The 57,671-nt window shown below is 37.5% G+C and carries 49 protein-coding genes and 8 tRNA genes; 41 read left to right on the top strand and 16 right to left on the bottom strand.

The annotated features are described in order from the left end of the window. The first annotated feature begins 241 nt into the window (after nt 1–241). A complete protein-coding gene (locus C1H58_RS08575; RefSeq protein WP_165545942.1) occupies nt 242–1,384 on the top strand; it encodes an MFS transporter in 1,143 nt (380 codons plus the stop codon). A gap of 31 nt (nt 1,385–1,415) precedes the next feature. Here the strand turns inward: C1H58_RS08575 and C1H58_RS08570 are convergent, their stop codons facing one another. Then, nucleotides 1,416–1,805 (bottom strand): DUF488 domain-containing protein, encoded by a 390-nt coding sequence (locus C1H58_RS08570; RefSeq protein WP_060830431.1) that lies wholly within the window; start codon nt 1,803–1,805, stop codon nt 1,416–1,418. Between the two features lie 98 nt (nt 1,806–1,903). Further along, nucleotides 1,904–2,014 (bottom strand): TM2 domain-containing protein, encoded by a 111-nt coding sequence (locus tag C1H58_RS12525; RefSeq protein ID WP_342588987.1) that lies wholly within the window; start codon nt 2,012–2,014, stop codon nt 1,904–1,906. A gap of 333 nt (nt 2,015–2,347) precedes the next feature. Between C1H58_RS12525 and C1H58_RS08560 the strand changes: the two genes are divergently transcribed. From C1H58_RS08560 to cntE, 11 genes are all read left to right on the top strand, one after another. After that, complete coding sequence (locus tag C1H58_RS08560; RefSeq protein ID WP_165545941.1) at nt 2,348–4,504, top strand: LPXTG cell wall anchor domain-containing protein; 2,157 nt, start codon at nt 2,348–2,350, stop codon at nt 4,502–4,504. 208 nt (nt 4,505–4,712) lie between these two features. Next, entirely contained in the window at nt 4,713–5,417 is a 705-nt protein-coding gene (locus tag C1H58_RS08555; protein ID WP_165545940.1) for a hypothetical protein, read from the top strand. Nucleotides 5,418–5,749: 332 nt separating this feature from the next. Next, nucleotides 5,750–6,559 carry a histidine racemase CntK gene (cntK, locus tag C1H58_RS08550; RefSeq protein WP_050331847.1) on the top strand — a complete coding sequence of 270 codons (810 nt, stop codon included), beginning with the start codon at nt 5,750–5,752 and terminating at the stop codon, nt 6,557–6,559. A 10-nt stretch (nt 6,560–6,569) separates the two neighbouring features. Then, nucleotides 6,570–7,391 carry a staphylopine biosynthesis enzyme CntL gene (gene cntL / locus C1H58_RS08545; protein ID WP_165545939.1) on the top strand — a complete coding sequence of 274 codons (822 nt, stop codon included), beginning with the start codon at nt 6,570–6,572 and terminating at the stop codon, nt 7,389–7,391. Next, a complete protein-coding gene (gene cntM / locus C1H58_RS08540; protein ID WP_060830427.1) occupies nt 7,391–8,683 on the top strand; it encodes a staphylopine biosynthesis dehydrogenase in 1,293 nt (430 codons plus the stop codon). The genes cntL and cntM overlap by 1 nt, the downstream gene beginning before the upstream one ends. Before the next feature lie 144 nt (nt 8,684–8,827). Then, complete coding sequence (gene cntA / locus C1H58_RS08535; protein WP_165545938.1) at nt 8,828–10,426, top strand: staphylopine-dependent metal ABC transporter substrate-binding lipoprotein; 1,599 nt, start codon at nt 8,828–8,830, stop codon at nt 10,424–10,426. A gap of 13 nt (nt 10,427–10,439) precedes the next feature. Beyond that, a complete protein-coding gene (gene opp1B / locus C1H58_RS08530; protein ID WP_165545937.1) occupies nt 10,440–11,372 on the top strand; it encodes a nickel/cobalt ABC transporter permease in 933 nt (310 codons plus the stop codon). A gap of 1 nt (nt 11,373) precedes the next feature. Continuing rightward, nucleotides 11,374–12,237: a staphylopine uptake ABC transporter permease subunit CntC gene (gene cntC / locus C1H58_RS08525; protein ID WP_050331842.1), complete on the top strand. Its 864-nt coding sequence runs from the start codon at nt 11,374–11,376 to the stop codon at nt 12,235–12,237. Next, on the top strand, nt 12,237–13,055 hold the full coding sequence (gene cntD / locus C1H58_RS08520) for a staphylopine uptake ABC transporter ATP-binding protein CntD (RefSeq protein ID WP_165545936.1): 819 nt from the start codon (nt 12,237–12,239) through the stop codon (nt 13,053–13,055). The genes cntC and cntD overlap by 1 nt, the downstream gene beginning before the upstream one ends. Further along, nucleotides 13,049–13,789, top strand: a complete 741-nt coding sequence (locus tag C1H58_RS08515; protein WP_060830423.1) for an ABC transporter ATP-binding protein — start codon at nt 13,049–13,051, stop codon at nt 13,787–13,789. The genes cntD and C1H58_RS08515 overlap by 7 nt, the downstream gene beginning before the upstream one ends. A gap of 11 nt (nt 13,790–13,800) precedes the next feature. Continuing rightward, the gene (cntE, locus tag C1H58_RS08510) at nt 13,801–14,985 is read left to right on the top strand and encodes a staphylopine family metallophore export MFS transporter CntE (RefSeq protein ID WP_165545935.1); all 1,185 of its coding nucleotides are present in this window, start codon (nt 13,801–13,803) and stop codon (nt 14,983–14,985) included. A gap of 156 nt (nt 14,986–15,141) precedes the next feature. Here the strand turns inward: cntE and C1H58_RS08505 are convergent, their stop codons facing one another. Continuing rightward, nucleotides 15,142–15,576, bottom strand: coding sequence for an antibiotic biosynthesis monooxygenase family protein (locus tag C1H58_RS08505; protein ID WP_165545934.1), 435 nt, complete (start codon nt 15,574–15,576; stop codon nt 15,142–15,144). Nucleotides 15,577–15,765: 189 nt separating this feature from the next. On the opposite strand from C1H58_RS08505, the gene C1H58_RS08500 reads away from it, so the two are divergent. Continuing rightward, nucleotides 15,766–16,233 (top strand): GNAT family N-acetyltransferase, encoded by a 468-nt coding sequence (locus C1H58_RS08500; protein WP_165545933.1) that lies wholly within the window; start codon nt 15,766–15,768, stop codon nt 16,231–16,233. Nucleotides 16,234–16,358: 125 nt separating this feature from the next. Here C1H58_RS08500 and C1H58_RS08495 read toward each other — a convergent pair whose 3' ends face one another. Together C1H58_RS08495 and C1H58_RS08490 are read right to left on the bottom strand one after the other, a co-directional pair. After that, nucleotides 16,359–16,829 (bottom strand): DUF3021 domain-containing protein, encoded by a 471-nt coding sequence (locus C1H58_RS08495; protein ID WP_165545932.1) that lies wholly within the window; start codon nt 16,827–16,829, stop codon nt 16,359–16,361. Further along, nucleotides 16,826–17,263, bottom strand: coding sequence for a LytTR family DNA-binding domain-containing protein (locus C1H58_RS08490; protein WP_165545931.1), 438 nt, complete (start codon nt 17,261–17,263; stop codon nt 16,826–16,828). Before C1H58_RS08490 ends, C1H58_RS08495 begins: the two co-directional genes overlap by 4 nt. A 247-nt stretch (nt 17,264–17,510) precedes the next feature. Here C1H58_RS08490 and C1H58_RS08485 point away from each other — a divergent pair, with 247 nt between their 5' ends. Then, nucleotides 17,511–18,050 (top strand): hypothetical protein, encoded by a 540-nt coding sequence (locus C1H58_RS08485; RefSeq protein WP_050331837.1) that lies wholly within the window; start codon nt 17,511–17,513, stop codon nt 18,048–18,050. Nucleotides 18,051–18,538: 488 nt separating this feature from the next. Here C1H58_RS08485 and C1H58_RS08480 read toward each other — a convergent pair whose 3' ends face one another. Then, complete coding sequence (locus C1H58_RS08480; protein ID WP_165545930.1) at nt 18,539–19,393, bottom strand: oxidoreductase; 855 nt, start codon at nt 19,391–19,393, stop codon at nt 18,539–18,541. A gap of 241 nt (nt 19,394–19,634) precedes the next feature. Here C1H58_RS08480 and panB point away from each other — a divergent pair, with 241 nt between their 5' ends. The 4 genes from panB (at nt 19,635) to C1H58_RS08460 (ending at nt 23,292) form a co-directional block, all read left to right on the top strand. Then, nucleotides 19,635–20,447 (top strand): 3-methyl-2-oxobutanoate hydroxymethyltransferase, encoded by an 813-nt coding sequence (panB, locus tag C1H58_RS08475; RefSeq protein WP_165545929.1) that lies wholly within the window; start codon nt 19,635–19,637, stop codon nt 20,445–20,447. After that, entirely contained in the window at nt 20,444–21,304 is an 861-nt protein-coding gene (gene panC, locus C1H58_RS08470) for a pantoate--beta-alanine ligase (RefSeq protein WP_165545928.1), read from the top strand. The genes panB and panC overlap by 4 nt, the downstream gene beginning before the upstream one ends. Then, nucleotides 21,301–21,684: an aspartate 1-decarboxylase gene (panD, locus tag C1H58_RS08465; RefSeq protein ID WP_016425624.1), complete on the top strand. Its 384-nt coding sequence runs from the start codon at nt 21,301–21,303 to the stop codon at nt 21,682–21,684. Before panC ends, panD begins: the two co-directional genes overlap by 4 nt. Before the next feature lie 360 nt (nt 21,685–22,044). After that, a complete protein-coding gene (locus tag C1H58_RS08460; RefSeq protein WP_242680305.1) occupies nt 22,045–23,292 on the top strand; it encodes an MFS transporter in 1,248 nt (415 codons plus the stop codon). A gap of 199 nt (nt 23,293–23,491) precedes the next feature. On the opposite strand, the gene C1H58_RS08455 is transcribed toward C1H58_RS08460, so the two are convergent. After that, nucleotides 23,492–24,346: an NAD-dependent epimerase/dehydratase family protein gene (locus tag C1H58_RS08455; RefSeq protein WP_165545926.1), complete on the bottom strand. Its 855-nt coding sequence runs from the start codon at nt 24,344–24,346 to the stop codon at nt 23,492–23,494. Between the two features lie 281 nt (nt 24,347–24,627). Here C1H58_RS08455 and ppdK point away from each other — a divergent pair, with 281 nt between their 5' ends. Beyond that, nucleotides 24,628–27,252, top strand: a complete 2,625-nt coding sequence (ppdK, locus tag C1H58_RS08450; RefSeq protein WP_165545925.1) for a pyruvate, phosphate dikinase — start codon at nt 24,628–24,630, stop codon at nt 27,250–27,252. 4 nt (nt 27,253–27,256) lie between these two features. Beyond that, nucleotides 27,257–28,072, top strand: a complete 816-nt coding sequence (locus C1H58_RS08445; RefSeq protein ID WP_060830537.1) for a pyruvate, water dikinase regulatory protein — start codon at nt 27,257–27,259, stop codon at nt 28,070–28,072. A 148-nt stretch (nt 28,073–28,220) separates the two neighbouring features. Here C1H58_RS08445 and C1H58_RS08440 read toward each other — a convergent pair whose 3' ends face one another. After that, on the bottom strand, nt 28,221–28,412 hold the full coding sequence (locus tag C1H58_RS08440) for a hypothetical protein (RefSeq protein ID WP_050331831.1): 192 nt from the start codon (nt 28,410–28,412) through the stop codon (nt 28,221–28,223). Between the two features lie 184 nt (nt 28,413–28,596). On the opposite strand from C1H58_RS08440, the gene C1H58_RS08435 reads away from it, so the two are divergent. Next, complete coding sequence (locus C1H58_RS08435) at nt 28,597–29,925, top strand: sodium-dependent transporter (RefSeq protein WP_165545924.1); 1,329 nt, start codon at nt 28,597–28,599, stop codon at nt 29,923–29,925. Nucleotides 29,926–30,060: 135 nt separating this feature from the next. On the opposite strand, the gene C1H58_RS08430 is transcribed toward C1H58_RS08435, so the two are convergent. Both C1H58_RS08430 and C1H58_RS08425 read right to left on the bottom strand, forming a co-directional pair. Further along, nucleotides 30,061–31,386, bottom strand: a complete 1,326-nt coding sequence (locus C1H58_RS08430; RefSeq protein ID WP_165545923.1) for a carboxylesterase family protein — start codon at nt 31,384–31,386, stop codon at nt 30,061–30,063. A gap of 13 nt (nt 31,387–31,399) precedes the next feature. Further along, nucleotides 31,400–31,822, bottom strand: a complete 423-nt coding sequence (locus C1H58_RS08425) for a GNAT family N-acetyltransferase (protein ID WP_342589317.1) — start codon at nt 31,820–31,822, stop codon at nt 31,400–31,402. A 177-nt stretch (nt 31,823–31,999) separates the two neighbouring features. On the opposite strand from C1H58_RS08425, the gene C1H58_RS08420 reads away from it, so the two are divergent. The 3 genes from C1H58_RS08420 to C1H58_RS08410 all read left to right on the top strand — a co-directional run bounded on the left by C1H58_RS08420 (nt 32,000) and on the right by C1H58_RS08410 (nt 35,481). Then, entirely contained in the window at nt 32,000–32,905 is a 906-nt protein-coding gene (locus C1H58_RS08420; protein WP_165545922.1) for a PLP-dependent cysteine synthase family protein, read from the top strand. After that, nucleotides 32,898–34,040: a bifunctional cystathionine gamma-lyase/homocysteine desulfhydrase gene (locus C1H58_RS08415; RefSeq protein WP_165545921.1), complete on the top strand. Its 1,143-nt coding sequence runs from the start codon at nt 32,898–32,900 to the stop codon at nt 34,038–34,040. Before C1H58_RS08420 ends, C1H58_RS08415 begins: the two co-directional genes overlap by 8 nt. Before the next feature lie 259 nt (nt 34,041–34,299). Continuing rightward, nucleotides 34,300–35,481 (top strand): LysM peptidoglycan-binding domain-containing protein, encoded by a 1,182-nt coding sequence (locus C1H58_RS08410; RefSeq protein WP_165545920.1) that lies wholly within the window; start codon nt 34,300–34,302, stop codon nt 35,479–35,481. Nucleotides 35,482–35,768: 287 nt separating this feature from the next. Here C1H58_RS08410 and C1H58_RS08405 read toward each other — a convergent pair whose 3' ends face one another. Beyond that, nucleotides 35,769–37,046 (bottom strand): YhgE/Pip domain-containing protein, encoded by a 1,278-nt coding sequence (locus C1H58_RS08405; protein ID WP_165545919.1) that lies wholly within the window; start codon nt 37,044–37,046, stop codon nt 35,769–35,771. A gap of 149 nt (nt 37,047–37,195) precedes the next feature. Between C1H58_RS08405 and C1H58_RS08400 the strand changes: the two genes are divergently transcribed. Further along, the gene (locus tag C1H58_RS08400; protein ID WP_165545918.1) at nt 37,196–37,792 is read left to right on the top strand and encodes a TetR/AcrR family transcriptional regulator; all 597 of its coding nucleotides are present in this window, start codon (nt 37,196–37,198) and stop codon (nt 37,790–37,792) included. A gap of 90 nt (nt 37,793–37,882) precedes the next feature. Here the strand turns inward: C1H58_RS08400 and C1H58_RS08395 are convergent, their stop codons facing one another. Further along, nucleotides 37,883–38,158 (bottom strand): hypothetical protein, encoded by a 276-nt coding sequence (locus C1H58_RS08395; RefSeq protein ID WP_016425611.1) that lies wholly within the window; start codon nt 38,156–38,158, stop codon nt 37,883–37,885. A gap of 492 nt (nt 38,159–38,650) precedes the next feature. Here C1H58_RS08395 and isaB point away from each other — a divergent pair, with 492 nt between their 5' ends. Further along, the gene (isaB, locus tag C1H58_RS08390) at nt 38,651–39,169 is read left to right on the top strand and encodes an immunodominant staphylococcal antigen IsaB family protein (RefSeq protein ID WP_165545917.1); all 519 of its coding nucleotides are present in this window, start codon (nt 38,651–38,653) and stop codon (nt 39,167–39,169) included. 122 nt (nt 39,170–39,291) lie between these two features. On the opposite strand, the gene C1H58_RS08385 is transcribed toward isaB, so the two are convergent. From C1H58_RS08385 to gltC, 4 genes are all read right to left on the bottom strand, one after another. Continuing rightward, complete coding sequence (locus C1H58_RS08385) at nt 39,292–41,559, bottom strand: ATP-binding cassette domain-containing protein (RefSeq protein WP_165545916.1); 2,268 nt, start codon at nt 41,557–41,559, stop codon at nt 39,292–39,294. A 219-nt stretch (nt 41,560–41,778) separates the two neighbouring features. Next, the gene (locus tag C1H58_RS08380) at nt 41,779–42,534 is read right to left on the bottom strand and encodes a YibE/F family protein (RefSeq protein ID WP_060830404.1); all 756 of its coding nucleotides are present in this window, start codon (nt 42,532–42,534) and stop codon (nt 41,779–41,781) included. Next, nucleotides 42,531–43,637, bottom strand: coding sequence for a YibE/F family protein (locus C1H58_RS08375; RefSeq protein WP_165545915.1), 1,107 nt, complete (start codon nt 43,635–43,637; stop codon nt 42,531–42,533). The genes C1H58_RS08380 and C1H58_RS08375 overlap by 4 nt, the downstream gene beginning before the upstream one ends. A gap of 11 nt (nt 43,638–43,648) precedes the next feature. Further along, nucleotides 43,649–44,527: a glutamate biosynthesis transcriptional regulator GltC gene (gene gltC / locus C1H58_RS08370; RefSeq protein WP_060830402.1), complete on the bottom strand. Its 879-nt coding sequence runs from the start codon at nt 44,525–44,527 to the stop codon at nt 43,649–43,651. Between the two features lie 121 nt (nt 44,528–44,648). Between gltC and gltB the strand changes: the two genes are divergently transcribed. The 15 genes from gltB to ltrA all read left to right on the top strand — a co-directional run. After that, nucleotides 44,649–49,151 (top strand): glutamate synthase large subunit, encoded by a 4,503-nt coding sequence (gene gltB / locus C1H58_RS08365; RefSeq protein ID WP_165545914.1) that lies wholly within the window; start codon nt 44,649–44,651, stop codon nt 49,149–49,151. Nucleotides 49,152–49,163: 12 nt separating this feature from the next. Then, complete coding sequence (locus tag C1H58_RS08360; protein ID WP_165545913.1) at nt 49,164–50,639, top strand: glutamate synthase subunit beta; 1,476 nt, start codon at nt 49,164–49,166, stop codon at nt 50,637–50,639. A 56-nt stretch (nt 50,640–50,695) separates the two neighbouring features. Beyond that, nucleotides 50,696–50,788 (top strand) — tRNA-Ser (locus tag C1H58_RS08355). Nucleotides 50,789–50,804: 16 nt separating this feature from the next. Continuing rightward, a tRNA-Met gene (locus tag C1H58_RS08350) sits at nt 50,805–50,878 on the top strand. 11 nt (nt 50,879–50,889) lie between these two features. After that, nucleotides 50,890–50,966 (top strand) — tRNA-Asp (locus C1H58_RS08345). 10 nt (nt 50,967–50,976) lie between these two features. Beyond that, a tRNA-Phe gene (locus C1H58_RS08340) sits at nt 50,977–51,049 on the top strand. Between the two features lie 6 nt (nt 51,050–51,055). After that, nucleotides 51,056–51,128, top strand: a tRNA-Thr gene (locus tag C1H58_RS08335). Nucleotides 51,129–51,137: 9 nt separating this feature from the next. Next, nucleotides 51,138–51,221: transfer RNA gene (locus tag C1H58_RS08330), tRNA-Tyr, on the top strand. A 4-nt stretch (nt 51,222–51,225) separates the two neighbouring features. After that, nucleotides 51,226–51,300, top strand: a tRNA-Gln gene (locus C1H58_RS08325). Between the two features lie 3 nt (nt 51,301–51,303). Next, a tRNA-Lys gene (locus tag C1H58_RS08320) sits at nt 51,304–51,376 on the top strand. A gap of 543 nt (nt 51,377–51,919) precedes the next feature. Next, nucleotides 51,920–52,825, top strand: coding sequence for an arginase (gene rocF, locus C1H58_RS08315; protein ID WP_165545912.1), 906 nt, complete (start codon nt 51,920–51,922; stop codon nt 52,823–52,825). Nucleotides 52,826–53,057: 232 nt separating this feature from the next. Then, the gene (gene cdaA, locus C1H58_RS08310; RefSeq protein WP_050330325.1) at nt 53,058–53,864 is read left to right on the top strand and encodes a diadenylate cyclase CdaA; all 807 of its coding nucleotides are present in this window, start codon (nt 53,058–53,060) and stop codon (nt 53,862–53,864) included. Continuing rightward, nucleotides 53,865–54,797 (top strand): CdaR family protein, encoded by a 933-nt coding sequence (locus C1H58_RS08305; protein WP_165545911.1) that lies wholly within the window; start codon nt 53,865–53,867, stop codon nt 54,795–54,797. 28 nt (nt 54,798–54,825) lie between these two features. Then, nucleotides 54,826–56,178, top strand: a complete 1,353-nt coding sequence (gene glmM / locus C1H58_RS08300) for a phosphoglucosamine mutase (RefSeq protein WP_165545910.1) — start codon at nt 54,826–54,828, stop codon at nt 56,176–56,178. Nucleotides 56,179–56,805: 627 nt separating this feature from the next. Then, nucleotides 56,806–57,671: group II intron reverse transcriptase/maturase (ltrA, locus tag C1H58_RS08295; protein ID WP_165545909.1), on the top strand; the 866-nt coding region annotated here is incomplete at its 3' end.

Genomic DNA, 57,671 nt, shown 5'->3' with positions numbered 1-57,671 from the left:
TTTTATTTATTTTAAAGATACATGCCCTCGATACGATTGTCCAATAAAGTGATAAGAAGTATGTAGGGGGGAAAGGAAGTATGTACATAGAATAACGTGGTGACATTTTAAGAATACAATTAAAAATAGGGAGATTCATGCGTGTTTATAGGGTGTGTAAAGTGACTTTCATATTGAAGGCGTGTGGCTTTAGCCATAGACTTAAAGTAATGAAAGAAAAACAATTGAAGAAGGTATGAATATGTACAATGAAGTTCGTAGTCAATTACGCTTAAGTATCGCGTGGTTGACGCTCTTTTTAGTGGGTACAGATTTATTCGTGGTATCACCGCTACTCCCGAATATGATTCGTGAATTTAATATATCTGCACAACAAGCAAGTTGGATTGTTACCTCGTTCGCAGTCATGTATGCGGTTATGGCACCGCTATTTGGTGTTTTAGCCGATCGATGGGGCAAAAAGAAAAATATTGTTATCGGGCTTATTTTATTCTCTTTTGCGAATGGGCTTACTTTTATCGCAAGATCGTATTTTGTGCTCGTTTTAAGTCGTGTATGGGCAGGTGGGGCTGCAGCCATGATTACTTCTTCTGTTTTTGCACTTACAGGTGATTTAGCGCCTAAAAATAAAAATGGCTTATACCTTTCTATAGCGACTTCTGGTTTTCTAACAGCGATATGGGTGGGTGCACCTTTAGGGAATTTAATTGGCAACATTACGAACTGGCGAACGGTATTTATTATTTTAGCAATAGGGACATTGGCATTAAGTGCTTTAAATAGCTTTGTTTTACCAGAGCATATGCATTCGCAATCACATCGGTCACCAGATTTCGAGAAATTTAAAGGTATGATTCGTGATGTACTTGTTACTACGTTATGGGCTTTAGCTGTCTATGGTGTCTATACATTTCTTGGTGAAATTTTTAAAAGTGTGACAGGTTTATCTAGCCTCATGACGAGTGTTGCATTTACCTTTTACGGAATGGGTGCCCTAATTGGAAGTGTTTCTGGGGGATGGTTTTCAGATCATCTGGGTAATGATCGCGTTATCAAAATAGGTATGACCGGTTTAGCTGTACTACTCATTGTTGTGGGATTGACTGTTACACATCCTTTATTATTATTTCCATCTCTCACGTTATGGGCTTTCAGTGGTTATTTATTTTTCTCAGCGTACCAATCTTTCATTTCGAAACGGAATGCTGCTTTTTCGGGGAGTATTATGGCGTGGAATCAGACTGCGATGTATGTAGGGATTACTATAGGGTCATGGCTTGGCGGAGGATTAATAGCTCATCATCTTATTCTCTTATTGTTTGTCTCTTGCGCAGCTTCTGCTTTAATCGGATTAATATGGTATCGCTTCAAAGTTGTGTCATAAGTACAAAAACCAATCTTGTAGAGGATAATCTCTAAGATTGGTTTTTATTTTTAAGAGTTTGGGGTGGATGATTGATCCAGTTTTGTAGAAGAATAGCATGATTATGCTCAGTATCTTTGGCTGCATAAAGTAAGACTACATGTTCATTTTGACCTACAATTTCCTGTAATTCTGCAAATGCGGCGCGTTGTTCATCCAGTGTTTGTAGTTCTTTTAAATATTGATTTTTAAATGCGGCAAAACGTTCAGGATCATGATGAAACCATTTTCTTAATTGAGAGGTCGGACCGATCTCTTTTAACCAATAATCTAAATTTGCCTCTGCTTTAGAAATGCCTCTTGGCCACACTCGGTCGACCAATACACGAACAACATTATTTTCTTGCGCTTTTGTATAGATACGTTCAATCTTAACAGTCACGAGAATCTCCCCTTTGAAATGTTGAATGGGCACGGGTAGAAAGCAAGACGCATTCTTCCCGAAGCCCTTCTTGAGTACATTAGAATATTTGGCGAGTGTTATACAATAATTTCGTTTGTTTCATATGGTGTTTTGAGTAATACGAGGACACCTTCAATAAAACCAATTAGGCTGGGTATGCCTGTCCAAGAAAATAGAGCGTATAAGATGCCGAGTCCGATTTTATGCGAATAGAATTTGTGAACGCCTCCCCCCTAGAACAATCGCGAGTATAGCGGAAATCCATTTATTGACTTTCATTGTTTCATCATCTAATTGTAATTATACAACAAAATGTGAATAGATTTGAGAGATGACTATCTCGTACAATATAAAATTGCAATAGATAATGCATTATTTTAAATAGTTGATTTAAAGAATAAAATTGTTTTCCATTGCTATTATACATTTTTAAGTTCTAGTTAATATTCAGTTAATATGATTTACCTCTTTAGTATATTAAAGTTAAGCAGTAATGATTTTTTCTAGTAGAGAGGTTAAAGATGTTAAAGGAAAATTATAAATTAAGAAAAATGAAGATCGGTTTAGTTTCTACAGCAGCGGCAGCAATTTTAGTGATTTCAAATGGTACAGCGGAAGCTTCAGAAGATACAACGGCTCAAGAAGCATCAGCCGTGTCTGTTGATGAGAAACAAGTGAATGAAAATCAACAAGTGGAAGACAATACGGCATCAGAACAAGCGGAAAATGAAAGTTTTATACATTTAGATGAAGTGCGCCCAGGCGATACACAAGTTTCAGGCTACACACAGCCTAACAAAGCTATTTCACTTAAAATTGATAATAAAGATGTCGTTAATCTTGAAGATGACTTTCAAGAAGTGGTGTCTGATGAGAACGGGAAATTTACGTATGATTTGAATGGGCGAAAAATCGTTTATAACCAAAAAGTAGATGTTGAAGCAACGGAACCTCTAGACTTAGATGCTTTAGAAGATGATGAAAAAGCGTTGGAAACTTCTGATGAAGAAACAACAGTGGCGCCACATGAAGTAGAGCAAGATACTGCGACGCATGCGGTAGATTCAGAAGAAAAAGAAGAAGTAACAGCAGGAGACCATGAAGAAAGTGATTTATCGTTAGAAGGATTACTACTAGACGCTGAAGGCGAAGGTCCTAAAGCTTCGTATACAACGCCTAGATATGAAAAAGCATACGAAATTCCAGAAACACGTATTCCTCAAATTAACGGTCGACACCAAGTATGGATTGAACCTATTTTAGAAGGTACAGGTGTGGTTAAAGGTCATACATCAGTTAAAGGCAAGGTTGCACTTGCGATTAACGGTAAGTTTATTAATTTAGGGGATTCAACTTCAACGCTTGAACAATTGAGTAAAGAAGCATATGAAACACGTTATGATGGCGTTTGGAAATTTATTGATCCTAAAGGCTTTTTTGAATTCGAATTCAACCGTCTTTTCGATAAATCTTATGCATTGAAAAAAGGGGACCTCGTGTCACTTTCTTTTAAATCAGACAATGAACAAGATACAATGCCTTCATTTGTATTTAATGTTTTAACAGAACCATTTGAAGCGGTTGAAAAAGCCCATACATTATTTGATCATAATGCGATTGAACCTGTAAAAGAATTAAAAGATGTAGATGAAGCGATTCAAATTAATGACATTTTTGGAGATGTTATTGAAACAGCGATTCGTGGTGAAGACAAGTTAATCTTAGAAGGTACAAAAGAGATGACAGGTCGTACGAAATATGCAAATGCACTTATTCGAATTGATTCAAACTTAGGCGAGTATAGACACTTCCCAACGCTTCAAGCAGATCAAGAGGGTAACTTTACTTTCAATATTAAAGAAGCTGGCTATCGTATGTACAATGGTGAAACGTTAACGTTAACTGTAGTAGATCCGACGACTCAAAAAGCGTTAGCGCAAATTCAAAAATATATTGAACCTGTTGATATTGATGAAATCATGGATGATGAAGTATTTGACGACTATTCAGATGAAGACGACGATTTATTTGAAATACGCAGTTTTAAACCTGCTAACGAAGTCGTAGCACCTAAAGTAGAAGAAGTAACAAAGCAGCACGACGAAGCACAAGAAGAAGTGAAACAAGATACGCAAGCTGCAGTGCAACATGAAACGGCAAAAGAAACTGATAAAAATGACGCAAGCCCAGCTGTCAAAGCGGAGCAAAAGCGTGATGCGTCTGAACATCATCAAGCAAGCGCTGAAACACCCAAAATGACGCAACCCACTTCAGTCACAAAAACAACAAAGCCTGAACACGTGACACCTGCGTCTGTACCAAGTCAAGGTGAGAACGAACAAGCGGCAGATGCATCGGTATCTGTAGAGTCTGATTTTACGCAAGATATGGAAGACATGGTTCCATACAGACAGCATTTAGCAACATTAAAGTTAGTACATCATGAAAAAGGAAGTATAGGCCATGTGAACGGGTTTCAACTTCAATCTACAATGCCAACAACACCCGTTGATTATTTAGTTAAACCACATATAGCCAAGGCTGAGCCAAAATCTGTATCTGTATTACCAGAGACAGGTCAAGAGAAGGTATCAACGTTATGGTCTCTATTATTAATGGTTTCAGGCGTATCATTATTGGCATACAAACGACGCAAGCAACAAAAACAAACACGTTAATCACAGAATAACAATTTAATTGAAAGATAGAAGTCTTTATTAAAGCTTTGTGTATGAAAGCGGGACAATGGAATCAAATTGATTTCTGTCTCGCTTTCGTCGTTTTTTTGGGAGAAGCGTTAAAAAAGATAACAGCATATTGTATGTTTAATTTTATTTGATATATTTATAAGTGTATAGTGCAACGCTTATAAAGTGAGGTATCAGAATGAAAAAATTAATTACAACATGTATATCATTATTAGTCATTTTAACGGGATGCAGTGAGGACAATCATCAAAAGGAAGAAAAAGTAAACAAAGCCGAGCCTCAAACTTCTGAACCGGCTACTCAAGAAAAAGAAACGACAACAGATCAACAACAATCGAGTAAGAAAGCAGCACCAAAAGATAAGAAAGATGAAGCACAATCATCAAGCGAAAGTCACAAGGAACATCATGAAAAAGTTCAACAAGAAAAGAAAGGTGAAACGAAGCCCCAATCGGAGCCGAACCCGTCTGACATAGACCGGATTGATCTTAAAAAGAAAATTGCGCTCGCATTCTTTGTGGAAGATGCGGCCCATTATACAATCACAGCAACAGAAATCGATCAAGGAATGTATGAATATGTGGGAGCAGCTGGAACAGAATCAAGAACTGTAAATCATTTACAGGTGACGTCTGCCAGTCAAGTTCCCAATGCACCTGAAGGCATGCAGTTTTATATGGTATCGCCACCTAAAGGGAATTTTGTGACGATTGTTGGTGTGAGTCCGAATACTTTATTTATTGGTGGCACACAAAGTGCACTGATTGATTATCAAATGTTATTAAGTTCAGGTAAAGAAATGCCGTTGCTTCCATTATATGAAGCGCATCACAATGACCCACGTTTACACAACATTACGGCAAAGATGTCAATCAGCCAGTGAGGGATTAGATGAGCCGTTTTGCGTTAAAAATCAAGACGTCTGCACGATGATGTGACGTCTTACTTCCTTATTATAATAAGTTCATCAATAAGTTCATCTTATTCGATGACGCATAAGTTAAATGTAATTTTAAAAAAATAAATTAAATATTATTAAAGGAAATCATAAAATGTCAAGCAATTGTCATTTTATGGTTCTTTTTTTATAAGCATTTAAATCGATAATGATTATCATTGTTGACAATTTAAAAAGAAGAGAGTAGGATATTTTTAAATCGTTATGATTACGATTTGTAACAAAGCATATTTATTTAAAAAGGAGATTGAATACATTTGGAAATCGTTCATTTTTCGAAATTTAATCCATCTGGAAATATGACAGTCTTAGTAGATTCTACTCATGATCCTTCAGAATATGCGGGTATAGCGCAGCAATTAATGCAAACATCACACGTGGGGTGTGAACAAGTTGGGTTTATTGTTGATGCCAAAGGTGATATTCCACATCAACTTGTTATGAGCGGACAAGAATTTTGTGGTAATGGCACTTTGTCATTTATTCATTATTTGAAAACGCGAGATCTATTACCTTCTTCTTCATTTGAACTTCAAGTTTCAGGTTTGAGCGAACCGACGCAGTGTGCTTTTTATGAAGAAACAGGAGAATATGAAGTTGCGTTACCTGGACCGACGGAAATACTTGAGAAACAATATACAATTGATGATGTTATTTTTGATGGTTTAGAAATTCAATATGATACATATCAACATTTTGTCTGTCCGATTTCAGTATGGTCAGATCGTTTGGCAATATCAGTTGAAAAATTCGTGCGTCAACATCAATGGCCGGAGCATTTCACTGCGATTGGTATCATGCTATATGAAGCACATCAACGACGTTTACATCCACTGATATACATACCTCAAGTTGACAGTATCATTTGGGAGCAGAGCTGTGGTTCTGGAACAGGTTCAGTGGGCGTTTATGAAGCATATCGCCGACACAGTTCACATATTGAAGAGGAGATTTTGCAGCCAGGTGGCGCATTATCTGTTTCAACTCGTCGACAAGATGAGGGCTATGAAATTTCCATAAAGGGTCATGTTTCTACAGTTGCAACGGGATTAGCATACTTAGAATAAGGAGAGAACCATGATCGACATGCGACAAGAGATTAAACAATTTGAAGCGCAGTTAGAAAACTATGCGCAACAATTCGAGCAATTATACGAAAAAGCACAGGCAAGCGAACAGGCAGTACGCGATTTAGAACAATTGGTAGATGATTACAGTGCTTATATTCTTGATGAGCAACAAGCACAAGTATACCAACAGTGGTATACACATCCAGTATCTAATACACAGTTGATTCACGTATTAGCTGAGATTACTTCACGTTGCGTGAAATTAATGGAATCGACACGTGCACGTCGATTAATATCAGGAAATGCAGGTTCATCAGGTTATTTTGAAAATATAGAGCACTGCATTGTGGAAGAATTTGGCCAGTTTGAAATAACATCGGAAGATACGGTATTACTCGTAGGTTCTGGTGCGTATCCCATGACACTCGTTCAGATTGCACAAGAAACAGGTGCTCATGTGATTGGTATTGATATTGATGAAGATGCCGTAAACTATGGCCAAAAAGTGATTGAAATCTTAGCACCGAATGAAACCATTGAGATTCATCGTAAAAATGTGAATGAGTTAGAGGCGATTCGAGATGTGACGCATATCATTTTCAGCTCTACAGTTAAAATGAAATATGACATTCTCGCAGAGCTCTATGAGTTAACAAATCGAGACGTTGTTGTTTCTATGCGTTATGGAAATGACTTAAAATCTATCTTTAACTATCCAAAACAGGACACATATCCACATCATTGGACATGTGTGGCTGATATTACGCAACCCGATCAGATTTTTGATATTGCACTTTATCAAAAAGCAGATGAAAGGGGCGCATCGTAATGTCAAAGTCAGTATTGATAGCAGGAACAGGCCCTGTGGCCATTCAACTGGCAGTATTGTTTGATCAATACTCAGATAATCAGATTGCGATGGCAAGCCGAAGTTTACAATCAGAGAAATCACGCAAATTTATTGAGGCTTATCAACAAACGCAAAAAGTTGAAGTTTCTGTTCAAAATGAAGCACATCAACAATTAGCTGGAGAAGCAATGTTAGCCGAGGTCTATGAAAGTTATCATGACATTCAAAAGCAATATGATGTGCTCGTCCTTGCTTGTACAGCGGATGCGTATAGTGAAGTGTTATCTCAGATTTCGGAACGTGTTTTAACGCAATTGAAAAGCGTTGTGCTTATTTCACCAACATTTGGATCGCATATGATTGTGAAACAGCAATTGCAAGCGTACCAACCGAATATAGAAGTCATTTCATTTTCAACTTATTTAGGAGATACGGGTGTGATGGATGTAGATCAACCGCACCGTGTAATCACTAAAGGGGTGAAGAAACGTCTTTATATCGGCTCGACTCAATCAAATACTCAAACTTTCCAGGAAATGGTTGCATTAATGACTCAAATTGGCGTGCCAGTGACAGTGGTGGAACATCCACTTCAAGCGGAGTCACGCAATAGCTCGCTCTATGTCCACCCAGCATTATTTATGAATATGCACGCACTTAAAGCGGTGTTTCAAGGTACCGATGTGCCGTTTTTTGTTTACAAATTGTTCCCAGAAGGACCAATAACGATGAAATGTATCACGGAAATGCGCCTAATGTGGCAAGAAGTGATGCATATTTTGCAGGAAATGAATATTGAAACTTTGAATTTATTGAAATTTATGGTGAAAGAAAATTACCCACTCCGTGAAGAAACAATCGATGCTTCCAAAATCGAAGCATTTGAAACATTATCGCCAGTGGAGCAAGAGTATCTTTTATATGTACGTTATACAGGTATTCTGATTGATCCATTTTCAAAACCAGATGCGACGGGTAAATATTTTGATTTTTCTGCCGTTCCATTTAAGCATGTCTTTCAAAATGAATCAGGGGAATGGCAAATTCCACGTATGCCGAGTGAAGATTACTATCGAACACAGATTATGCGCGGAATTGCACGTGTGCTCAAAATTAACACACCTATGATGGACACCTTTATGCATCGATATGAAGCACAGTTAGAAGCATTTCAAGCCAGTCATCGGAATGATAGTTTTTCATCACAATTTAAAGTGCAAGATTTTGCGCATGATATTGCATGCATTGAATCGCAATTAATGTCGCACTAAAAAAGGCTTTCTTATTATGCGTCTCGAATGGTCACATAGAGAGATGTCTAAATTGAATCACTGCGTGCCTGTTTAATGATATGACTAAATATAAACTTCATATACCCCAAAAAAGGGTCAAGGAGAAAAGAGAGGAAAAAGATTATGAAAAAGACTTTGAAGTGGCTGACTTTATGTATGGCCTTGTTACTTGTTTTATCAGCTTGTGGGAGTTCAAAGGCATTAGATGAGAAAAAAGAAGAGAAAAATCTTACATATGCAACATCTAAAGACATTGGAGATATGAATCCACACGTCTATGGTGGTTCTATGTCCGCGCAAGGTATGGTTTATGAATCGTTAGTTGATCATACACAAAAGGGGATTGAACCTTTATTAGCCAAATCATGGGATGTCTCTAAAGATGGTAAAACTTATACATTCCATTTACGTGAAGGTGTAAAATTCCATGATGGGACAAAATTTGATGCAGAAGCCGTTAAAAAGAATTTTGATGCTGTTCAAGCCAATAAAAAGTTACACTCATGGATTAAAGTTTCTACTTTAATTGATAAAACAGAAGTCAAAGATGATTATACATTCGTATTGAAACTTAAAGAACCTTACAATGCAACTTTAGAAGAATTAGCGATGACACGCCCATTTGTATTTGTGTCACCAAAAGCTTTTAAAGATGGCGGTACGAAAGATGGTTTGAAATCTTATGTAGGTACAGGTCCTTATAAGTTGAAATCACATGAAAAAGACGAACAAGCTAAATTCGAACGTAATGATGATTATTGGGGTGGACAACCTAAATTAAAATCAATCGTTGCAAAAGTATTACCAGCAGGTGAAACATCATTCTTAGCCCTTCAAAAAGGTGAAGTTAACTTTGCATTTACAGATGACCGTGGAACTGACAACGTAGATAATGAAGCAATGAAAAAATTAGTTGACGAAGGCGACTACCAGTTGAAGCGTAGTAAACCAATGAACACTAAAATGATTGTTGCGAACTCTGGTAAAAAAGATAGTCCTGCGCAAGACAAAGCGGTTCGTGAAGCATTATGGCATAGTGTAGACCAAAAACGAATTTCAGAAAAAATCTTAGATAAAACTGAAAAACCTGCATCACAATTATTCTCAAAAAACGTGCCACATGCGAATATCGATTTACCAAAACGTGAATTTGATTTGAAAAAAGCTGAAAGTCTTTTAGACGATGCGGGTTGGAAACAATCTAAAAAAGGCGAAGTTCGTGAAAAAGATGGTAAAAAACTAGAAATGAAGTTATATTATGACAACCACTCAAATTCACAAAAACAAGAAGCTGAATTTATACAAGCGAAAGCAAAAGATATCGGTATGCAATTGAAAATTGTAGGCGAAACTTCTGATAAAGTTGCTGAACGCCGTACTTCAGGTGATTATGACTTATTATTCAACCAAACTTGGGGCTTACAATATGACCCACAAAGTACAATTTCTGCATTTAAAGCAGATACAGGATACAAATCAGCAGTTTCTGGTATTAAAGAAAAATCAAAATTATTCGATGATATTGATACAGCATTATCAACACAAGATGCTACAACTCAAAAAGAAAAATATAAAGATATTTTAACAACTGTTCATGACGAAGCGATTTTCATTCCGATTTCTCATGGTGGTATGACAGTTGTTGCACCTAAAGATTTAAAAGATATCTCATTCAAACAATCACAATATGAATTACCATTTGAGCAAATGGAATATAAATAAGGATGCCTAACGTATGGTATACAGTGTAATCAAACGTTTGTTACTGACCGTACCATTGTTAATTGTGATTAGCTTTCTCACATTTGCTTTAACACATTTGTCGAATGAAGATCCAGCTGTAGTTATTTTACATGCACAAGAAGTTCCAAATATTTCACAAAGTTTGGTTGAACAGACACGTGAAAAGTATGGGCTGAATGATCCCTTTATTGTGCAATACTGGGAGTGGTTCAAATCGGCAGTGCAGTTAAAGTTTGGTCATAGTTTTGTGACCGGCGAAGATGTGAGTTTAAGATTATGGCCAGCATTTTTTAACACGCTTAAATTAACACTCGTATCAAGTGTAGTCATTATTCTATTATCTATGTTACTTGGTATTGTGACTGCTTTATTTCGTGGGACATGGTTCGACCGTGTCACACGAAGTACAGCATTTGTTTTAACTGCAATCCCTTCATATTGGCTTGCTGCGATTTTAATTATTTTTGTTTCAGTCAAACTGAACCTGCTTCCAACATCAGGATTGACAGGACCAGAAAGCTATATCCTACCGGTACTTGTTATTACGTTAGGGTATACAGGGATATATTTTAGAAATGTGCGTAGTGCTGTTATTCAACAATTGGATCAAGATTATGTCTTATATATGCGTGCAATGGGTGTCCCGACATCTAAACTTTTGCTTTATGTTGCACGTAATGCGATGCAAGTCGTTGTCTCTATCTTTTGTATGTCTATACCATTGATTTTAGGTGGTTCAGTCGTGATAGAAAATGTCTTTGCATGGCCGGGTATGGGGCAGTTAAGCGTGAAAGCCGTACTTGAACAAGACTTTCCAATTATCCAAGCTTATGTGCTTGTTGTTTCTGTCTTATTTATACTTTTTAATACACTTGCAGATGTCATCAATATGTGGCTGAATCCAAGGTTAAGGGAGGAAGGCTAATATGATTGTCTTTCAAAGGTTATTAAAAGATACAGGCGCAAAATGGGCATTGGCAATTATCGCTATGTATTTATTGCTTGGCGTTTTTGCACCTTTTGTCACACCTTATCAGCCGAATGAAGTTGATATTGATCATAAATTTGCAGGAATGTCATTCGCACATTGGCTCGGTACAGATCATTTAGGTCGTGATATCTTAACGCGTATTATTTTTGCGATTCGACCGAGCTTTATTTTAGTTTTATTTGCGCTTATATGTTCAGTATTCATAGGCACGGTTTTAGGCTTCATTTCTGGTTACTTCGGTAAGTGGGTTGATGCGATCATTATGCGTGCTTGCGACATCATGTTATCGTTTCCCACTTATGTCATGACGTTAGCACTCATCGGCGTACTGGGCATCGGTTTGAAAAGTATTATCGTAGCGCTCATTATCACACGTTGGGCATGGTTTTGCCGTATCATTCGGACGAGTGTCATGCAATATAGAGACTCAGATGATGTGAAGTTTGCACGAACAATTGGTTTATCACACAGTCGTATTATTGCGACCCATATTTTGCCACGAACTTTAGCAGATATTGCGATTATTTCAACAAGTTCAATGGTATCCATGATATTACAAATTTCCGGATTTTCATTTTTAGGATTAGGTGTCAAGGCGCCTACTGCAGAATGGGGCATGATGATGAATGAAGCACGAAAAGTCATGTTCAGTCACCCAGAGCTTATGTTTGCGCCAGGCATTACGATTATTATTATCGTATTAGCTGTCAACTTTTTATCTGATGCATTACAAATTGCAATCGATCCTAAGTTGTCTAAACAACAAATGAAGCAACGGATTAAGAAAGGGTGGATATAATGCAAGATACTGTGATGCATGTAGAAGACTTAACATTAATTGATGGCAACACAAACGATGTCTTAGTCCACCACTGTAATTTTACGCTACATCGCGGCGAGGTCATCGCGATTATCGGTGAAAGCGGGAGTGGGAAATCGGTTACGTGTAAATCCTTATTAGGTATCAATGATCGAAATATACGAATGAGCGGCCAAGTCACTTTCCAAGATCAAAATCTTCATCAAGCCTCAGAACAGGAACTTCGAAAAATAAGAGGGCGACGTATTGCGATGATTATGCAACAGGGCGGTACGGCATTTAATCCGACTTTCACGGTTGGGACACAAATGAAAATGATGTTGCAACAGCATCGAAAAATGTCTAAAAAAGAGCAGACAGCAACGTTAAAACATTATTTTGACATGTTGGGGTTAAGAGATTTTAACCGTATTTTAAAATCTTATCCCCATCAATTGTCTGGTGGGATGTTGCAACGGTTGATGATTATTCTTGCCCTTGCACTCAAACCGGATATGATTATTGCTGATGAGCCTACAACAGCTTTAGATGCAATTACGCAGTATGAAGTCATTGAAGAACTACGTGAAATTAAAGAAAAAATTGGCTGTGCCATGCTTTTTGTTTCGCATGACTTAGCAGTGGTTAAAAGTATTGCCGATACGGTTCTCGTTATGCGTCATGGAGATGTCGTTGAGTCTGGACCAGCGAAACAAATTTTTAATCAACCGCAGCATGAATATACGCAATTTTTAATTGCGGCACGTGATCGCGTTTCAAAGCATTTTAAGGCGCTAAGAGGTGATATGACATGTTAGAAGTTCAAAATGTAACGAAATCATATCGCAGTGGTGAAAGACGACGTAAGCGTCAAATTGTAAAATCTGTTAGCCTTAAATGCGATAAAGGCCAAAGTATTGCAATCATTGGTGAAAGTGGGAGTGGGAAATCCACTTTAGCACGCATGATTTTAGGTATTGAAAAACCAGATAGTGGAAAGGTATTACTCAATGGCCGTGATGTCTGTCATCGCCAAGTTAGATTGGGGAAAATGAGTGTCGTTTTCCAAGATTATAAATCTTCTTTACACCCATACTTCAATGTGAGGCAAATTTTAAGAGAAGCGTTACGGCAATGTGAATCACCTGTGAACGATAAAGAGGCGTATATGGTTGATTTATTAAAAAGTGTTGGTTTAGATGCGCAATATCTTGATAAATACCCACAAATGATGTCTGGAGGAGAGGCACAACGCGTTGCCATTGCGAGAGCGATTAGCACAAAGCCCGATTATATTGTTTTGGACGAAGCCATCAGTGCATTAGATATGTCAATTCAATCACAGATTTTAGATTTGTTGATTCATTTAAGGGATGTTCATCAATTGAGTTTTATTTTTATCACACATGATATACAAGCAGCTGTATATTTATGTGAAGATTTAGTGATTTTTAACGATGGACAGATTCAAGAGCGATTGAATCGTGATACATTAAACAATGTGCAACACGCGTATACACGCGAACTTTTTGCAAAACAATTTATGAACTAGGAGGCAATTGTATGAAAGGTGCATTGGCATGGCCTTTTCTAAGATTATATATACTCGCACTCTTCTTCTTTAGTGCGAATGCGATCCTTAACGTTATGATTCCTTTACGCGGTCATGACTTAGGCGCAACAAACGCAACAATTGGTATCGTGATGGGGGCTTACATGCTCACTGCGATGCTCTTTAGACCATGGGCGGGACAAGTAATAGCTAAAATTGGACCTATCAAAATATTGAGATGGATTTTAGTGATCAATGGATTTGCACTTATCCTGTATGGCTTCACAGGACTTGAAGGTTATTTCGTAGCACGTGTGATGCAAGGGGTATGTACAGCCTTTTTCTCAATGTCATTACAAATTGGTATTATTGATGCATTACCTGAAGAAGACCGTTCACAAGGGATTTCATTATATTCTCTATTCTCTTACATACCAGGAATTATTGGACCCATCATAGCGGTAGGTATTTGGAATTTAGATAACCTCAGTTACTTTGCACTCGCGATGATTATCATTGCAGTGACAACAGGTGTAGTCGGCTTCAGTGCAACGTTAAATCAAGATCACGAACCACAAGCCGAACAACCTGAGAAACCACCTTATGGACCTGTAACGGTATTTTTACAACTGTTTAAAAACCCATTTTTATTCAAATCAGGTATGATTATGCTCATTGCCTCTATTGGATTTGGTGCAGTTTCTACATTTATTGTATTGTATGTGAATACATATCAAGTTGGGCATGCCAGTGTCTTTTTAGCAATTCAAGCGATTACAGTCGTATTTTCGAGATTCTTTTTAAGAAAGTATATTCCTTCAGACGGGAAATGGCACGTTGGATTTATGCTGAAAGTACTCGGATTGCTCACGATTGCTTTATTCTTGATTGCGATGGGACCTTATCTAGGTGCACTGATTCTTTATGTGAGTGCAATCATGATAGGTATTACACAAGCGATGGTTTATCCAACGCTCACGTCTTTCTTGAGTTTCAAGTTACCGAAGCAAGGGCGTAACATGCTTCTCGGACTATTTATTGCAACTGCAGATTTAGGCGTATCATTAGGTGCTGCCTTAATGGGACCTATCGCCGATTTAACAGGTTATGCAAATATGTATCTCATATGCGGTATTTTAATGGCCATCATTACTGTGACGAGCATTGACCGTAGACCACAATTTATAGAACGTTAAAAAATGAGTAACGCTTCCTTCATTAAGCTGATTGATATACACTGCTTAATAAGGGAGCGTTTTTGTGATTCAATCATATGCATATATTTAATCCTAAACCCATATATAGCGTTATATGTGTGTTGTTGTAAGAATGACACCTTTTGCATACTGGCGTTAATAAATGTCGAATTTAATGAGGTATGAAGCATTTAAATCTATAACCTCTTGATCGAGACCTTTAAGTTGATGATGTTCTTTGTGTATACTTTCATAATGTGAAGACGTTTGCCACGCTTCAAAACTGTCGCGGTCATCCCATAAGGATAAAATAATGTAGTGATTTTGTGGGTCATAGGGTCTCAATACTCTCAAAGCGACGAACCCGGGCGTTTCATCTAAGTAGGACGTTCGATTAAGAAAACGTTCCTCAAAAATAGCTTCACTGTAGCGAGTAACTTTAATATAATTCATCACACAGAAATGGTCAGGTGAAAGCATACCAATGTTTTCAATGGCCGTATATGTTTTTGCATCATTATTTTTATAAATCGTGGTTTCTAAATCATTTTCTTCAATCTGATAAAGGTGATCTTTATGAGAGAGTATCATTTTTATACCTCCTCCTTATCCTTTATAACTTATACCCGTTATTACAAGTTTTAATTGCATAAATTAAATTTTGTAACTATAAATTTTGTTGTATTAAACTATAAAATCTCATTATAATAGTGAAACGTTAAAGTTGTTTTTAACAGATTTAAATAGAGAGAGAATGAATAATAAAGGGGAGATAAAACAATGCTGCATCAATGTACAGATTTAACAAAGGATATTCAAACATTAATGCTTACGGCTGATCCAAATCTTGAAAAAGTGAAAGCAGTATTTGAAGCGGGGAAATGTTATGGATGGATTGAAAGGAAGACGTTGGTAGGTATTGCTGTGGTGCATGAGAGAGACACAAAAGCGGAGATTATGAATTTGAGTGTGTCCTCACAATTTGAAGGGCAAGGCTATGCGCGTAAAATCCTCGATACTTTGACAAAAATATACGCCGATGAAGGTTATCACTACTTAAGCATAGGTACAGGAAATTCAAGTTTAAGACAATTGAAAATCTACCAAAAAAATGGATTCCGAATTGTTGCTATACAACATGATTATTTTATCAGACAAGGTTATGCCCCTATTTATGAAGAAGGCATTCAATGCCGAGATATGCTAGTGTTAGAAAAAGAGCTTATACCATCGATTAACATATCTTAAATATAAAAAGCATGTGGTTGGGTAGGACAGTGATGCTTCTAACATTAAGTTAGAACAATTGATAGAAGTATAGGCTATGTCCTGACCTCAGCCACAGTGGTTCTTGAATAGGATGAACAGAAGAGTTACTTTTTAGACGTATGAGTTTTTTGTTGTAACGATTGATTAATTTGTTGAATTTCTTTCTTAATTATTAAGTAGTTGATACCCCAAATGATGAAATATATAAAGCTATAAATAATGGCAAAAAATACAAAGGCAGTGATTTTCAAAGGGAACCATCCTGCTAAGCAAGCGAGCGGAAGAAAAAGTAAAAACATAAAGGAAAAGTGACATAATGTCCGTTTTCTTAATGAAGTATCGTCGTATTCGAATATTTTTGCACCCCATTGAAACAAGATGCCAATAATACCCCATAGAATCATCATAATGAGCATGATTTGCGCTTCAGTAAAAGTTTGATAATACCACTCGCCAATTGTAGAAATAGGATTTGTAGGATGGTATTCATGATTGCTAAAAATCATCGAAATGAAAATTGAAATTAACACACCGATTGTCACTCCTATACCAAAACTATTTTTAATTGTTTTCATAGACCTAACCTCTCTTTAATAGATTTCACATAACGGCGCGAGGAATAAGTTAAATAGTCGTGCTTGAAAATCAGTTTTAAACTACCACTAGATGTGATTTCAATGTGATTTAAATAGTTGAGATTAATCAACTCACTTTCAGAAATCTGAATAAATGATGCAGGCAATTTAACTTTAATTTTGTAGAGTCGTTCTACCATTGTAAATGTCCTAATTACTGTTATGATTTTAAGTTTTTGTTGCTCCGTATAAATAGCAATAATATCTGTTGTGTCTACAAAGTAAATGGCGTTATCTTCTGTTTTTACACTCAAATAGGGCGTATCTTCTTGAATTTCTGTAACTATTTTTTGTAAATCAGGAGTCATAGACTTTGTAGTGATATGGATGTGATCCTCTGCCATCGCTGGATTAAGTGTAATGCTAACTTTCATAGGCGCTAACCTCCTTGTATTAAGTAAACCAAAGAAAACCCAAAAATACTATCTGCTCTTGCTATATGGTAGTGGATTCTTGTTAAACGGCATCGTAAGGAAAATGAACGGTGGGGATAGAAAAGCGTCAATAATTTTTAATATATTCATCCATTATATTGTCCGCAAGGTGTAGTAAGGTTTAAAGTGGTCTCAAATGTGGAAATTACGAACCACTATTTTAAACTTTTATCGAAAGGAGTATGTGATGATCAATTTAATCTCTGCAATTGGTTCCATTGGGACGTTTATTATGGCGTTATTTTATTTTGTATCTGTGAGTATCCAACTCTATCAAATGAAAATGAGTTTTTTACCTGCACTAGGATTCAATCAGATTTTGATGACACGAGATGGCGAAAGATTAAAATTAAAAAATACGGCTTCAACAACTTCTACAGATATAGGAGACGATTTTTTGAAGTTATTTAATCTTGGTGCGGGTGCAGCAAAACAAATTAAAATAGAAGTGTTTATCGACGAAGGCCAAGTTTTACAAAGAAAGTACGTTAGTATTTTGCCAAGTAAAGAGAGTTATTTATTACCTATTAATAAAGCTGTATTCGATGAGTTAAATCGCACTATTGAAAATAATGGGTATGAATCAAATTTACAAATTAAAATGACATATCAACATAATGTGAGTCGGAAAACGCAAACGTTATATTTAAAAGGGAATATCGATAGTTTTAATCGTTACGATGACCGTTCAGTTTATGAATTGCAGTTTATAGAGGTAGATGGATAATCAAAGTATATGCGGAAATCAATCGATACGAATTATATATTTTCTAAAACGAGTAATAGGGAGGACATACTTATCTGATAATAGAATAGGTATAATTAGGGTTATAAAACATAGAAGCCTATTAGTCATGTGTTAATCATTCTCAGCTATTAAATATGTAATGATTTGAGGTGATAACAGATGACAATAATAATCAACTTGGATATTTATTTAACAATATCTATAAGTATTATTGGTACTTTGTATGCAGTGACCTTATTGTTTAAAATTACAAAAAAAATAGGCTCTCGTTATTGGGGTAACGAGAGCACCTATATAATAGGCTGTAATGATTAACATATTTGAGTCTGGAAGCTCACTAATATGTTGCTATGTTTTTGCACCTAGTTCACGGTTGGTAGCCTAGGCTAGGTGTTTTTCTTATCATTATAGTATCACTAAATGTTACCGAAGTCAAAAAGTGTTGCTGACGAAAGTTAACAACGTCCTTACTTAGCGTTTTGATAAGCAAGTAGTGTATAAACGGTTTCAAGATGAGGAACGGCTATTTGATGTGCTTGAGCACGTTGATAAATATAACCTTGAATGGCGTCGACTTCTAAAGGTTGACCTTGCATGATGTCGTAATACATACTTGTTCCCATTTCATCAGGATACCCGGCATAAATCTTCATAATGGCGTCTACGATATTGTCATCCAACTGAATGCCTTCAGCTTGCGCAACGACTGTGCCTTCTTCTAATAAGTGTCGACAAAGTTGAACCATCGCATCATCATGTAATACACGTGCGGTATCACGGCCTAGTGCGGTTATAGTATTAATTCCTAAATTTACGATGAGTTTATACCATATCGCATTTTCAATATGATCTTCGAGTACAAGTTCTAACGGGGCGTCTTTTAGTTGTTGAGCAAGTTGTTTTGTATGAGCGTCTGCCTGGATATGAAGTTTATAGTCTCTAAAGTGTGTCACGCGTTGTTCTTGTTTTTGACCACTAATGTAAACAACAGCTTGATAAGCATGATAATCTGCTAATTGTTTGAGTTGACCATAGCCGTTTTGTGCCAAAATCACCAATGTGTTTGCATGTGTCAAATGGACGAGTTCTGGAATGACAGCGGATAATTGATGCGTTTTCACAGCAATAAAAATCACATCAAACGGTTCTTGTACCGCTTCAATAGCACGAACAGTCAGTTCCTGTTGGACTTGCGCATTCGATTCTTGAAAATGAATGGTTTGATTTTTACGGCCTATTAAAGTGACATCAAATGTGTGCGAAAGTGCAAAGGTAAGAGATGCGCCCACAGCGCCAGGCCCTATTACTGCAATTTTAGTCATGTTTGCCCTCTTTTCTTTATAAATATAGGATGATTTACTGATATGCTTTAATGTATTACGATTAAAATACATTGTAAAGGCCGTTTTGATAATAAACGAATGATTTATCACTTTCGAAAATATGTCTGTTCAAATATTTTTCAAAAATGTGGTTTGCATTCTTGTGATATATTAAATATAAATGGAAAAATAAGGCGATATGTTTTACGATTGATATATTAAAAATTAAAGGGTGAATGAATTGAAAACTTTAAATAATATCCAACAAATGAAGCGTGACGGTGAAAAAATTTCAATGGTAACTGCTTATGATTATCCGAGCGCCAAACAAGTGGAAGCTGCTCAAATCGATATGATTTTAGTCGGTGATTCATTAGGAATGACAGTCCTCGGATATGAAAGTACAGTAGATGTCACTTTAGAAGATATGCTACACCATAGTCGTGCTGTTCGTCGTGGTGCACCCAATACATTTGTTGTAGTAGATATGCCTTTTGGTTCAGTAGGTATTGATGCTTCAACAGATATTCAAAATGCCATTCGATTATACCAAGAAAGTCATGGAAATGCTTTGAAAGTAGAGGGTGCGCATCTAACACCTTTTATGAAACAAGCGACACAAATGGGTATTCCGATTGTGGCACATTTAGGCTTAACACCACAAAGTGTCGGTGTTTTAGGTTACAAAATGCAAGGGACAACAAAAGAAGCAGCACAGCAATTAATTGAAGATGCACAAGCTGTAGAACAAGCAGGAGCAGTCGCACTCGTATTAGAAGCGATTCCGAGTGATCTTGCAAAAGTGATTTCAGAAAAACTTACGATCCCAGTTATTGGTATAGGTGCAGGTAAAGATACAGATGGTCAAGTGCTGGTTTATCACGATATGCTTAATTATGGCGTAGAAAGACAAGCGAAATTTGTAAAACAATACGAAGATTTCTCGATTGGTATGGCTGCGCTTGAAAAATATAATGAAGAAGTGAAAACAGGTGTCTTTCCTTCTGAAGCATACACTTATAAAAAACAAATTATGGATGAGGTAGAAGCATGACACAGGTCATTACAACAGTTAAAGAAATGCAACAATTGATGAAACAACATCAATTAAAAGGTCAGAAAATTGGTTTTGTACCAACAATGGGCGCTTTACATGATGGACACTTAACGATGATGCGTCAATCCATAACGGAAAATGATGTGACAGCAATCAGTGTTTTTGTGAACCCTTTACAATTTGGACCTAATGAAGATTTTGATGCCTATCCTCGCCAAATTGATCAAGATGTGGCGATGGTAGAAGCAATTGGTGTGGACTATGTCTTTTATCCAACAGTCGAAGAAATGTATCCAGGAGAAATTGGTATCCATGTTACAGTGGGAAGACTGGCAGAAGTTCTAGAAGGGGCACAACGTCCAGGCCATTTTGATGGCGTTGTGACAGTTGTAAACAAGTTATTTAATATCGTCCATCCTGATGTAGCTTATTTTGGTAAAAAAGATGCGCAACAATTGGCGATCGTAGAACAAATGGTATTAGATTTTAACCATGATGTTCGAATCGTTGGTGTAGATATCGTGCGAGAGTCTGATGGATTGGCTAAAAGTTCAAGAAATGTTTATCTCACACTGGAAGAACGTGAAGAAGCGGTTCATTTACACAAAAGTTTAGAACTCGCGAAATCGCTATATCAGTCGGGTGAGCGCAATAGTAGCGTTATTATAGATAAAGTGACACAATATCTTCAGATGCATACGAGTGGTCGTGTTGAAGAAGTTGCAATTTATAGCTACCCAGAATTGCGTGAACAGGTTATGATAGAAGGACGTATTTTTATATCATTAGCTGTGAAGTTTACACAAGCACGGCTAATCGATAATATCATTATTGGAGATGAACAAGAGAAATGATTAGAACTATGATGAACGCAAAAATTCATCGTGCACGTGTTACAGAATCAAATTTAAACTATGTCGGTAGCATTACAATTGATGCTGATATTCTTGATGCTGTAGATATTTTACCGAATGAAAAAGTCGCGATTGTAAATAATAATAATGGTGCACGTTTTGAGACATATGTCATCGCAGGAGAACGTGGGAGTGGCAAAATATGCTTGAATGGTGCCGCATCTCGATTGGTCGAAGTAGATGATGTGGTCATTATTATGACGTATGCGCAACTTAACGAAACGGAATTACAAACACATGCACCAAAAGTTGCAGTGATGAATGAAAAAAATGAAATCGTGCAAATGATTCATGAAAAAGAAAATACAATTGTCATGTAAGGACTTTCTCCTTAGCACAACATGATGTTTTCAATACAAGAAGTTGTTAATATGAACGGTTGGTGAGACATTCACTGACCGTTATTTTAATTTTTGATAATAAAAAAACAGATAACTCTATGATTGTCAGAGCGAAGATAATTATAGAAGTATTGAACTGAATTTGAATATTTAAAAATGATTCAATGATTATTGTTGTATTCATAAAAAATGATTTTAATTATACAAAGTCATTTGATTTACAGGTGTATTTTTATTTGTGACTTGAAAAAAATCGACAGTTGTAATCGGTAATTTATAAAGTAATAACACTCCGTTTTCAGAATTGTGTTACAATTATCATTATCAATAGGGGGGTGAATGATTTTGGAAGGGTTATATAAAAATAGGTCTTTTTCTAATTTGATTGCGGGAAGAATTATGATAAATGCGGGCGACAGTCTTTATTTTGTAGCTACAACATGGGTGGTCTTACAATGGACGCATAACCCATTGTTAGTAGGTTTAACCAATACTTTGTTAATGATTCCTATATGTATGTCATTTTTATTTGGACCTCTAGTTGATGCGATGCCTTTAAAGAAAATGCTCAGGTTCACGCCGTTTATACAATGTATAATATTATCATTAATTGCATTTTTATACTTGATTGATTATTTGAACGTATATGGCTTGATGGCTTTAGTAACAATTGCAATGTTTTTTACACAACTAGGATATCCTGCGCAATCTAAAGCGATACCTTTGTTAGTGAAAAAAGAAAAGTTGATTAATGCTAATTCAGCTATGAGCGTTGCTTATCAAGGTACAGACGTGATTATGAATTCGATAAGTGGTATCGTTGTGGCAATGGTTGCTTTTGTTCCATTATACTTCACTAACGCGTTTATATTTTTAGTAGCTTGTTTTTTTATGTTTAATGTAAAAATACCTAAATTAAATAATGAAGTGAAAAGCAATTTTACATATTTACAAAATTTGAAAGAAGGACTCATAGAAATTAAGTCCTCTTTATTACTGATAGTAGCGTTAGTGAGTGGTGTTATCAATTTTGGACTCGGTCTTATCTATACATGGATTTCTTTCAAAGCAAATTATTTAGGGGGATCATATTATTACGGTTTATTAATGGCATTATTTTCAATTGGTTTAATTATAGGTTCTTTAGTTACACCAATTATAAAAAAATTGAATATTGGATATGGGAAGTTGCTCATACTTTTAAATGTTATATCTGGTTTATTGCTAGTTATTATAAATTATATGCCTAGTATCGCTTTTATCATCTTGTTCCCAATAGTCTTTTTAACGATTAGCGTAAGCAATATATCTCTAGCTTCTATTCAACAAAAAGTTATTCCTGAATATATGCTTGCTAGATTAACTACGATTATAACAAGTATTTCAGCAATATCTTTACCAATCGGTAGTTTTATAGGCGGCTTGCTTATAAAGAGTATAGGAACTAATTTTACATTAGTAATAGGTGGAGGATTGTTTATTATAGCAAGTTTAATTTTCTCTATGTCAAAATCGTATAGATTATTACCGCAAATCCAAAATATTGAATATAAGCATATATTCAAAAATCAGAAAATTCAAAATTAAAACCGTTAAGATATAAGGTCAAAGAAAGTATAACTATTATGAAGATAAAAGATTGTTTTTAATAAAAAAACACAAACACCCCTATGATTGTCATAATGCAGACAATCGTAGAGGTGTTGGATTGAATTTGAATATTTTTCGTGATGTAATTGCTTTTGTGAGTCAACATTTGCAAATAGCGAACATCTTTCAAGTAAAATTAGTTTTCATCCATGACCATGCCATCACACCAAGAAGGATAACGAAGTGCCCCTTGGTGTGCTTTATATTTTTGATTGCTTGCACCACGTTCGCAAGGTTGAGCAGGGGAGAATTCAATTTCTGGTGAAACTTGAAGCTGTTGGGCATACCATTTTACCCATTCTTCCCCGCCAACGGGTTCATCATCAGTAATATTATAACCACCAGGCTCCAACGTAAGTGCGGCAACTGCTGCTTCTACAGTATCCTCAATATGTACAAAAGAGGTAAAACCTTTTGAAACTTGTACCTTACCTGCTTTAAATTGATTATAAATCATACCGCCTTTACCATACCAAGTCCCTTCACCATACATCCTTCCGTATCTAAGAATGACCGCATGTGATAAACGCTGACTGTCTTTTTCTAAACCGATAACACCGTCGACGGTTATTTTTCTATCTCCTGAAGATTCGGTATCCAATGTAGTCTGCTCATCTGCTAATGAGGTGCCAGGTGCGTACATAGAGGCTAAACTTTGTGAAATGATATGCTGAATATTATATTTCAATGTCAGATCCACTAAATTTCGAGTGCCTTCAATGCGAACTTTTGTATTTACTGACATATCGACATTTTTTAAATCTGTAATTTGATGCATGATAACGTCAGGTTTGAAATCTCTCAATGCAGGTTCTATTGTTTTTGGCTCGAGGATATTACCAATCCAGGCTTTTGCGCCGAGTTGTTCCAAGCGTGCTTTACCGTTTTGCGAAGTTGTAAAACCAGCAACCTCATACCCTTCTTGAATTAAGCGTTGTGTTAACTTCATACCAATGAGGCCAGTTGCGCCTGTGACGAATATCTTTTTCATTTCTTTACGCCTTTGTATTAAATGGAATCAGGTTAAAAATCTAATGATGGTTCCTTTTTAATTTGTTAATCATCCGTATTTATATTAAATGGCTGGTTTTGAAACGTTAAAACAAAGTTGATAGTGAATATTAGGTCTAGTAAAAATAATTATTTCTCGAATTTATGACAAAAAATAAAAATATCAAATGATTCTTATATTTTTGATTGTGTTTTTAGTTTTAATATGACATACTTTTATTAATTAGTATGACATATTAAACGTTAATGAGGTGGTAAAGTATGACAAAATACGTCTATGCTTTTGATGAAGGGCAAAAAGATATGAAAGATTTATTAGGTGGCAAAGGTGCGAATTTATCTGAAATGAAGCGCTTAGGATTGCCTGTTCCTGATGGTTTTACCATTACAACTGAAGCTTGTATTGAATACTTAAAAAATGGAGAAAAACTTGCTGATGAGGTTCAAAATCAATTAGAAACCCAACTCGCAGCTTTTTCAGAGAGAACGGGCAAGGCTTTTTCATCAAATGATCATTTGTTACTTGTTTCGGTTCGGAGTGGCGCGAAAATTTCAATGCCCGGTATGATGGATACAATTTTAAATTTAGGATTAAATGATGAAAATGTTGAAAAACTGGCAGCTAAAACTGGAGATGCACGTTTTTCATACGATTGTTATAGACGCCTATTACAAATGTTTGGTGAAGTTGTATATCACATTCCGATGTCTGCTTTCGATACATATTTTAATGCGTATAAACAGTCACATGGCTACGAAAATGATGCAGATATCCCAGCAGAAGGTTTGAAAGAGATATGTGAGCATTATAAAACTGTTTATATTGAAGAAGTTTACAAACCATTCCCACAAGCCCCTATAGACCAACTACGAGAAGCAATTGAAGCTGTATTTAAATCATGGGATAACGATCGTGCGCGTGTGTATCGTGATTTGAATGAGATTCCACATGATATCGGTACAGCGGTTAATGTTCAAGAAATGGTTTTTGGTAATAGTGGCCCTAAAAGTGGAACAGGGGTGGCGTTTACACGTAATCCTGTGACAGGAGAGGCGCAATTATTTGGTGAATACTTATTAAATGCGCAAGGAGAAGATGTGGTAGCGGGGATACGGACGCCGAAAGATATTGCAACATTACAAGCGCAAATGCCACACGTACATCAAGCTTTCGTCGAAGTTTCAGAACAACTTGAAGCCCATTATAAAGATATGCAAGATATTGAATTTACAATAGAAAATGAAAAACTGTATATTTTACAAACGCGTAACGGTAAGCGCACAGCTAAAGCGGCAATTCAAATTGCAGTGGAACTTGTAGAAGAAGGCGTCATCTCAAAAGAAGAAGCAATGCATAAAGTAGATGTGAAATCGATTGATACATTGTTACATCCTACTTTTAAAGATGAAGCACTTGAAGTCGCTGAAGTGATATCTAAAGCGGGATTACCTGCAAGCCCGGGTGCTGCAACAGGTAAGATTGTTTTCTCAGCCGAAGCAGCGCAATTGCAAGCGGAGCAAGGAGAAAAAGTCATTTTAATGCGTCCCGAAACATCTCCTGAAGATATTGAAGGGATGATCGCAAGTGAAGCCATTGTTACAACACACGGAGGAATGACATCTCACGCTGCTGTTGTCGCGCGCGGTATGGGGAAATGTTGTGTGACAGGCTGTTCAGATCTTGAAATCAATACAAAAGAAAAAATCGTATCGTATGCGGGAAAAACACTGCAAGAAGGCGATATGGTATCTGTTGATGGTGCAAAAGGCGACCTTTATGTTGGTGAAATTGAAACAACAAGTGCTGAACATAGTGAAGCTTTTGAACAATTTATGCAATGGGCAGAAGACGTGGCCCGCCTCAATGTCCGTATGAATGCTGAAACAACGCCAGACATTGAAGCTGGTTATCAATTTAATGCTAAAGGAATTGGTTTAGTTCGCACTGAGCATATGTTTTTTGGTGCAGAGCGTCTTGTAGAAATGCGTCGCTTTATTTTATCTTCAGATGATGCAACGAGAAAGGCGGCTTTAGATAAAATACGTGCTTACCAAACAGAAGATTTCGAACAGATTTTCCGTTTATCAGGCGAGCGTCCAACGATTGTTCGTTTATTAGACCCACCTTTACATGAGTTTTTACCAAAATCAGAAGATGAAATTCAAAATGTAGCACAACAATTGGCCATTCCAGTAGAAAAATTAAACAAACGTATATTAGAGTTACACGAAACAAACCCTATGCTGGGCCATCGCGGTTGTCGATTAGCCATTACCTATCCAGAGCTTTATGTGATGCAAGCAGAAGCAATTATGAATAGTGTGGCACAATTACAGCAAGAGGGAATCCATTGCCAACCAGAAATTATGATTCCACTTGTATCTACAGTAGAAGAATTTAAAATTTTACAGACACAAATTGTGGAAGCCATCCAACGTATTGAAACAACAACAGATCAGACATTGCACTTTTTAATGGGAACAATGATTGAAACACCGCGTGCATGTATGATTGCAAATGAACTTGCTGAAGTGTGTGATTTCTTTAGTTTTGGTACGAATGATTTAACACAGTTAACGTATGGTTTTTCTCGTGATGACGCTGGAAAATTCATCAATGAATACTTAAATCAACAAATTTTAGAAGTTGATCCATTCCAAACTTTAGATGTTAATGGGGTAGGTGCATTGATTAAAATGGCTGTTGACCAAGCAAAACAGGTCAATGAATCAATCAAAATTGGTGTATGTGGAGAGTTAGGAGGCGATCCTAAATCAATTCATCACTTTAACAAAATGGCGATTGATTATGTATCATGTTCACCTTTCCGCGTACCAGGAGCCATTTTAGCTACCGCACAAAGTGTCGTTGAGAGCGAGCGATAAGGCTATGGAGAAAAGGCAATTGACGATTTTTATCGTATCTGATTCACTAGGTGAAACGGCACAACGTATGGTACATGCCGGTGTCAGTCAATTTCCAGATTTGACGCAAATTGAAATTAAAAAGTTTTCGTTTATCAAAAGCGAGGAAGAGTTAGTTCATGTGTTAAAGTTAGCAAAAGAAAGAGATGCGATTGTCGTTACGACGCTAGTGACAGAAGAATATAATGTCATGGGACAAGCGTATGCAAACCAATATCAAATTCCATATATAGATTATATGTCGTCGCTCCTTCACCATATTCAAGCGCAAACGGGTCATATTCCTACGAAAGAAACAGGGATGATTCGAAAATTAGATGATGATTACTTCAAGCGTATTGATGCGATTGAATACTCGGTTAAATATGATGATGGCAAGCATTTTACGGATATAGGTGAAGCGGATGCACTTATTGTAGGTGTTTCACGTACATCTAAGACGCCATTAAGCATGTACTTAGCAAATAAAGGCTATAAAATTGCGAATATACCGCTAGTTCCCGAAGTGACAATCCCATACGAGACGATTAAAAAGAAACAAATTAAAGTATTTGGCTTAACAGCGAGCCCACAATATATTATGAACATTCGAACAGAGCGAATGAAAATATTAGGCATCGACGGCCAAGCCAATTATAACGATTTAAAACGGATCAAAGTTGAGTTGGCTTATGCGGAAGAAGTATTCAAAAAGTTGAATGCAACCGTGATTAACACAGAATATCGCTCGATTGAAGAGTCGGCATTCTATATCGAAAAATATTTACAGTCCTCTTTTTAAATATACTCAAAAAATAAAAAAACAAAGTCTAGGACGTAACCTAGCCAAAATAAAAAAAACACCTCAAAATCGTTTGAATGAATTTTGGGGTGTTTTTTAGGAAATTGAAACCTTATCTCCCAGTCCTTCTACATGCATAGCGGTTAAATTATTTTAAATTACGTGTATTTTGATTTTTAGTTGGTACAACAAAATACAATATCGCAAATATAATGATAGAAATAAAAGTGACTGCTGCAGTAATGGCAGGACTTAGGCTGAATAACACAGAAGAAATAACACATAAAGTACTAATAATAATCGCGATTAAATAAATGCGTTCTTTCAATTTTTCTGACATGATTTCTCACCCCTTTTATTCACTTTAATCATATCAAATTAAAGTGATGAATCAATCGCTATTTGAAATTTCATTGACCATTTCAATAAATAGTCGCAGAAGATTGTTCTTGAGCAATGAATATGTTATATTTTCAAAGTATGCTTAAACGATTCAACGCATTAAAGTGAAAGGGTGAAAGGTATTGTCACAAAAGTCACAGTGGAAATCGTCGACGGGATTTATTTTAGCGAGTGCAGGCTCCGCAATTGGTTTAGGCGCATTGTGGAAGTTTCCATATATGGCAGGGATGTATGGCGGCGGCGCTTTTTTATTCATGTTTGTTTTATTCACTATTTTAATAGGTCTCCCTTTTCTGATTATGGAATTTGCGGTGGGTAAATTAGGTAGAACCTATACAACACGATTATTTGGAAAGTTAACGGGCCAAAAATGGCTTAATAGTATCGGTTGGATTGGCAATCTAACAGTATTTTTGTTGTTCGGTTTTTACAGTGTAATTGGGGGTTGGATTGTAGTCTATATTGGAATCGTAGGACTTCAATGGATCCATCTTGGCCCCGCGCATTTGAGCGATATACGTTTTGAATCAATCATTAGCCAACCTGCCTATACATTGATAGGACAGCTTATATTTATAGGACTGACTTGTTTAATCGTTATGCTAGGCGTTGAAAAAGGTTTAGAAAAGGCATCTAAAGTGATGATGCCGCTGCTGTTTGTCTTTTTAATTGTCATTGTTGCCCAATCGCTTTCTTTAAAAGGTGCTATGGAAGGGGTGCGCTTTTTATTTGAACCACGCGTGACAGATATAACGATGGATTCTATTTTATTTGCGTTAGGCCAATCCTTTTTCGCACTATCATTAGGTACGACTGGTATGATGACATATGCAAGTTACGCACCTAAAGAAATGCCAATTAAGCGGTCTGCAATTACGATTGTTGCTATGAATATTGTTATCGCCATTTTAGCGGGGCTAGCTATATTTCCGGCATTACAGGCTTTTGGCTATCAGCCTAAAGAGGGTCCTGGTTTATTATTCAAAGTGTTACCCCTTGTTTTTGAAAAAATTCAATTTGGTACGTTATTTTATATTATTTTCCTTGTCCTCTTTTTGTTTGCAGCACTGACCTCTTCAATTTCATTGCTAGAGTTAAATATCTCTAATTTGACACGCAATGATAATCGAAAACGCCTCAAAATGACGACGCTTGTAGGTGCAGGTGTGGTCATGATAAGTATACCGGCAATGTTGTCATTCAGTAGCTTAAGCGGATTAACATTTGGTGCAGGTACACTTTTTGATAATATGGATTTTCTTGTTTCAAATATTTTGCTCCCTATTGGCGCACTTGCTTCAACATTAGCAATTGGTCATAAGGTTAAAAAAGAGACATTAAGAGAGGCATTTGGTGATCACCGTCTTAAACTATTTTATCCATGGTATATATTAGTAAAATGGATATTGCCATGTATTATTTTAGCAGTATTTATTTTACAATTCGTTTGAACAGATTAATTTCGACATTTTTGTCTTATAGCACATTTCTGATTAATAAGGTTCAATATAAAGAAGCGTGGTTGAACTTGCCTCAATGATGAGAGGCAGGCAATCACGCTTTTTAAATGAATGACAAGAAGAAATTTACATATAATATTGATGCTGTCTCAGTTCGCCATATTTTGCAAAATGGCATAAATCGTGAATCATGCGGTGGCTTAGTTGTTTTTCATGTGAAGTGAGGGTTAAACCATTTGCTTCTAAAATATCGAGTCGTCCCATCCAAAAAATTAAATCTAAGATATGATAAGTCGAAGCATAGCGTGGGTGATCAGGACGAAACCAATTAAACTCAGCTTTCCAAGTGGGTGCTGTTTTTGAAAGTGTGTGAAAAAGGTCGAGAAACGGCTGTTTAAAATAGAAATCTGTGATAAGTCGACGTTGTTGTTGTGCTGTCATCATCTCATGAAGGTCCGGTATTGGTAAACCAGCACGATTCAAAATCGCTTGAAATTGCAAAGGGTCTAATTTTTTTTGTTCATTTTTAATATAGATATCACCTTCTGATGATGTGATACCTAATAAAACAGGTGTATCGACAAGGTCATAATGGGGTTCAATCTCCTTTGACGCAACAGGTTGATAAATTAATTCTAGCCCTTTTGAAGGACCATAATTTGACTGATGCGCATCCATCAACGTTAAAATAGCGTCGCTATCTAACGCTTGCCATGTTTGATTGGGGAAGTGTCGATGCTTTGATGTGTTGAATATTTGCGCTTTTTGTTGTGCGGCGTATGGCGTATCGAGTTGTAATATGCCGCTTAACAGTACCGCATGTCGAATCATTGGTCTGACACTTCGCATGCGTAACAGTGCCTCAATACTCATTGCGCCTGCGGATTGTCCCATCAGTGTGAGACGCTGCGGATCGCCACCAAAGCTGGAAATATGCGCATAGACCCACTTTAATGCACAGATTTGATCAGAAAGTCCATTGTTTGCTTGCCAGTCAGAATGAATTGCAGACCAGTCTAAAAAACCTAAAGCACCTAATCGGTAATTGAATGTGACAACGATGACGTCCTCTTGTTGGACAATCGCTTGGGGTTGATATATATCTTGGGCACTATGACCATTCACAAAGCTTCCACCGTAAATAAAAATAATGACAGGTAGAAGTTGATCGCGTTTAGATTGAGGACGCCAAATATTTAATGTGAGACAATCTTCACTTTGTTGAGGTGTTTCTTGAAAAGGAGAGAAAAAAGCTTCAAGTGAATTAAAGGGTTGTATCGGAGTATGACCAAATTCTGTCGCATAGAGGTCATTTTCGTAATGTGTAACGGGCTGTGCATGTTTAAAGCGTAAAGCGCCTGTTGGCGGTTGTGCGTAAGGAATACCTTTAAAAACGTCAAAACCTGCATATGATTTGCCATAAATTGTTCCTAATTTCGTATCAATACGCATTCCTCTCCCTCCTTCATTTGTACAAATAAGTTTCAGCTAAATTTTCTTTTTGATAAATTCCCATGCCCGTTTTTAATAATTTAAACCCACAAGATTCATAAAAATCAGTATGCCCGATAGTCGAAATGAGATGAATACAGGAAACTGAACGAAAGGTGTCGCAAAGTTGATGTAAAAGCTTTTTACCAATCCCTTGCCGTTGATAGCGTGGATGGACAATCACATCATATATAGCAGCATTGAAAACACCGTCAGAAAGGGCACGGGCACAGCCAACGATTTTTTGTTGGTGGACAGCTACAAAAATATGTGTGCTTGCATTGTAAATGACTCCAATATTTTCGGGCGTATGGCCAAACCAACCAATATCTTGATATAGCTTATAAAGTTGCTGAATGTCTTCCGATGTCAGCGTTGTTTTTGAGATGATTTCCACAATTTTAGCCTCCTTTATCTTTATTATATATTATAACGCAAAACCTCATTTAAATTATCAGAAAAATATGAATATAAAAATTGATTGCCTTTACATTGAATCTCATTATAATTTAACCTATAATTCATATTGAATAACTAAGAATTAAGTTAGTGAATGGATTGAGGAGGCGCAATTTTGAGGAATTTCGATTTAATTGGGCATACACCGCTTGTGCAATTAGAACATTATAGTAATGACGATGTTCAAATTTATGCGAAACTCGAGATGTATAATCCGGGGGGCAGTGTAAAAGATCGACTTGGAAAGTATTTAATTGAACATGCGATAGAAGAAGGACGAATTCAATCTGGAGATACGGTTGTTGAGGCCACTGCAGGTAATACAGGTATTGGACTTGCAATCGTCGCAAACCATTATCAAATCCAATGTGTCATTTTTGCGCCAGAGGGGTTTTCAGAGGAAAAAATTGATATTATGCGTGCATTAGGCGCACGTATTCATCGTACACCGAAAGAGGAAGGGATGTTAGGTGCGCGCCAAGCAGCAGAAAACTTTGCGAAGCGTACAGGTGCGTATTATACAAACCAATTCGAAACATCAGATAATCCAGACGCCTACAGAGAGACGCTTGCGGTAGAAATTATTGAAGCGATACCGAATTTGGATTACTTTGTGGCAGGGGCAGGTTCAGGAGGCACGTTTTCTGGTGTCGCTGAATCTTTACAACCTTATGGTGTTAAATCCGTTGTTGTTGAGCCAAAAGGATCTATTTTAAGTGGACAAGAAAAGGGAAGCCACGATACTGAGGGCATCGGTGTAGAGGTATGGCCTCAATTTTTGAAAAAAGAATGGATTGATGCCGTTGAAGTGGTTTCTGATGAAGTGGCATTTGAGCATGTGAAACAACTCGCCAAATATGAAGGGATATTAGCGGGTAGTTCGTCGGGTGCAGCGTTAGAAGGCGCACTTCAAGTGGCGCAACGTATTCAAAAGGGTAAGATTGTCGTCATTTTTCCGGATGGAAGTGACCGTTATATGTCGAAAAAAATATTTCAATATGGAGGAGATTTAAATGAATAAAAAAACATTATTAGTACATGGTGGAAATACGACAGATCTATATACAGGTGCAGTAACCACACCGATATATCAAACAAGTACTTACGAACAAGATGCAATCGGCGCATTAAGACAAGGTTATGAATATTCACGTACCGCAAATCCAACGCGTTCAGCTCTAGAGTCGTTGATTGCTGATTTAGAACGTGGTCAACATGGTTTTGCCTTTGGTTCAGGTATGGCCGCTATCAGTGCAGTCTTAATGCTTTTAGATCAAGGCGATCATATTATTGTCGGGTCAGATGTTTATGGAGGAACATATCGTGCCATGACAAAAGTCTTTACAAGATACGGTATCGAATTTGATTTTGTAAATACAACTGATGTTAAAAACATCGAAGCAAAAATTAACGATCAAACGAAAATGCTCTTTATTGAGACACCGTCTAACCCATTATTGAGAGTGACAGATATTCAAGCAGTGAGCGAATTAGCAAAACAGTATCAATTATTGACTGTGGTTGATAATACCTTTATGACACCTTATTATCAAACACCACTTACTTTAGGCGCTGATATAGTGGTACATTCAGCTACTAAATATTTAGGGGGACATAGTGATGTTGTTGCAGGTTTAGTCGCAGTTAATGACGATGACTTGGCAGAGCGTATTGGTTTTATTCAAAATTCTACGGGTGGTGTGCTTGGACCACAAGACAGCTATCTTCTTGTACGTGGTATTAAAACTTTAGGTTTGCGTATGGATCAAATTGAACGTAATGCCTTAGCTGTCGTAGAAATGCTGAATCAACATCAGAATGTTAAAGCTGTTTATCATCCAAGTCTAACAACACACTTAAATTATGAAATTCATCAAGCACAAGCGGACGGCACGACAGGTATTGTGTCGTTTGAAGTGTCTGATGTAGAAAAGGCGAAATATTTGGTTAAACAAACGCAATATTTCACATTAGCGGAAAGTTTAGGTGCAGTGGAAAGTTTAATTTCTGTACCAAGTCTTATGACACATGCATCTATACCAGCAGATGTGCGCGCTAAAGAGGGGATTGCTGATGGGTTAGTTAGATTATCTTTAGGTATTGAAGATACGAATGATATTGTAGCAGATTTAAAACAGGCATTAGATCAGCTGTAAAGTAGGCATTTGATTGAAATACAGTTTGTTAAAAGGCGACTGTATTCACCGTATAGGTAATCGAATCATGAATATTTAAGACGTATGCAATAAATTGATATTTAAGGGGTTATGGAAGCTAAGGTCATGTTCTACCTTGGCTTCTTTTTTGTAATGATAATGTCATATAACGGAAATATATTTTTTATAGTGTTGGGTGTATACTTTATCAATGTATAGGTGTGTTTATAATAACTATCTTAAATAAGGAGGGAAATCAATGCATAAAAAAATCATTGCGGCAGTGATAGGGACTTCAGCTGTTACTGCAATGGTAGCCGCGGATGCCAATGCTTCAACATACCGTGTTAAAGCAGGTGACTCGCTGTGGTCTATTGCAACAAAATACAACATTACGATTTCACAACTTAAATCTTATAATAACTTGAGTTCCAATTTAATCTTTCCGAACCAAGTATTAAAAGTATCAGGAAGTACTGCAGGTAGATCTAATCATGTGTCATCTTCGGGGAATTCATCAACATATACGGTGGTGAGTGGTGACTCATTATCAAGTATTGCTGCACGTTATGGAACAACATATCAAAACATCATGCGATTGAACGGGTTAAATAGCTTTATGATTTATCCAGGTCAAAAGCTGAAAGTAAGTGGAACTGTTTCTGCACCAAGTCGTCAAAAACCGTCAAAAACTTCTGGATCAACTACATATTATACGGTGCAACCAGGCGATTCATTATCACTTATTGCTTCAAAGTATGGGACTACTTATCAAAATATCATGAACTTAAACGGTTTGGATTCATTTTTAATTTTTCCAGGCCAAAAATTGAAAGTTAAAGGCACAGCATCTACACCTAACCATACAACACCATCTAAACCTTCAAGACCCGCAGCAAATGGTGCGACAACATATTATACAGTACAGCCAGGCGATTCATTATCATTAATCGCTTCAAAATATGGCACAACGTATCAAAACATTATGCAGTTAAATGGATTAAATTCATTTTTAATCTTCCCAGGTCAGAAATTAAAGGTTTCAGGTTCGGCGGCTTCTACAGGTACAACAACAGCACCTAACCGCCAATACCAAACACCCATCTTTAATCATGAAAATTACTATGACTGGGGTCAATGTACGTGGTATGTATTCAACAAACGTAAGGAAGCTGGTTTAGGCATCAGTACTTACTGGTGGAATGCTAATGCATGGGACGATAATGCAGCGCGTGACGGTTACACAATTGACCGCAACCCAACAGTAGGTTCAATTTTACAATCAGACTTAGGTTATTATGGTCATGTTTCATACGTTGAACGTGTAAATCCAGATGGTAGTATTTTAGTTTCTGAAATGAATTTTACTGCTGGACCAGGTGTACTGACTTATCGTACAGTGCCAAGTTACAATGTAGCGAACTTTAAATATATCCATTAATATATAAAAGGATTTTATTCATCAGTATGATGAGTGAAATCCTCTTTTTTGGCTCTATACTCAATAGGACTGGTGATTGATTGGATCACCAGTCCTATTTTTAATACAAAAGAACCGGTTCTTTATTTTACTTCAGTCAATTAACTTATTATCCCGAACGATTTCAGCTATTCGGGACAATGAATTAAATGTATTTTTGTTCCACGTGAAGTGATTGTCATAAAAAGGATACCCTCTAGCAATCTGGGTGTGTTAGAGGGCATCCTTTAAATGTTAAATATTTTAATTTAAATCGTATTCACATAAGGAATGTGTTTTTTAGTGTAGTGACTGATTAACACTGAGATAATGCCAAATAGAATAAAACTGATTAATACAATAGTTGTTGAATTCCATTCTAATGGTTGGTGTAGGTAAACTAAATTTTTAATCTCTGTTGTGTATAATTTGAAAGGATTCCACGGTAAAATATTTTGTTGATAAAATTTAGGCACCATATGGATAGGTAATAAAATGGCTTGCATAGAAAAGAATACCAATATTAAAAATACAGGTGCTGCAAGTATACCAATCCAAACCATTAATCCTAATATAAGCAATGAGAAACCAGAGATAGCTAAACCAATAAAGCTTGCGGTTACGAATGGATTTGGAAAGTTGAAATTCATAACGTAACTTAGGAAATAGACATATGCAAAGCTTCCAGCAAAACTTGCGATGAGATCTATACCTATAGTCAACGCGCCTGTTAAAGTTTGACGACGTCGAGATGACATTTGACTTCTGTTTTTGAAATTAAAGTATAAAACGACAGCTGTAATCATTGATGCAAGCCATACAGGCATAAAGAGTACCATAGCTGCATTACCGTTAGCTTGATGTGATGCAATTGGATGGAATGTATGCTGATCAACGTTGACAGGGTTAGAAAACTGTTCGAATTGTTTAGCTGAGATATCGACGTTACTTTGAGCAAGTGCTTGAACATTTTGATGACTGACTTGTTGGTTGATATTCGTGCTGATTTGTTTCAAGACTTGTTTTGTTACGTTTGCAAGTTGACCTTGACCTCCTTCATCAATGTAAGTACTGATTTGGGCTTGTTCTATTTTTGAAGGAGCTTTTTGTCCTTTTTTCTCCATTTGCGCTTTTATTTTTTGAATTTGTTGAGGAGGTATTTTACCTTCTTCAACTTGTTGTTGGAGTTCTTTTTGTTTAGATTTCATGATGGTTGTTTGAGCAGGGCTTAAAGCATGTTCTGAAAAATGATCTTCTAAAATAATTGCACCAGCGTAAGTGCCTTTACGTACTTCATCTTGCGCTTTTTTGGCATCTTTGACTTCATGCCATTGAATTTCTTCATTTTTGTTGTCTTTCAATTTTTCTGTTAATTTTTTACCAATATTGATTTCTTTATCTTGTATGTGTGTCCCTTTATCTAAATTAACAATCGCCATAGGAACGTTGCTAGGTTTTGGGTTATATGCAGGATAAAATGCAGTAGCTAAAATTAATAAAATGGTTACCGTAATGAGCGGTACAATCCATAATTTACGATTACTCATAAAATGACCTCCTTTATGCAACATTGTGTTGTTTATTGTTCGTGATGTTATTATAATAGATATTAAAATAGATACAATGTTCAATTGATGGCAAATTGCTGATTAACCAACATATAGTATGAAATTGTTGTGTAAAGGAGATTATTTTGATGGATAGAAGAGTTCGTAAAACGAAAGCGGCAATAAAAAATGCGATGATTACACTTTTGAAAACGGAAAAGTTAGATAAAATTACCGTGAATCAAATTGCAGATGTTGCAGATATCAATCGTGCTACATTTTATCAACATTTTTTAGATAAGTATGATTTACTCGATCAAATTGAACAAGAAATGATTGAGCAGATGCAAATCAATTTTAATGAGAAAATAGTGCGTCTTAAAGCAGTTGAGAATGATGAGGAAGCAGCAATCGTGTTCAAAGAGATACCACGAGCAGTTTTAACAATCATGCACGATGATCTTGATCGGTATCGTGTTTTATTAACCATGGGACGCAATTATGAAATTGAACAGAAGATTGGAGAAATGATTGCGCTTAATTTGAAAAGTTTCTTACCTAATGACAAGGAGATAGCAGGGATTCCATTTCGATATTTCCATGCTTTTGTTTTGGGGAGTATGTGGTCGTTAATGCGCGCTTGGGTGATGGATGAGGCACGGAGTACAATTGATGAACAAGTCGAAAATATTTATAAATTGATGTATCAAGGGCCATGGCGGATTATTTATAAAGCTTATCATTAAAACTAAAACATGAGACAGACGACATTTGGATTGCGCAGTTGTTAGTCACAAGTTGTGCCCAATCCAAGTCAGCTGCCTCATTCTCACAAATTATGAACGCGCTTGAATTTCTTTAAGTTTTTGCACAGAGCTATAGACTTGGCGTCCTATTGAAAACATAGACCATGCTTTTCCAGCTTTGCTTTTGGCACCGAATGACAAGTAAAAATCAAGCAGTACATCTGCTACACCGATGCCAATAGAAATATAGCTCAATTTTTTGTTTTTTGAACGATAGATATAAGTGTTGTAAGCATCGACAATGATGCTCGCGCCAGACAATGCGCCTGATAAGAGACTTAACGTTTTTTTAGGTTTTTTTGCCATAGAATAATAACCCCCATCTATATTGAATTATGCTACATAGTATACCATTTTTGGTAACTTTATATATACATTGTACGCTTATAACCTCTACACACTGCCAATTATCGCCATTTTTAAGCAAAAGGTAGAGGGCTACGCTTTATCAATCGATCCGCCTTTAGTATCTTTTATATAGTGTGAGTTAAACGACTTTTCGGAAACTTAAAATGGGTGTGGGCGATATCATTTTTCGCGTTCCAATAATCATTTAATATACTAAAATGGTTAAAATACCCAACTCAGGGCTGATGAAAAGGGATATTGCATAGCGTAAACTGTTGTAAGTGAAAGTATGACATGAATTTGTTATCATTTAATCAAGAAACAATTTAATATATCAATGATTGAATTGTAGGCAAATTGAGTAAATTTTTGAACTTGATTAATATGAGAATGATTGAGTCATCTTATTCAGTTTGGATTGTGTCGAGAAATATAGAGGAGTGATACAAAATGAATCAAATGACAAAAGTAGTCATTGCAACAAGTTTATCTGTGGGGACACTATTAGGTGCAACATCAGTAGGAGCACAACTGCCTACGGATGCGCATGCGGCAACAGCGCAAAAAGCCCCATACTACACTTACAAAGGTGTATTTAATTATAAGTCTAACAATGCTTTAGAAGATAAAAACTTTTATCAAGCACTAAAAGCAGATAACTTTAAATATGAAGGTTTAAAAGTAGGTCAATCCACACGTGCTGATGTGGAAAAAGCACTTGGAAAAGACTTGAAAAAATATTATGCGAAAAAAGGCATCACATATTACGAAAAAAATGATGTCATTATCGGCATTGATGACCATAATAAATTAGTTAATCTGACATTACTTGTCGATAAAGTAGAACATAGTGATAAAGCGATTCGCAATCATGTAAAATCTGGAGAAATTTTTGATGCTAAAACAACACAAGTTGCGTTTTACCCAGGTAATTCTATCGTGATTAAAGCAAAAGGTAGCATGGCCTAATTATTTATAATAATGTTATAAAAAAACATGGGTGTGAGCCAGAAATCAGTTTGATTTCGTAGTCTCATACCCATATTTTTATGTTAGAAAATAATACGTATGCTCGTAAATTAGATGAAGCTTTAAAACGACTGACGATGGATATAGTCGGCAAGATGTTGTGCTGTTGCGGAATGTGTCGTTTCAATCAATTGTTGAGGCGGGCCACTAAATAAAATCTGACCGCCTTGTGTACCAGCGCCCGGGCCAATATCAATTAACCAATCTGCTTGGGTCATCATTGTTAAATTATGTTCGATTAAAATCACAGTGTTTCCATCTTGAACAAGTTGTTCAAATCGTTGTTGTAAAATAGGAATATCATCTTCATGTAAGCCTGTTGTAGGCTCATCAAAAATAAAAATTTTTCCTGAAACATGTTCGGTCATATAGCGACTCAGTTTTAATCGCTGGATTTCACCGCCAGATAGTGTGTCTAATGATTGTCCTAAAGTCATATAGCTTAGTCCTGTTTTTTGGAGTGCAATCAAGGATTTTGAAATGGTTGTCTCATCTTTGAAAAGTGAGATGGCTTCTTCGACAGTAAGTGCTAATACATCTGCAATAGAATACCCCTCGACTTTTGCTTCTAATACCTCTGGACGGTAGCGCGTACCGTGACATACTTCGCATGTTTGAGAAAATGACGGCATAAAGGCAAGTTCTGTTTTGAGTACCCCTTTACCGTTGCAATTTGGACAAGCGCCATCAGAATTATAACTAAACATCGCCTTTTTCAAACCTGTGTTTTGGCTGAAAAAGGTACGAACTTCATCAAATACGCCCATATACGTTAATAAATTGGAGCGGCTAGATGCGTGAACCCCTTTTTGATTGATGAAAATTGCATTCGGGTTTTGTACAAAGCCACTTTTAATTAAGGAGCTTTTTCCTGAACCTGCCACACCGGTAATAACAGTCTGTGCGTTTTGAGGGATAGAGACAGACACATCTTGTAAATTATTATGACTGATATGATTGAGATGAAACCAATCTTGGTAATGAGCGACTGCAGGCTTAAGTTGATGTGTGCGCGTCAATGCACGTCCTGTATCTGTGTTTGATTTTTTGAGTTGCTCATAGGTCCCTTCAAAAGTAACTTGTCCACCGTTTTTACCTGCCCCCGGACCGATATCGATAATATGATCCGCAATTTTAATGACATCAGGATCGTGTTCGACAATAATCACTGTATTGCCTTTGTCACGTATATTCAGCATGATTTCATTGATTTTTTCAATATCTGCAGGATGTAATCCAACACTGGGCTCATCGATAATATAAACTAAATCTGTCAACGGTGTATTCAGGTGACGAATCAGTTTAATACGTTGTGATTCACCGCCAGATAATGTAGGCGTTTCACGGTTCAAGGTTAAATAATTGAGACCAATGTCATGTAAGGCCTGAAGCTGATTTTTTAATGGTGCAATAATGTAGGCGGCTTTGTCACTTTGAAGCTGTTCTAAAAAAGCGAGCGCTTCATCTATCGTTAATGCAGTAAAGTCTGCAATACTTAAGCCGTTGATTTTACAACTGAGCACTTTTGGATTGAGGCGTTGGCCGTGACAATCAGGACATGTATGTTGATGAACGACGCGCTGGACATCTTTTAGAAAGCGTTTTTTCTCAAAATTATCATTGATTAAAAACGAACGACGAAAACGATGAATTAATCCTTCAAATTTTGCAGTTTTAGGCCATTCTGGAGGGGGATTTTTCAAACGTGTTGGTTCTGTATATAGAAATGTATCAAACTCTTCAGGTGTATAATCTTTTAATTTTTTATCATTATCAAACAATCCAGAATAGCGATAACGCTTTCCTCGCCAACTGTCTGGCTTAAAAGAAGGAAAACGTATTGCACCTTCATTTAAAGAACGATTGAAATCAATCAATTCGTTCAAATCAATATCTTCAACATAGCCAAGTCCTTGGCATGTTTCACACATTCCGTTCGGGTGATTGAAAGAAAAAATATCAGAATATCCGACAAAAGGTTCCCCGATACGGGACCATAATAAGCGTACAGAAGCGTAAATATCTGATATTGTACCCACTGTGGAGCGAGAATTACCGCCGAGCCTTTTCTGGTTAATAACCATTGCGACAGGTAAGTTTTCAATTTGATCGACGGCTGGTTTTTCATATTGTGTGAGTTGATGTTGGATATAACTTGAATAAGTTTCGTTTAATAAGCGTTCGGATTCTGCTGCTATTGTATTAAAAACGAGTGACGACTTACCAGAACCAGATCTTCCTGTGACAACCGTCAACTGATGTTTAGGTATGTTGACGTGAATATCTTTTAGGTTGTTTTGTCGTGCACCGTGGATATGAATCGTTGTCATTATTTTTCACCTCGTCATAAGTTTTACCCGAAACGCGCTTCGATTAATAATTGAGCGGTTAAAAGGCATGAACCTGGGCATAAGTAGCATTCTAAACGCGCTTTTTTAGAGGGAGAAGGTTTAACTCAATATATACTCAAACAAGAAAAGGCGAGACCGGGAATGATGTCCCAGCCTCGAACCTGTTGCTTTACGCTTTTGAAATTGTATAAGGATGATTTAGTGGTGATATTGCTTCACTAACCATGCAGTAATAATAGAAGTGATTGGAATACAAACGGCTATGGCAATACCGCCTAATACGATAGTTACTAGTTCTTGTGCAAATAATTTCGCATTAATCAGATGACCGAAACTATAGTGTAAATTGAAAAACCAAAAGACGATTGTCATTGAGCCACCGAGTAATGCGAGATAAATCGTATTCGCTGAAGTGGCTAATATTTCACGTCCTACACGCATGCCTGATTGGAAGAGTTCACGCCTTGTCAATGAAGGATTCGCTTCGTGTAACTCAAAAACAGGCGAGCTGATGGTAATGGCTAAGTCAATCACTGCAGCAATGACGGCGAGAATGACTGTAAAAATCATAAACTGCTCCATATCAATCCCAATATTCAATGAAAAGACATAGGTTTCGTCTTGCTCTTCTTGCGTAAAACCTTGTAAATGGCCCCAGTGAACGGAGAGATAAATCGCAGCAATCATTAATAAAGTCGTCACGATACTAGAAATGAACGCTGCAAGTGTCTTTATATTGAACTTGTTAAGTAGAAAAAGATTAATCACAGCGATGATGATACAAAAGACAAACGTGACTAAATAAATTGGCGCGCGAAATACGATAAATAATATCGCAATGAAAAGTACAATAAAATTTAAAAACAGTGTTAAAAACGAAACGAAGCCACTGCGGCCTCCAAAAACGAGCATCAGTATGAGTAAAATTAAACTTAATATCACAATTGCGTTCATTGATGCTTGCCTCCTAACCATTTCAACCATACTTGCATGAGTAGGATTGTTAATGGAATTGTTAAGACGATACCTATACCGCCTGTAATGGCACGTGAAACTTCTAAAGACCAGTTCATAGAAATACTATAGGTGAGGGTATTCCCATTTTTTAAATAAAGTAAGAGCATTGGGAGGCTACCTGCGAGATAAGAAAATAATAAAATATTTGTCATTGTTCCCATGATATCCTGTCCGATATTACGGCCGGCCAAAACCCAACGCTCAGTTGAAATATGAGGCGCCCGTTGTAGCACTTCATACATACCACTAGATATTGTAATAGCCACGTCCATAACTGCGCCTAAAGTCCCTACCATAACAGAGGTTAAAAAGACTGTTTTAGGTTGAATTGTCAAAAAGCTCATGGTTTCATATTTAATCCCTTGGCTATTTGTGAGTGAAATAACAGACCATGCGATAAATATACAAATAAAGGTGCCTAACAATGTACTAAGAATGGTGACAACGGTACGCATAGACCAACCGATGACGAGCCAAAGCGTTAAGGTGGTTGCTATAACTATAGCTCCGGACATCAATAGAAACAAATTGAGATTCGTATTTGCGTGATACAGGCTAATGGCTAGTAAAATCGCAACAGAATTAATCAATAATGAAATAATCGATTGCAAGCCAATGCGGTGCCCTACAATGATTAGTGCAATGAGAAAGAAGCTTACAATTGTGACAATTACAGTATCGCGTTTCTTTTCGATAATAAAGTTATCTTTACCTGCTTTATCTATATGGAGTAGTACTTTATCGCCCACTTGGTAAGCCTGTGCTTCGGTTTGAGAAGCGTTATATAGGTGATCGACGTGTACAATTTGATCCTTTTTAGATGTATTTAAAACTTTAATTTTCAGGACATCATGATATTTAGTGTCTCGATTATGTTGATCATCAACAGATTTTTCGCTGTGATGTTGGTCGACATGAACGACTTCTCCAATCGGTATCCGATAAAAAGAGGTGTTCACTCGAGTGAAGAGAATTGCCAATAACGCGAGAATAATACAAATCGCGATAAAGTAATTCCATAAATGACGTTTTTGTTTCATAATAAGTCTCCTTAGTGATAAATCGAACGTTGTTGTGTATGGGTCATTATAATTTTAATGACCTCATTTAATAATGGTTTTTGTAAATCTCGTCGATATACAAGGTGAAATGTTTTTTTGATATCTGTATGTGACAATGAAATTTTTTTCCACTGTTGATTTTGACTATATAAGTTGATGAAAGCAGGTGCAAGTACAAAGCCTTTTTGATTTTGTAAAATAAATCGTGCAAATTGCGGATTATTAATGATATGTACGGGTGTCTCAGCATGTGTTGTTAAATATAATTTTAGGTCAGTAGGCAAAGGCTCGTGTATGTACAAAGGTTGTTTGAGTATATAGCTGAGCGGTGGATTAGGAACGTTCATGATAGGGGCGTGTGTACCCCCATAAAGCACGTATGTTTCTTCAAAAAGGGGCAGGCTTTCTAGTGTATTATCATGAATGGTTGCTGTTGTCAGGGCTAAGTCGATATCTTGTGATTGCAAGGAGGGTAAAGTTGTTTCTTCATCTAATAAGGTAGGTACAAGTGATAAAGCCAGTTCTGTTTCGATGGTTTGTAACACTTGTGGTAAAATTTGGCCAATTGAACCATTGACATAGCCAATTGTAAAAACGCTTTGCTTTTGTTGAACTTGTGTTTGAAATTGAGATAATGTGTGATCCACTTGCTCAAGTATCGATTGCGCATGTTTTAATAATTGTTTCCCCTCAGTCGTTAAGAAAATGTTGCGGCCACTACGATAAAAAAGCGAAGTTCCTAACTCGACTTCTAGGTTGTGCATATGTCGGCTAATTGCTGATTGTGCAACATTGAGTTCGAGTGCCGCTTCTGAAATGTGTTCACGCTTAGCCACTTCTACAAAGTATTTCAACTGTTTAAGCTCCATAAAAATTCCCCCTTCATTTTTATATTATCTCAAAATGAGATAGATTTCATCTCAAGTATATATTGATGTGATGAATAGGATTCCGCTATAGTTAGAATACTATTAAAGAGAGGTGTCAGAAATGTCTAATAATTCTAACTATACAAAAATTGGACTCTATGACAGTCGCGAAGAGCACGATGCATGTGGTATTGGATTTTATGCCAACATGAATAATGAACGTTCACATGCTATTGTTGAAAAATCTTTAGAAATGTTACGCCGCTTAGATCATCGTGGAGGAATTAGCGCAGATGGTATTACTGGGGATGGCGCGGGCATTATGACTGAGATTCCATATCAATATTTTAACCAAGTGACATCATTTTCACTTCCTAAAGAGGGCGCCTATGCTGTTGGAATGATGTTTTCACGAGACTTGATTTCTGACACTCCACACGCGTCAGCATTTGCATCCATATTTGAAAGCGAAGGGTTGCAAGTGTTGGGCTATCGTGAAGTGCCTGTTGATATAACATGCTTGGCTACACGCGTAGCGGATACGATGCCAGCCATTCAGCAAATCTTTGTCTCAAACCAGAAGGCCCAAAATTTCGACCGTGCCTTATATCTTTCTCGCAAACAGATTGAAAAATATAGTCATGAACAGGGATTGGGCCTTTATTTTACAAGCTTATCCCGTCGAACAATCGTTTATAAAGGATGGTTACGTTCAGATCAAATTAAACGTCTTTATATCGATTTACAACAACAAGACTATGTATCCAAGTTTGGTTCAGTACATTCCCGTTTCAGTACGAATACTTTTCCAAGTTGGGAACGCGCCCATCCGAATCGCTTGCTTATGCATAATGGTGAAATTAATACAATTAGAGGAAATGTGAATTGGATGCGTGCACGTCAACGTCGTTTAATCGAGACTGTTTTTGGCGAAGAACATGAGAAAGTGGAAGAGATACTTGATGAAACAGGAAGCGACTCGGCAATTGTTGATAATGCGCTTGAATTTTTAAGTTTAGCGATGCCACCTGAGCAAGCAGCCATGCTACTCATTCCGGAACCTTGGCTATATAACAAAAGCAATGATCCGAAAGTTCGGGCCTTTTATGAATTTTATAGCTATTTAATGGAACCTTGGGACGGTCCAACTATGATTTCGTTTTGCGATGGCGACAAGCTAGGGGCACTAACAGATAGAAATGGTTTGCGTCCGGGTCGCTATACGATTACAAAGCAGAACGAAATTGTATTTTCTTCGGAAGTCGGTGTCGTTGATGTAGATGAAGCAGACGTAGCATTTAAAGGACAGTTGAACCCAGGAAAATTACTTTTAGTCGATTTTAATCAACATAAAGTGATTGAAAACTATGAACTGAAAACAACAATCGCACAACAATATCCGTACCATGAATGGCTTGAAACACACCAACTTAACCTTAATTTGGAAACAATTCCTTATCAAGACGATAAATTATCAACAGACGAAGCTTTCGCGATGCAAAAGCGATATGGCTATACAAAAGAAGAACTAGATAAATATTTAACGGAATTAGTGTCAGGTGGTAAAGATCCTATCGGCGCGATGGGTTACGATGCCCCTTTAGCCGTGTTAAATCATCGGCCCGAGTCACTATTCAATTACTTCAAACAGTTATTTGCGCAAGTGACAAATCCGCCGATAGATGCTTATAGAGAAAAAATTGTTACAAGTGAGCTCAGTTATTTAGGTGGAGAAGGGAACTTGTTGAATCCTAGTCCAGAGGCGTTACAACGCGTTCAGTTAAAGCATCCTGTGTTAACACATGCACAATTGGATGAAGTTGCTAAAACACTAAAAACATCCTATCTTTCAACCGGATATACAGAGGGTCTAGAGACGGCATTAGAAGCGTTAGGGGATCATGTGGTTCAAGAAGTAAGACGCGGGGCGACAGTAATTGTATTAGATGACAGTGATGTTCGTCAAAGTGATACTTTTGCAATGCCTGCCTTATTGGCTTTAAGTGCTATACATCAACACCTCATTCGTGAAAACTTACGAATGCAGACCAGCTTAGTGGTGAGTTCTGGGGAAACGCGTGAGGTACATCACCTCGCTTGTTTAGTTGGATATGGTGCGAATGCAGTAGTGCCTTATTTAGCACAACATACGGTTGCTGATTTAACGACCCAAGGACGTCTTGAGGGCACTGTTGCTGAAAATGTAGCACGTTATAATGCGGTACTGTCTGAAGGTCTGATTAAAGTGATGGCTAAAATGGGAATCTCAACGGTACAAAGTTACCAAGGGGCACAAATATTCGAGGCAGTAGGGTTATCTGAGAGACTGGTTGATCGATATTTTACGGGGACAACTTCGAAATTATCAGGTATTTCAATTGAAACTTTAGATGCAGAAAATAAAGCGCGTCAAACGGTGGAAGGTCAAACGCTTGACCCAGGAAGCACTTTCCAATGGCGCCAACAAGGACAACATCATACATTTAATCCGACAACAATACGATTGTTACAACATGCTTGTCGCGAGAATGACTATGCACAATTTAAAGCTTTTTCTAAAGTGGCGAATGAACAAACAAGTAGTCACATTCGTGATTTATTCACATTTAAAGCGCAACAATCAATTGATATTGAACAGGTGGAAGCGGTCGACGAAATTGTTAAACGCTTTAAAACAGGTGCAATGAGTTATGGTTCTATCTCTCAAGAAGCCCACCAAACGCTTGCAGAAGCCATGAATCAATTGGGCGGAAAAAGTAATAGTGGTGAAGGAGGAGAAGCACGCTCACGTTACGAAGAGAGAGAAGATGGCCGCGATTACAAAAGTGCGATTAAACAGGTTGCCTCAGGCCGTTTTGGGGTGACGAGCCATTATTTACAACATGCGAAAGAGATTCAAATTAAAGTTGCGCAAGGTGCTAAACCAGGGGAAGGGGGCCAGCTACCAGGCAGTAAAGTTTATCCGTGGATTGCAGAAGTTCGAGGTTCGACACCGGGAATCGGTTTGATATCACCACCCCCTCATCATGATATCTATTCTATAGAAGATCTTGCACAGTTAATTCACGATTTGAAAAATGTTAATCGTGATGCGGATATTACAGTTAAATTGGTTTCTAAATCTGGGGTCGGAACAATTGCGGCCGGTGTGGCAAAAGCATTTGCTGATAAAATTGTCATCAGTGGTTTTGATGGCGGAACAGGTGCTTCGCCGAAAACGAGTATTCAACACGCGGGATTGCCGTGGGAGCTAGGTCTTGCTGAAACACATCAAACCCTCATGTTGAATGATTTACGATCACGTGTCCGTTTAGAAACAGATGGAAAGTTATTAACAGGACGAGATGTCGCCTATGCTTGTATGCTTGGTGCTGAAGAGTTTGGATTTGCGACAGCGCCATTGGTCGTCCTAGGATGCATCATGATGCGTGTATGTCACAAAGATACTTGCCCAGTAGGTATTGCGACACAAAATGGTGATTTACGTAAGCTTTATACTGGTAAAGCGCAATATGTGGTTAATTATATGCGGTTTGTGGCCGAAGAATTAAGAGAAATCATGGCTGAATTAGGTGTTCGAACAGTGGATGAACTGGTTGGACGTACAGACTTACTCAAACGTTCTTCTGTCGCTTATCATCATCCTAAAGCAAGAGAGATGAAATTAGAAACTTTACTTCATCAAAATGAAGGTACACGTACAAAAGTGATTGAACAACAGCATGGATTAGAACATGGTTTTGACTTGAACCAGTTGTTGCCAGCCGCAAAACCATATATTGAAGCAGGAACACACTTTGTCGGACAATTTGAAATTGTAAATGAACAACGTAATGTGGGCGTGATCACAGGTAGTGAAATTACGCGGAATTACGGTTTGAAAGGTTTGCCAGAGGATACCATTGTTGCAAAAACGACAGGACATGGTGGTCAAAGTTTAGGGGCATGGATGCCGAAAGGTTTGACACTTCAACATACTGGAGATGCAAATGACTATGTAGGTAAAGGGCTATCAGGTGGTAAGATTGTCATTGATGCACCGAATGTTGCACGTGAAAATGAAATTATTGTAGGTAACGTTTGTTTTTACGGTGCGACGCAAGGAGAAGCTTATATTAATGGTCGCGCGGGCGAACGTTTTTGCATTCGTAATAGTGGTGTCCACGTTGTCGTCGAAGGTGTAGGAGACCATGGTCTTGAATATATGACAGGAGGCCGTGTGGTCATTTTAGGTGATGTAGGTAAAAACTTTGGTCAAGGTATGAGTGGTGGCGTGAGTTACATTTTCCCATCAGATGTTGCTACTTTCAAAGCACAGAATCAATTGGATTCACTTGATTTTGATGAAGTTGTGGATGAGGAAGAGAAAGAAATGCTAAAAGCGATGATTCAACGTCACTTGAAATATACAGACAGTCAAAAAGCGGCTGCCATTTTATCTGATTTTGATGCGAAATTAAAAGCATGTGTAAAAGTAATTCCTAAAGATTATAAGAAAATGGTGCAAAAAATTCACTATCATCAGCAACGGACGACATCACAGGATGAAGCGCTATTAGCTGCTTTCAATGATAATGGATCTATAGAAGGAACTACGCAAGAAGAACGTATTCCAGTGTACTAAAGGAGGCTAACTATGGGTGAATTTAAAGGTTTTATGAAATATCACAAACAAAAGCTCGCGGAAGTTCCTTTAACAACACGTATTGAAAACTATGAAGCATATCAATCACGTTTTACAAAAGAAGAGGCACAACAGCAAGGGGCGCGTTGCATGGATTGTGGTACGCCATTCTGTCAGGTCGGTGAACTCGTAGGACGTGAAACTGTTGGTTGTCCACTCGGGAACTATGTACCTGAGTGGAATGATCTCACATACCGCGGTGACTTTAAAAATGCTTATGCGCGTTTATCAGAAACAAATAATTTTCCTGACTTTACAGGGTACGTTTGCCCTGCACCTTGTGAAGCATCATGTGTAATGAAGATTAATCGCGAATCTGTCGCTATTAAAGGTATTGAAAGAACAATCATTGATGAAGCGTTTGAGCAAGGATGGGTCAAAGCACGTCAACCAGAACAACGACGAGATGAAAAAATGGCGATCATCGGAAGCGGCCCGGCTGGGTTAGCTGCCGCTGAAGAGCTCAACGCATTAGGATATACCGTAGTCGTTTATGAAAAAAATGCGAGACCCGGCGGCTTGCTGACTTATGGTATCCCTAATATGAAACTAGATAAAAAGGTCGTATTTCGACGCGTTCGTTTGTTAGAAGAAGCGGGTATCACATTTAAATGTAATGTGGAAGTTGGAAAAGACATTACTAAAAGTGAATTGGATCAACAATATGATGCCATTGTTGTTTGTACAGGTGCTGAAAAAGCACGTGACTTACCACTAGAAGGACGTATGGGACAAGGTATTCACTTCGCAATGGACTATTTAACTGAACAAACACAACTTTTATTAGGCGAGTTGGATACACAAACGATTACAGCAAAAGGGAAAAAGGTAGTCGTCATCGGTGATGGAGACACAGGTGCCGACTGTGTCGCAACTGCATTACGAGATGGCTGTGAATCTATTGTTCAATTTAACCGTAAAGCTCGAAAACCAGAACGTTTTGAAATGAATTACAGTTGGCCATTAGCGCAACCTGTATTGAAAAAAGATTATGCGCACCAAGAGTATGAAGCAAAATATGGTCAAGAACCCCGTGCATATGGTATTCAAACGATGCGCTTTGATTTGGATGGAAACGGAAATGTGCGCGGTATATACGCGCAAGTCCAACAAGATAGAGCTGACGGTACAATCGTAGGTGATGATCGAGAAATTTTTATCCCTGCGAATCTTGTGTTACTTGCGATTGGTTTTGAAGGTGTAGAACCTCGGCTTGCACATGCCTTAAATTTGAAAGTAGAACGACAAAAAATAGTGGCTGATACTAAGGATTATCAGACAAATCAAGCGAAATACTTTGCAGCTGGTGATGCACGAAGAGGTCAAAGTTTAGTCGTTTGGGCAATCAAAGAAGGGCGTGAAGTGGCTGCTTCAGTCCATCAATATATTAATGATATTAATGAAAAAAGTTTTGTATCATTTTTGTAAAATTCTTGTTGACAATGTGAACGAGCTATAATAATATATTTATGTGCTCGTTACACGGAGGAATACCCAAGTCTGGCTGAAGGGATCGGTCTTGAAAACCGACAGGGGCTTAACGGCTCGCGGGGGTTCGAATCCCTCTTCCTCCGCCATTATAAATATTATTACCGCGGGATGGAGCAGTTCGGTAGCTCGTCGGGCTCATAACCCGAAGGTCGGTGGTTCAAATCCGCCTCCCGCAATTATTTTTAAAGGTCCCGTAGTGGAGCGGTTTAACACGCCTGCCTGTCACGCAGGAGATCGCGGGTTCGATTCCCGTCGGGACCGCCATTATTATTATGGTTCAGTAGCTCAGTCGGTAGAGCAAAGGACTGAAAATCCTTGTGTCGGCGGTTCGATTCCGTCCTGAACCACTTTTTGCCGGCCTAGCTCAATTGGTAGAGCAACTGACTTGTAATCAGTAGGTTGGGGGTTCAAGTCCTCTGGCCGGCATTATGTCTTGGAGGGGTAGCGAAGTGGCTAAACGCGGCGGACTGTAAATCCGCTCCTTCGGGTTCGGCAGTTCGAATCTGCCCCCCTCCACCATTTATGGGCTATAGCCAAGCGGTAAGGCAACGGACTTTGACTCCGTCACGCGCTGGTTCGAATCCAGCTAGCCCAGCCATTAGAGCCATTAGCTCAGTTGGTAGAGCATCTGACTTTTAATCAGAGGGTCAGAGGTTCGAATCCTCTATGGCTCACTACAGACCTTATCTCAATAGAGATAAGGTTTTTTAAGTTTTAGAAATGTTTGGTGCTACACCACTAAATAGCCTTCTAACCTGAATGTGTTCGGAACATATAATATTTGATAGCCTTATCTTCATAAGCTCGCTTGCTTAGGGGCTGAATTCTCAACTTAATTTGGGTTAATTTAAGCATAAGCTCGAGGATGTCAAAATGGTTTTTTGTGTAATATAAGTTTTATCTTAAAAAGAGGGACGCTAAGACGATTTACTGTTGAAATCGTCTTAGCGCTATTTATTTTAGGATTTATGTCCCAGTCTCATTTTTAAAACAAAAAGAGCGCAGTTCTCCCTATAATTAAAAGCCTCCTTAACCCAAGAGGACCTTTATTTAATGTATAATCTGTCCAAAGTGCATCACTGAAGTACATTTTATTTATACATGAAAGCTTGTATTCAGATTAAGAAACAATTATTCTGTTTATGTATGCGAGCTATATTAAAATAAGCGGATATAAGTTTATTTAATCATCAAGATAAGAAAAGGGGAGTTGTCATATGACAAAGATAATTGAATTAATAGGTGCACCTACAACTTTTGGACAAAAGAAGCTCGGTGTTGATTTAGGACCAGATGCAATACGTTATGCGGGTGTGTTGCCACGCTTAAAAGCGATTGGCCATCATGTTATTGATAGCGGAAATGTAGAAGCACCAAAGCTAGATATAGAAAAATTCAAGTCGTCACAACAAGGACTTCAAAATTATGATGAGATCCTTTCTTTCTCGAAAGCATTGCATGACCGTGTAGTTACAAGTATTAAAAATAATCACTTTCCTGTTATTTTAGGAGGTGACCACTCGTTGGCGATTGGCTCTATATCAGGTGTCGCACAGCATTATTCTCGTCTTGGTGTTATTTGGTATGATGCACATGGCGATTTGAATATTCCAGAAGAGTCTCCATCAGGCAATGTACATGGGATGCCATTACGTATACTCGCTGGCGAAGGAGATCAGCAATTAGTCGAAATCGGTGGTTTTGCGCCAAAAGTGAAGCCTGAAAATATTGTGTTAATAGGAATGAGAGATTTGGATTATGGTGAACGGGAGTATATCAAAAAGCACCAAATCAGGACTTATACGATGGCAGATATCGATGAGAGAGGGATTCAAGCTATCGTAAAAGAAAGTATTACATATTTACAATCTAAAACAGATGGTATACATCTATCGCTCGACGTTGATGCTTTAGATCCAAGTGAAGTGCCTGGGACGGGCACGAAAGTTCCAGGAGGTTTGACCTATCGAGAAAGCCATCTCGCTTTAGAATTACTTTATCAATCTGGTTTGATTACTTCTCTTGATATTGTAGAGGTGAACCCATTATTAGATATAGAAAATCGTACAGCTGAACAAGCAGTTGCGTTGTTAGGCTCTTTTTTTGGGGAGACACTATTGTAAATTGTTAAAACCGTCAATGCAAACTAAAATTTGTGTATGATTGTTCATACTATTTTTAATACAAGGTTTGAGTGGGGCTCACTCAAGCCTTGTTTCATTTTATGAGAAATGATACAGTGATAAGACACTTCACGCATTGATTCATGATAGAATGTTTTTGACACGATATGACAAATAAGCATAAACATTGGTATAATATTTGTTATGGGAATAGATTACCGGAGGAGATACTATGCAGATTTCTAACCTCTTAGAAAATTTAAGCACACTTGAGGTCATAACAGGTATTCTAGATTTATTAATTGTATGGTATGTCATTTATCTACTGATTACAGTCTTTAAAGGGACTAAAGCAATTCAATTATTAAAAGGAATATTATTTATACTTGTTGGAAAAGCAATTAGTGAATATTTACAGTTAACGACGACTTCAAAATTGTTTGATTTAGTAATGCAATGGGGATTTTTAGCCATCATTGTTATTTTTCAGCCGGAGATTAGACGCGCGCTTGAACAACTTGGGAGAGGGAGTTTATTTAAGCGCTATTCGACGACATCTTCGGTAGAAGTACCCAAACTTGTTGATTCTGTGTCTAAAGCCGTACAGTACATGGCAAAACGTCGCATCGGTGCATTAATTGTGTTTGAAAAAGAAACAGGTTTACAAGATTACATAGAGACGGGTATTCCAATGCACTCAGAGATTTCTCAAGAACTATTGACCAATGTTTTTATTCCTAATACACCATTGCATGATGGCGCAATGATTATACAAGGTGATAAAATCGCTACAGCTGCAAGCTACTTGCCTTTGTCGGATAGTCCGAAGATTTCAAAGAGTTTAGGCACACGACATCGTGCAGCGGTGGGTATTTCTGAAGTGTCAGATGCATTTACTGTCGTTGTTTCAGAAGAGACTGGATCTATTTCTGTAACATTTGATGGAAAATTGCGTAAAGATATTTCAGTAGAAGTTTTTGAAGAGTTACTCTCTGAACATTGGTTCGGTGTACACTTTGCAAAGAAAGGTGTGAATTAAATGTTTGAATCTAAATGGGGTTTACGTTTCTTTGCATTTATACTCGCTTTATTATTGTTTTTATCGGTGAATAATGTTTTTGGTACATCTTTCAGTACTGATAATATTTCGAATAACGGGAATAAAACAATTAAAAACGCACACGTAGAGGTCATCAATAATGATAAAAATCTATACGTCTCTGGGGCACCTGACACCGTTGATGTTGAGTTAACAGGTCCACAATCTAAAGTTTTACAAGCTCAAAAAACTGGAGATATTAAAGTGGTATTAGATGCATCTGATATCCAACCAGGAGAGCATACGTTAGAATTCCAAGTGCGTGGATTAGATAAAGATATTAACTATCACGTTTATCCGAAAGAGGCGACATTGTCTGTCGAAAAGAAAGAAACAAAAACGTATGCGGTTGAACCGAATGTGAGTCCTTATGTGATAGATTCAAATTTCAAACTTAAGGATGCTTCTGTAACACCACACACTGTCAAAGTGATTGGTGGTAAAGAACAATTGGACCGTATTGCTTTCGTTAAGGCAAGTTTCCGCAATGAAAATGATATTAAAGAAAAAACGACAGGCGACGCTAATGTAGCCGTATTTGATAAAAATATGAATAAGCTCGATGTTCAAATTGAGCCATCAACGGTTGAACTTACGGCAGATGTCGAATCTTATTCAAAAAAAGTGAAGCTTGATGTATCGACAAAAGGAAATCCAACCAATGGATTAAAAGTTGCTGACGTTTCATTAGATACAAAAGAAATTGAGATTTTTGGTAATCGAGAAGCTTTACAAGATATATCTGAAGTTTCTGGTGAAATTGATGTCAATGGCATTACAAGTGACACAGAAAAAGAAGTTAAATTAACACTACCTGAAAATGTGACAAAGCTAGAACCAGATAAGGTTAAAGCAAAAATTAAAGTACAGTGATGAATGAGAGTAAAAGGAGATATGATTTATGGGTAAATACTTTGGCACTGATGGTGTAAGGGGAATAGCAAACCAAGAATTAACACCAGAATTGGCATTTAAATTAGGACGTTATGGTGGCTATGTTTTAGCGCACAATGAGCACACGGAGCATCCACGCGTACTTGTTGGAAAAGATACGCGTGTATCTGGAGAAATGTTAGAGCATGCGTTAATCGCCGGCTTAGTTTCTATCGGTGCAGAGGTGATGCGCTTAGGTGTGATTTCCACACCAGGTGTCGCATATTTAACGAGAGATATGGGCGCAGAATTAGGTGTGATGATTTCTGCCTCACATAATCCTGTAGAAGATAATGGTATTAAGTTTTTTGGTTCAGATGGATTCAAACTTTCTGATGAACAAGAACTTGAAATTGAAGCATTGTTAGATGAATCTAACCCTGATTTACCACGTCCAACAGGCACGGCGATTGTTCATACATCCGACTACTTTGAAGGTGCACAAAAATATTTAAGTTATTTAAAATCAACTGTCGAAGTTAATTTAGAAGGTCTTAAAATTGTATTAGACGGTGCACACGGATCAACTGCTGGATTGGCGCCATTCCTTTTTGGTGATCTCGAAGCGGACACCGTGACAATTGGCTGTAACCCTGATGGTTATAATATTAACGATCAAGTAGGTTCAACACATCCTGAAACATTGGCTAAAACCGTTGTTGAAACAGGCAGTGACTTTGGACTTGCATTTGATGGTGATGGTGACCGTTTAATTGCAGTTGACGAACAAGGACAAGTCGTGGATGGGGACCAAATTATGTTTATTCTTGGACAAGAAATGTCTAAAAACCAAGAATTAAATGAGAATATGATTGTTTCTACTGTGATGAGTAATTTAGGCTTTTATAAAGCATTAGAAGCAGAAGGTATCCAATCCAATAAAACAAAAGTAGGCGATCGCTACGTTGTCGAAGAAATGCGTCGTGGTCACTACAATTTAGGTGGAGAACAATCAGGTCATATCGTTTTAATGGACTACAATACAACAGGTGACGGACTCTTAACAGGTGTTCAACTTGCTGCAGTTGTTAAACGTTCTGGTAAAAAGTTGAGTCAACTTGCAAATCAAATGACAAAATATCCGCAACGCCTCGTGAATGTTCGTGTGACAGATAAACACGCTGTTGAACAAAATGAAGATGTTAAAGCCATTATTGAACAAGTTAAAACTGAAATGAACGGTGAAGGCCGTATATTGGTTCGTCCGTCAGGTACTGAATCGCTTGTGCGTGTGATGGTCGAGGCTAAAACAGATGAAGAGGCGTATAATTATGCACAACGCATCGCTGATGTTGTAGAAGAGAAAATGGGATTATCGTAACAGCACTGTGAATTAAAAAGTATGAATCTCATGAGTATATTCGTCCCAATCAGCGCGGATCACAAATATATTGATAGGATATTATGGGTAGAGATGAGAAAATCTCTACCCATTTTTTATAGTGCGCCCGGCATGGGTAACAACTTGACGGTGAAAGTCCGTTACAGGCTTGGGAGTAGGAACTGTTAGCGAAAGACAAGGGTGTCCATTGTGAAGTGGAATCTGAAGGAAGTCGGACGCAAACACTCGCACTGACGAACAGAAATATCATACTGAGGCTATGTAGAATGGATGAATCTGCTATACAAGATAAAGTCCGACACTACCCGAATTCTATATAGTAAATGATGCGGTGACATGAGTGGAAAGTGGTTACGTCTTACCCGGGGAGGTCTCATCAGCGGTACTTTTACCGTAGTAACAACGAATGATGAGAAGTCAGCAGAAGTCATAGTAGGGAAAATGTACCGAAGGACTGAACAATATTCAATACAAAGTAAAGATTGGAGGTTACAGGTTTACGACGTGCAGAATACGGTTTTCAACCGGCAGCTTATGGAAGGATAAGTAGTGGAACGAAAAAGAATACATAAGTGTGTACAGTAAATCTTAGGTGAAATGAAAGAAATGTATCGTAAGTCTCCATCACTGATGGAGCTTGTTGTAAGACCAAACAACATAGAAAAAGCTATCAAGAAGGTTAAGAAAAACAATGGCGCTCCTGGAATTGACGGCATGAAAGTCAGTGAACTTCATGCTCACTTTGCGCAGTACTTTTCACAGATAACGAAAAAACTGCTTGATGGTTCATATCAACCTCAAGCAGTTCGAAAAGTTCAAATTCCCAAATCAAATGGGAAAATGCGTGTGCTTGGTATCCCTGTCGCTAGAGACAGGGTCATACAACAAGCCATTAGACAAGTGATTGAACCAGGCATCGACCGAACATTTTCAAATCACAGCCATGGTTTCAGACCTAATCGTAGCACAGGAACAGCACTTAAGCAATGTGCTACCTACTACGAAGAAGGCTATAAAATAGCCGTGGATTGCGATTTGAAACAGTGCTTTGACATGTTGAATCATGATAAGCTCATGTATTTGTTCGAACGCCATGTTCAAGATAAGTCAATTTCCACATTTATCCGTAGAAGTTTACAAGTAGGTGCCATTGACCTATCTGGCGAAGTCGCAGAAAGAAAGATAGGTGCACCACAAGGGGGCGTTATCTCTCCCTTACTATGTAATATCTATCTACATGAACTGGATAAAGAACTCGAAAAGCGTGGACACCGTTTTGTACGCTATGCCGATGACTTTGTCATCTTTGTACGCACAAAACGTGCAGGTGAACGCGTAATGACGAGTGTAACGAAATTCATTGAAAAGCAACTGAAGTTGGTTGTCAATGAAGAGAACAGTAAAGTAGGAGCAATCACACGTTTAAAGTTCTTGAGTTGTCTAATAACCAAGGTCAATGGGGTTTGTCGTTT

The sequence above is a fragment of the Staphylococcus sp. 191 genome (assembly GCF_011174885.1).
Taxonomy (GTDB): Bacteria; Bacillota; Bacilli; order Staphylococcales; family Staphylococcaceae; genus Staphylococcus; species Staphylococcus coagulans.
The sequence above is the reverse complement of the archived record's forward strand: the minus strand, read 5'-3'. Positions and strand labels throughout refer to the sequence as shown.

Excerpts from the sequence above, each read along its gene's own strand:
- C1H58_RS08575 (WP_165545942.1), top strand. The coding sequence starts at position 242 with ATGTACAATGAAGTTCGTAGTCAATTACGCTTAAGTATCGCGTGGTTG.
- C1H58_RS08560 (WP_165545941.1), top strand. The coding sequence starts at position 2,348 with ATGTTAAAGGAAAATTATAAATTAAGAAAAATGAAGATCGGTTTAGTT.
- C1H58_RS08555 (WP_165545940.1), top strand. The coding sequence starts at position 4,713 with ATGAAAAAATTAATTACAACATGTATATCATTATTAGTCATTTTAACG.
- cntL (WP_165545939.1), top strand. The coding sequence starts at position 6,570 with ATGATCGACATGCGACAAGAGATTAAACAATTTGAAGCGCAGTTAGAA.
- cntM (WP_060830427.1), top strand. The coding sequence starts at position 7,391 with ATGTCAAAGTCAGTATTGATAGCAGGAACAGGCCCTGTGGCCATTCAA.
- cntA (WP_165545938.1), top strand. The coding sequence starts at position 8,828 with ATGAAAAAGACTTTGAAGTGGCTGACTTTATGTATGGCCTTGTTACTT.
- opp1B (WP_165545937.1), top strand. The coding sequence starts at position 10,440 with ATGGTATACAGTGTAATCAAACGTTTGTTACTGACCGTACCATTGTTA.
- cntC (WP_050331842.1), top strand. The coding sequence starts at position 11,374 with ATGATTGTCTTTCAAAGGTTATTAAAAGATACAGGCGCAAAATGGGCA.
- cntD (WP_165545936.1), top strand. The coding sequence starts at position 12,237 with ATGCAAGATACTGTGATGCATGTAGAAGACTTAACATTAATTGATGGC.
- C1H58_RS08515 (WP_060830423.1), top strand. The coding sequence starts at position 13,049 with ATGTTAGAAGTTCAAAATGTAACGAAATCATATCGCAGTGGTGAAAGA.
- cntE (WP_165545935.1), top strand. The coding sequence starts at position 13,801 with ATGAAAGGTGCATTGGCATGGCCTTTTCTAAGATTATATATACTCGCA.
- C1H58_RS08505 (WP_165545934.1), bottom strand. The coding sequence starts at position 15,576 with ATGATACTCTCTCATAAAGATCACCTTTATCAGATTGAAGAAAATGAT.
- C1H58_RS08500 (WP_165545933.1), top strand. The coding sequence starts at position 15,766 with ATGCTGCATCAATGTACAGATTTAACAAAGGATATTCAAACATTAATG.
- C1H58_RS08495 (WP_165545932.1), bottom strand. The coding sequence starts at position 16,829 with ATGAAAACAATTAAAAATAGTTTTGGTATAGGAGTGACAATCGGTGTG.
- C1H58_RS08490 (WP_165545931.1), bottom strand. The coding sequence starts at position 17,263 with ATGAAAGTTAGCATTACACTTAATCCAGCGATGGCAGAGGATCACATC.
- C1H58_RS08485 (WP_050331837.1), top strand. The coding sequence starts at position 17,511 with ATGATCAATTTAATCTCTGCAATTGGTTCCATTGGGACGTTTATTATG.
- C1H58_RS08480 (WP_165545930.1), bottom strand. The coding sequence starts at position 19,393 with ATGACTAAAATTGCAGTAATAGGGCCTGGCGCTGTGGGCGCATCTCTT.
- panC (WP_165545928.1), top strand. The coding sequence starts at position 20,444 with ATGACACAGGTCATTACAACAGTTAAAGAAATGCAACAATTGATGAAA.
- panD (WP_016425624.1), top strand. The coding sequence starts at position 21,301 with ATGATTAGAACTATGATGAACGCAAAAATTCATCGTGCACGTGTTACA.
- C1H58_RS08460 (WP_242680305.1), top strand. The coding sequence starts at position 22,045 with ATGATTTTGGAAGGGTTATATAAAAATAGGTCTTTTTCTAATTTGATT.
- C1H58_RS08455 (WP_165545926.1), bottom strand. The coding sequence starts at position 24,346 with ATGAAAAAGATATTCGTCACAGGCGCAACTGGCCTCATTGGTATGAAG.
- ppdK (WP_165545925.1), top strand. The coding sequence starts at position 24,628 with ATGACAAAATACGTCTATGCTTTTGATGAAGGGCAAAAAGATATGAAA.
- C1H58_RS08445 (WP_060830537.1), top strand. The coding sequence starts at position 27,257 with ATGGAGAAAAGGCAATTGACGATTTTTATCGTATCTGATTCACTAGGT.
- C1H58_RS08440 (WP_050331831.1), bottom strand. The coding sequence starts at position 28,412 with ATGTCAGAAAAATTGAAAGAACGCATTTATTTAATCGCGATTATTATT.
- C1H58_RS08430 (WP_165545923.1), bottom strand. The coding sequence starts at position 31,386 with ATGCGTATTGATACGAAATTAGGAACAATTTATGGCAAATCATATGCA.
- C1H58_RS08415 (WP_165545921.1), top strand. The coding sequence starts at position 32,898 with ATGAATAAAAAAACATTATTAGTACATGGTGGAAATACGACAGATCTA.
- C1H58_RS08410 (WP_165545920.1), top strand. The coding sequence starts at position 34,300 with ATGCATAAAAAAATCATTGCGGCAGTGATAGGGACTTCAGCTGTTACT.
- C1H58_RS08405 (WP_165545919.1), bottom strand. The coding sequence starts at position 37,046 with ATGAGTAATCGTAAATTATGGATTGTACCGCTCATTACGGTAACCATT.
- C1H58_RS08400 (WP_165545918.1), top strand. The coding sequence starts at position 37,196 with ATGGATAGAAGAGTTCGTAAAACGAAAGCGGCAATAAAAAATGCGATG.
- C1H58_RS08395 (WP_016425611.1), bottom strand. The coding sequence starts at position 38,158 with ATGGCAAAAAAACCTAAAAAAACGTTAAGTCTCTTATCAGGCGCATTG.
- isaB (WP_165545917.1), top strand. The coding sequence starts at position 38,651 with ATGAATCAAATGACAAAAGTAGTCATTGCAACAAGTTTATCTGTGGGG.
- C1H58_RS08385 (WP_165545916.1), bottom strand. The coding sequence starts at position 41,559 with ATGACAACGATTCATATCCACGGTGCACGACAAAACAACCTAAAAGAT.
- C1H58_RS08380 (WP_060830404.1), bottom strand. The coding sequence starts at position 42,534 with ATGAACGCAATTGTGATATTAAGTTTAATTTTACTCATACTGATGCTC.
- C1H58_RS08375 (WP_165545915.1), bottom strand. The coding sequence starts at position 43,637 with ATGAAACAAAAACGTCATTTATGGAATTACTTTATCGCGATTTGTATT.
- gltC (WP_060830402.1), bottom strand. The coding sequence starts at position 44,527 with ATGGAGCTTAAACAGTTGAAATACTTTGTAGAAGTGGCTAAGCGTGAA.
- gltB (WP_165545914.1), top strand. The coding sequence starts at position 44,649 with ATGTCTAATAATTCTAACTATACAAAAATTGGACTCTATGACAGTCGC.
- C1H58_RS08360 (WP_165545913.1), top strand. The coding sequence starts at position 49,164 with ATGGGTGAATTTAAAGGTTTTATGAAATATCACAAACAAAAGCTCGCG.
- rocF (WP_165545912.1), top strand. The coding sequence starts at position 51,920 with ATGACAAAGATAATTGAATTAATAGGTGCACCTACAACTTTTGGACAA.
- cdaA (WP_050330325.1), top strand. The coding sequence starts at position 53,058 with ATGCAGATTTCTAACCTCTTAGAAAATTTAAGCACACTTGAGGTCATA.
- C1H58_RS08305 (WP_165545911.1), top strand. The coding sequence starts at position 53,865 with ATGTTTGAATCTAAATGGGGTTTACGTTTCTTTGCATTTATACTCGCT.
- glmM (WP_165545910.1), top strand. The coding sequence starts at position 54,826 with ATGGGTAAATACTTTGGCACTGATGGTGTAAGGGGAATAGCAAACCAA.